General features: G+C 64.0%; 43 protein-coding genes and 2 pseudogenes (1 of these 45 running past the window's edge). 18 read left to right on the top strand and 27 right to left on the bottom strand.

Translation table 11 applies throughout. The features are described from left to right. Together ACZIRK_RS27955 and ACZIRK_RS27950 are read left to right on the top strand one after the other, a co-directional pair. Positions 1 to 598 carry the 3' portion of a phosphodiesterase gene (locus ACZIRK_RS27955; protein ID WP_474418565.1) on the top strand. Its footprint begins 227 nt before the window's first position, so 598 of the gene's 825 nt are visible here — the last part of the coding sequence; its start codon lies beyond the left edge, outside the window; it ends in the stop codon at positions 596 to 598. Further along, complete coding sequence (locus ACZIRK_RS27950) at positions 595 to 1,419, top strand: phosphodiesterase (RefSeq protein WP_130224326.1); 825 nt, start codon at positions 595 to 597, stop codon at positions 1,417 to 1,419. The genes ACZIRK_RS27955 and ACZIRK_RS27950 overlap by 4 nt, the downstream gene beginning before the upstream one ends. Before the next feature lie 142 nt (positions 1,420 to 1,561). On the opposite strand, the gene ACZIRK_RS27945 is transcribed toward ACZIRK_RS27950, so the two are convergent. The 4 genes from ACZIRK_RS27945 to ACZIRK_RS27930 all read right to left on the bottom strand — a co-directional run bounded on the left by ACZIRK_RS27945 (position 1,562) and on the right by ACZIRK_RS27930 (position 8,153). Beyond that, positions 1,562 to 3,949 (bottom strand): efflux RND transporter permease subunit, encoded by a 2,388-nt coding sequence (locus ACZIRK_RS27945; RefSeq protein ID WP_130224328.1) that lies wholly within the window; start codon positions 3,947 to 3,949, stop codon positions 1,562 to 1,564. Between the two features lie 316 nt (positions 3,950 to 4,265). After that, positions 4,266 to 5,036 carry an ethanolamine ammonia-lyase subunit EutC gene (gene eutC / locus ACZIRK_RS27940; RefSeq protein WP_130224330.1) on the bottom strand — a complete coding sequence of 257 codons (771 nt, stop codon included), beginning with the start codon at positions 5,034 to 5,036 and terminating at the stop codon, positions 4,266 to 4,268. A gap of 6 nt (positions 5,037 to 5,042) precedes the next feature. Then, entirely contained in the window at positions 5,043 to 6,629 is a 1,587-nt protein-coding gene (locus ACZIRK_RS27935) for a B12-binding domain-containing radical SAM protein (protein WP_474418564.1), read from the bottom strand. A 141-nt stretch (positions 6,630 to 6,770) separates the two neighbouring features. Beyond that, positions 6,771 to 8,153 carry an ethanolamine ammonia-lyase subunit EutB gene (locus ACZIRK_RS27930; protein WP_130224334.1) on the bottom strand — a complete coding sequence of 461 codons (1,383 nt, stop codon included), beginning with the start codon at positions 8,151 to 8,153 and terminating at the stop codon, positions 6,771 to 6,773. A gap of 208 nt (positions 8,154 to 8,361) precedes the next feature. Here ACZIRK_RS27930 and ACZIRK_RS27925 point away from each other — a divergent pair, with 208 nt between their 5' ends. Further along, the gene (locus tag ACZIRK_RS27925; RefSeq protein WP_245474577.1) at positions 8,362 to 10,110 is read left to right on the top strand and encodes a methyl-accepting chemotaxis protein; all 1,749 of its coding nucleotides are present in this window, start codon (positions 8,362 to 8,364) and stop codon (positions 10,108 to 10,110) included. Between the two features lie 12 nt (positions 10,111 to 10,122). Here ACZIRK_RS27925 and ACZIRK_RS27920 read toward each other — a convergent pair whose 3' ends face one another. Further along, the gene (locus ACZIRK_RS27920; RefSeq protein WP_245474578.1) at positions 10,123 to 11,379 is read right to left on the bottom strand and encodes a sensor histidine kinase; all 1,257 of its coding nucleotides are present in this window, start codon (positions 11,377 to 11,379) and stop codon (positions 10,123 to 10,125) included. 132 nt (positions 11,380 to 11,511) lie between these two features. Then, positions 11,512 to 12,504 carry a formylglycine-generating enzyme family protein gene (locus ACZIRK_RS27915; RefSeq protein WP_130224336.1) on the bottom strand — a complete coding sequence of 331 codons (993 nt, stop codon included), beginning with the start codon at positions 12,502 to 12,504 and terminating at the stop codon, positions 11,512 to 11,514. Positions 12,505 to 12,949: 445 nt separating this feature from the next. Between ACZIRK_RS27915 and ACZIRK_RS27910 the strand changes: the two genes are divergently transcribed. Beyond that, entirely contained in the window at positions 12,950 to 13,939 is a 990-nt protein-coding gene (locus tag ACZIRK_RS27910; protein WP_035691666.1) for a helix-turn-helix domain-containing protein, read from the top strand. Positions 13,940 to 14,072: 133 nt separating this feature from the next. Here ACZIRK_RS27910 and ACZIRK_RS27905 read toward each other — a convergent pair whose 3' ends face one another. From ACZIRK_RS27905 to hpaR, 11 genes are all read right to left on the bottom strand, one after another. Beyond that, entirely contained in the window at positions 14,073 to 14,951 is an 879-nt protein-coding gene (locus ACZIRK_RS27905; RefSeq protein ID WP_130224338.1) for a transglutaminase family protein, read from the bottom strand. Then, positions 14,948 to 17,470: a circularly permuted type 2 ATP-grasp protein gene (locus ACZIRK_RS27900; RefSeq protein ID WP_130224340.1), complete on the bottom strand. Its 2,523-nt coding sequence runs from the start codon at positions 17,468 to 17,470 to the stop codon at positions 14,948 to 14,950. The genes ACZIRK_RS27905 and ACZIRK_RS27900 overlap by 4 nt, the downstream gene beginning before the upstream one ends. Before the next feature lie 75 nt (positions 17,471 to 17,545). Beyond that, entirely contained in the window at positions 17,546 to 20,809 is a 3,264-nt protein-coding gene (locus tag ACZIRK_RS27895) for a transglutaminase family protein (RefSeq protein WP_474418563.1), read from the bottom strand. 234 nt (positions 20,810 to 21,043) lie between these two features. Next, positions 21,044 to 22,567 carry a UxaA family hydrolase gene (locus ACZIRK_RS27890; protein WP_130224344.1) on the bottom strand — a complete coding sequence of 508 codons (1,524 nt, stop codon included), beginning with the start codon at positions 22,565 to 22,567 and terminating at the stop codon, positions 21,044 to 21,046. Between the two features lie 182 nt (positions 22,568 to 22,749). Further along, complete coding sequence (locus tag ACZIRK_RS27885; protein ID WP_130224346.1) at positions 22,750 to 23,529, bottom strand: HpcH/HpaI aldolase family protein; 780 nt, start codon at positions 23,527 to 23,529, stop codon at positions 22,750 to 22,752. Positions 23,530 to 23,700: 171 nt separating this feature from the next. After that, positions 23,701 to 24,786, bottom strand: coding sequence for a malate/lactate/ureidoglycolate dehydrogenase (locus tag ACZIRK_RS27880; protein ID WP_130224348.1), 1,086 nt, complete (start codon positions 24,784 to 24,786; stop codon positions 23,701 to 23,703). Positions 24,787 to 24,856: 70 nt separating this feature from the next. Then, complete coding sequence (locus ACZIRK_RS27875; RefSeq protein ID WP_130224350.1) at positions 24,857 to 25,585, bottom strand: ABC transporter ATP-binding protein; 729 nt, start codon at positions 25,583 to 25,585, stop codon at positions 24,857 to 24,859. Continuing rightward, on the bottom strand, positions 25,585 to 27,363 hold the full coding sequence (locus ACZIRK_RS27870) for a branched-chain amino acid ABC transporter ATP-binding protein/permease (protein ID WP_130224352.1): 1,779 nt from the start codon (positions 27,361 to 27,363) through the stop codon (positions 25,585 to 25,587). The genes ACZIRK_RS27875 and ACZIRK_RS27870 overlap by 1 nt, the downstream gene beginning before the upstream one ends. Continuing rightward, complete coding sequence (locus ACZIRK_RS27865; protein WP_130224354.1) at positions 27,360 to 28,235, bottom strand: branched-chain amino acid ABC transporter permease; 876 nt, start codon at positions 28,233 to 28,235, stop codon at positions 27,360 to 27,362. The genes ACZIRK_RS27870 and ACZIRK_RS27865 overlap by 4 nt, the downstream gene beginning before the upstream one ends. 84 nt (positions 28,236 to 28,319) lie before the next feature. After that, positions 28,320 to 29,465 (bottom strand): ABC transporter substrate-binding protein, encoded by a 1,146-nt coding sequence (locus ACZIRK_RS27860; RefSeq protein ID WP_130224356.1) that lies wholly within the window; start codon positions 29,463 to 29,465, stop codon positions 28,320 to 28,322. Between the two features lie 297 nt (positions 29,466 to 29,762). Further along, complete coding sequence (hpaR, locus tag ACZIRK_RS27855) at positions 29,763 to 30,227, bottom strand: homoprotocatechuate degradation operon regulator HpaR (protein WP_130224407.1); 465 nt, start codon at positions 30,225 to 30,227, stop codon at positions 29,763 to 29,765. Positions 30,228 to 30,391: 164 nt separating this feature from the next. On the opposite strand from hpaR, the gene ACZIRK_RS27850 reads away from it, so the two are divergent. The 4 genes from ACZIRK_RS27850 to ACZIRK_RS27835 all read left to right on the top strand — a co-directional run bounded on the left by ACZIRK_RS27850 (position 30,392) and on the right by ACZIRK_RS27835 (position 35,202). Next, positions 30,392 to 30,790 (top strand): 5-carboxymethyl-2-hydroxymuconate Delta-isomerase, encoded by a 399-nt coding sequence (locus tag ACZIRK_RS27850; RefSeq protein WP_130224409.1) that lies wholly within the window; start codon positions 30,392 to 30,394, stop codon positions 30,788 to 30,790. Then, positions 30,783 to 32,324 carry a 5-carboxymethyl-2-hydroxymuconate semialdehyde dehydrogenase gene (gene hpaE / locus ACZIRK_RS27845; protein WP_130224358.1) on the top strand — a complete coding sequence of 514 codons (1,542 nt, stop codon included), beginning with the start codon at positions 30,783 to 30,785 and terminating at the stop codon, positions 32,322 to 32,324. Before ACZIRK_RS27850 ends, hpaE begins: the two co-directional genes overlap by 8 nt. A gap of 189 nt (positions 32,325 to 32,513) precedes the next feature. Beyond that, the gene (hpaD, locus tag ACZIRK_RS27840; RefSeq protein WP_474418562.1) at positions 32,514 to 33,497 is read left to right on the top strand and encodes a 3,4-dihydroxyphenylacetate 2,3-dioxygenase; all 984 of its coding nucleotides are present in this window, start codon (positions 32,514 to 32,516) and stop codon (positions 33,495 to 33,497) included. Between the two features lie 76 nt (positions 33,498 to 33,573). After that, positions 33,574 to 35,202, top strand: a complete 1,629-nt coding sequence (locus ACZIRK_RS27835; protein ID WP_474418561.1) for a thiamine pyrophosphate-dependent enzyme — start codon at positions 33,574 to 33,576, stop codon at positions 35,200 to 35,202. A 117-nt stretch (positions 35,203 to 35,319) separates the two neighbouring features. Here ACZIRK_RS27835 and alkB read toward each other — a convergent pair whose 3' ends face one another. The 3 genes from alkB to ACZIRK_RS27820 form a co-directional block, all read right to left on the bottom strand. Beyond that, positions 35,320 to 35,967 (bottom strand): DNA oxidative demethylase AlkB, encoded by a 648-nt coding sequence (gene alkB, locus ACZIRK_RS27830; protein ID WP_474418560.1) that lies wholly within the window; start codon positions 35,965 to 35,967, stop codon positions 35,320 to 35,322. A gap of 173 nt (positions 35,968 to 36,140) precedes the next feature. Next, a complete protein-coding gene (locus tag ACZIRK_RS27825) occupies positions 36,141 to 36,827 on the bottom strand; it encodes a DUF2848 domain-containing protein (RefSeq protein ID WP_474418559.1) in 687 nt (228 codons plus the stop codon). Beyond that, positions 36,820 to 38,169 carry an amidase gene (locus tag ACZIRK_RS27820; protein ID WP_474418558.1) on the bottom strand — a complete coding sequence of 450 codons (1,350 nt, stop codon included), beginning with the start codon at positions 38,167 to 38,169 and terminating at the stop codon, positions 36,820 to 36,822. Before ACZIRK_RS27820 ends, ACZIRK_RS27825 begins: the two co-directional genes overlap by 8 nt. A gap of 216 nt (positions 38,170 to 38,385) precedes the next feature. Between ACZIRK_RS27820 and ACZIRK_RS27815 the strand changes: the two genes are divergently transcribed. The 5 genes from ACZIRK_RS27815 (at position 38,386) to ACZIRK_RS27795 (ending at position 43,718) form a co-directional block, all read left to right on the top strand. Next, positions 38,386 to 38,799 carry a Zn-ribbon domain-containing OB-fold protein gene (locus ACZIRK_RS27815; protein ID WP_208819960.1) on the top strand — a complete coding sequence of 138 codons (414 nt, stop codon included), beginning with the start codon at positions 38,386 to 38,388 and terminating at the stop codon, positions 38,797 to 38,799. A gap of 4 nt (positions 38,800 to 38,803) precedes the next feature. Next, complete coding sequence (locus ACZIRK_RS27810; protein ID WP_474418557.1) at positions 38,804 to 39,943, top strand: thiolase C-terminal domain-containing protein; 1,140 nt, start codon at positions 38,804 to 38,806, stop codon at positions 39,941 to 39,943. Positions 39,944 to 40,072: 129 nt separating this feature from the next. After that, entirely contained in the window at positions 40,073 to 40,987 is a 915-nt protein-coding gene (locus ACZIRK_RS27805) for an SDR family oxidoreductase (RefSeq protein ID WP_456641019.1), read from the top strand. 268 nt (positions 40,988 to 41,255) lie between these two features. Further along, positions 41,256 to 42,368, top strand: a complete 1,113-nt coding sequence (locus ACZIRK_RS27800; protein ID WP_474418556.1) for an SMP-30/gluconolactonase/LRE family protein — start codon at positions 41,256 to 41,258, stop codon at positions 42,366 to 42,368. A 180-nt stretch (positions 42,369 to 42,548) separates the two neighbouring features. Then, positions 42,549 to 43,718: an SMP-30/gluconolactonase/LRE family protein gene (locus tag ACZIRK_RS27795; protein WP_474418555.1), complete on the top strand. Its 1,170-nt coding sequence runs from the start codon at positions 42,549 to 42,551 to the stop codon at positions 43,716 to 43,718. Positions 43,719 to 43,777: 59 nt separating this feature from the next. Here ACZIRK_RS27795 and ppc read toward each other — a convergent pair whose 3' ends face one another. The 3 genes and pseudogenes from ppc to ACZIRK_RS27780 all read right to left on the bottom strand — a co-directional run. Next, on the bottom strand, positions 43,778 to 46,567 hold the full coding sequence (gene ppc / locus ACZIRK_RS27790; RefSeq protein ID WP_474418554.1) for a phosphoenolpyruvate carboxylase: 2,790 nt from the start codon (positions 46,565 to 46,567) through the stop codon (positions 43,778 to 43,780). 252 nt (positions 46,568 to 46,819) lie between these two features. Beyond that, entirely contained in the window at positions 46,820 to 48,367 is a 1,548-nt protein-coding gene (locus ACZIRK_RS27785; RefSeq protein WP_474418553.1) for an acyl-CoA synthetase, read from the bottom strand. A gap of 155 nt (positions 48,368 to 48,522) precedes the next feature. Continuing rightward, positions 48,523 to 49,329: pseudogene (locus ACZIRK_RS27780) on the bottom strand (crotonase/enoyl-CoA hydratase family protein); the annotation flags it as partial. A gap of 100 nt (positions 49,330 to 49,429) precedes the next feature. On the opposite strand from ACZIRK_RS27780, the gene ACZIRK_RS27775 reads away from it, so the two are divergent. Next, positions 49,430 to 50,305, top strand: coding sequence for an SDR family oxidoreductase (locus ACZIRK_RS27775; protein WP_474418552.1), 876 nt, complete (start codon positions 49,430 to 49,432; stop codon positions 50,303 to 50,305). Between the two features lie 136 nt (positions 50,306 to 50,441). On the opposite strand, the gene ACZIRK_RS27770 is transcribed toward ACZIRK_RS27775, so the two are convergent. Next, positions 50,442 to 51,716 carry an acyl-CoA dehydrogenase family protein gene (locus ACZIRK_RS27770; protein ID WP_130224388.1) on the bottom strand — a complete coding sequence of 425 codons (1,275 nt, stop codon included), beginning with the start codon at positions 51,714 to 51,716 and terminating at the stop codon, positions 50,442 to 50,444. 220 nt (positions 51,717 to 51,936) lie between these two features. Between ACZIRK_RS27770 and ACZIRK_RS27765 the strand changes: the two genes are divergently transcribed. Beyond that, complete coding sequence (locus ACZIRK_RS27765) at positions 51,937 to 52,716, top strand: enoyl-CoA hydratase-related protein (protein WP_130224390.1); 780 nt, start codon at positions 51,937 to 51,939, stop codon at positions 52,714 to 52,716. Between the two features lie 112 nt (positions 52,717 to 52,828). Here ACZIRK_RS27765 and ACZIRK_RS27760 read toward each other — a convergent pair whose 3' ends face one another. From ACZIRK_RS27760 to ACZIRK_RS27750, 3 genes are read right to left on the bottom strand one after another with little or no spacing between them, the layout of a single operon-like run. Beyond that, entirely contained in the window at positions 52,829 to 53,212 is a 384-nt protein-coding gene (locus tag ACZIRK_RS27760) for a DUF6285 domain-containing protein (protein WP_474418551.1), read from the bottom strand. Position 53,213: 1 nt separating this feature from the next. Beyond that, positions 53,214 to 54,200, bottom strand: a complete 987-nt coding sequence (locus tag ACZIRK_RS27755) for a phosphotransferase family protein (RefSeq protein WP_464346327.1) — start codon at positions 54,198 to 54,200, stop codon at positions 53,214 to 53,216. Then, the gene (locus ACZIRK_RS27750) at positions 54,197 to 54,988 is read right to left on the bottom strand and encodes an enoyl-CoA hydratase/isomerase (protein ID WP_474418550.1); all 792 of its coding nucleotides are present in this window, start codon (positions 54,986 to 54,988) and stop codon (positions 54,197 to 54,199) included. Before ACZIRK_RS27750 ends, ACZIRK_RS27755 begins: the two co-directional genes overlap by 4 nt. Positions 54,989 to 55,171: 183 nt before the next feature. Between ACZIRK_RS27750 and ACZIRK_RS27745 the strand changes: the two genes are divergently transcribed. The 3 genes and pseudogenes from ACZIRK_RS27745 to ACZIRK_RS27735 all read left to right on the top strand — a co-directional run. Continuing rightward, positions 55,172 to 55,951, top strand: coding sequence for an SDR family NAD(P)-dependent oxidoreductase (locus tag ACZIRK_RS27745; protein WP_474418549.1), 780 nt, complete (start codon positions 55,172 to 55,174; stop codon positions 55,949 to 55,951). A 137-nt stretch (positions 55,952 to 56,088) separates the two neighbouring features. Next, a complete protein-coding gene (locus tag ACZIRK_RS27740; protein WP_474418548.1) occupies positions 56,089 to 57,363 on the top strand; it encodes an acyl-CoA dehydrogenase family protein in 1,275 nt (424 codons plus the stop codon). A gap of 186 nt (positions 57,364 to 57,549) precedes the next feature. Further along, a pseudogene (locus tag ACZIRK_RS27735) lies at positions 57,550 to 57,671 on the top strand (IS110 family transposase); the annotation flags it as partial.

Below are 57,671 nucleotides of genomic sequence, written 5' to 3'. Positions count from 1 at the left end.
CATCGGCAACCACGACAACCGCGCCAACTTCCTCGGCGTGTTTCCCGACCTCGCCGGAGAGGGCGGCTTCGTACAGGGCGTCCATGACCTGCCCGCCGCGCGCTGCCTGTTCCTCGACACCGCGCATCCCGGGACACACGCCGGCCGGTATTGCGACGAACGGCTCGGCTGGCTCGCGGCGCGGCTTGCTGAGCATGACGGACCGTTCCTGCTCTTCATGCATCACAACCCGATGCCGACGCATATTGCGCCGCTCGATCAGATCCGTCTGCTCGATGACGCCGCCTTCCGGCGATTGGTGGCGCGGCATCGCGAGCAAATCCGGCATATCTTCTTCGGCCATTGCCACCTGCCGCTCGCGGGATCGGTCGCCGGCATTCCCGTCTCCTCGCTGCGCGGCACCAACCATGCGAGCTATCCGCTGTTCGCCGAAACAGAGGTCCTGTGCGCGTCGGATCTGCCTGAAGCCTACGGCGTTGTGTTCTTGGGCGAGGATTACGTCACCGTACACATGGTGGAATTCGGCTACGATGGTCCGCTCCGCATCGAGGGTTCGCCCGACTATCAGACCTGGAACCGGGAGACCATGGTGCGATGAAGTTTGTCGTCCTGACCGATACCCATTTCGTCGCTAGCGGCCGCAGGATCTACGGTCTAGATCCGGCGGAGCGGCTCGCGGCCGCGATCACCTGCATCAACCGTGACCATCCCGACCTTGCCTTCGTCATCGTCACCGGCGACCTCGCCCATTGGGGCGAGGACGCGGCTTACGAGCATCTTGCCAACGTGCTGGCGCTTCTGAACGCGCCGACCATCCTGATGATGGGCAATCACGACCGCCGCGATACGTTCGGCCGCTATTTTCCTGGCGTTGTCAGAGACGGCGACGGCTTTGTGCAATCCATGCAGGTATTCGACGCCGCGACCATCGTCGCCCTCGACACGTTGAACGAGGCGGCTCCGAACCATGAGGGCCTGCTCTGCGAGCGCCGCCTCGCCTTCCTCGAGCATGCGCTGACCTCAGCGCCGAACGACCGTCCGCTGCTCTTATTCCAGCATCACCCGCCGTTCGACACCGGCCTGCGCTACATGGACACCATTCGCCTTGCGAATCCGGACGCCGAGTGGGAGGTGATCGCGCGCACGCGCCGGCCGGACTACCTGTTCATGGGCCATCTGCACCGGCCGATCGCAGGACTCTGGAACGGCATCCCCTTCCACATCCAGCGCGCGCTGGTGCACCAGGTCGCATTTGACCTCGATACCCAGGGCCACATTCCCGGCTCGCACGAGGCGCCGGACTATTCGCATGTCACGGTGAGCAGTGGACAGATCGTGATCCACCAATGCTCGTTCATGTATGTCGGGCCGAGGTTCTCGCTGCACGACAAGGCGGCGCTGAATGGGGCTCTGGGGTAGACGATTTGCTTTCCTTCACCTCCACGCTCGCGGGGTGCAGTTCGTAGCCCGGGTGAAGCGAACGCGTAACTCGGGACATCAGCATCAGCGTTCCGCGCGGCCCCGGGTACGTTGGCGCTCCACCCGGGCTACAGTTACTGCATCACTCCGCAGCCTTCGCCTGCGGCGGTGGCGTGGCGGTGCCGCGCAATTTCTCCGACAGGTTGATCAGGAACATTGCGGTCGGCCGGAGGATGAAGAGGTCGGCGACGAGGGCTGCGATCATCGAGAAGGCGGAGAGCCAGCCGAACAGGCGCAGCGACGGCAGGTCGGAGAACACGGTCACCACCAGGCCGCAGGCCAGCACCACCGTGGTCAGGATCAGCGCGGGTCCGACCAGCACGGTTGCGCGCTCGACGGCGACCGCTGCGGTGATGCCGGGCTTGTGCTCGAGCCTCAGGCGGTTGAGGAAGTGGATGGTTGCGGAGAGGCCGAGGCCGAACGATACCGTCAGCGCCACCACGCTCGCAAACTGCAGGCCTTCGCCGAGCAGCCACAACACCGTGCCCGACAGCACCACCGGGAAGATGCCCGGCAGGATGCAGGAGAACATCACGACGACGGAGCGGAAGGCGAGCCCGATGAAGATCGCGACCAGGGCGAACTCGATCGTCAGCCCGTGGTTGAGCTTCTCGATCATGCTGGCGCTGTTGCGCGCGGCGATCGCCGACAGCCCGGTGACGGCGATCTCGTAGCCGGGATGTTCGGCGCGCACCTTGTCGAGCGCGTGATCGAGCTTGTCGACCACCGGCAGGATCTCGCTTGAATCGAGATCGGGCACACGACCGGACACCACCACGGCATCCTGATTTGCGGAGATGAAGCGCCGCACCAGATGTTCGGGGATGACGCTGACATACTCCTTCAGCGTCGCGACATCGGTCGCGCCCGCCTTCTCGGCGAGCCAGCGGCGCAGCGTTTCCAGCGACCAGACATTGCCGACGCCGGCCGCACCTTCGACCGTGGAGTGAACCTCAGCGATCACCTTCAAGGTCTCGGGCGCGTAGAGCGAAGCGCCCTTCGGGAATTCGATCAGGACGTCGATCGGATTGGCGCCGGTCAGCTTGGCGTCAAGCCGATTGCTGGCCTCGACCGCCTGCTGCTTGTTCGGCACCTGGTCGGCCAGCCGATAGCGCGGCTCGAGATTGGCATAGATGATGCCGAGCCCGCCGACGAAGATCAGCGCGACCAGGCTGAACAGCCCGGGCCGGCTGACCATGCGGACCGCGATCCAGTAGCAGAAATTGCGCAGCGCCTGCACGCCGGCATCGGCGCTCTGGAACTTGACCGCGAAGATGCGCTCGTTGCGCACGAACAATACGCCGAATACCGGCACCAGCGACAACACCGCGAGCAGCGCGATGATGGTGGCGGCCAAGCCCGCCTCGCCGAATTTGCGGATCAGGTCGGAATCGGAGAACTGCAGCGCGATAAAGGAAATGCCGGCGGTCGCGTGCGTCAGCACGCAGGCCGGCCCCACCACCCGCACGGCATTGGTAAACGCGCTCAATTTGTCCTGCCCTGCGATCAGCCGGTCGCGCGCCGCGAAGGTGAGCTGCATCGAGTCGGAGAAGCTGATCACCATGATGAGCGGCGTCATCACGTTCAGGAACATGTTGAGATTGAAATTGGCCCAGCCGAGGGCGCCGAGCGCGAGCAGGATCGCGATCATCGGCGGGAATGCTGCCACCACCATGAAGGAGATCTTGCGGAAGAAGATGATCGCGATGATGCAGCCGGCAAGGATGCCGAGGACGTTGTAGGTCAATCCGTCGCGTTCGACCGCGTTGCGGATCTCAAGCTGCATCACCGGCACGCCGGAGAGCTGGGCATTGAGGCCGCTGCCGGAGAGATCGTCGGCCATCACCTTGCGGATCTCGCCGACTGCTGTGCTCAGCTTGTTGCTCGAGACCACTTCGGGATCGAGCGACAGCACGACCAGGGCCAGCGTACCGTCCTCCGACAACAGCTTGCCGCGAATGATCTCGTTGGATTTCACCGTCTCGACGAACTTGTCGTAGGCGGCGCCTTCGGGCAGTTCGTTGGGGAATAGCGCCGCCGGCAGTTTGCCGGGCTCCGGCGCCTGCCGCGCCGAGAACAGCGAGATCAGGCCGCGCACCCCGTCGACCAGTTGCAGGTCGGTGACCATGTCGCGCAATTTCTCGAGGTTGTCGCGCGCCAGCAGCGTCTTGCCCTCGACCACGACCAGCACGTCGAACTCGGTCGCCGGGAAGCGCTTCGTCACCTCCTCATATTGCTTGTAGTCCTTGGTGTTGGAACGGAACAGTTGCGACAGCGAATCGTCGATCTTGATTCGCTGGACGCCGAACACTGCCGCGATCATCAGCGCGACCAGGACGATCAGCGAGACGACCGGCGCCTTGACCGCGATCAGCCCGATGCGCTCCAGCCCGAAAGCGATACTGGCCCCCTGCGGCGGCTCCTCGACCTTTCCGACGTGGACCTGACTTTCGGAATTCTTTTCGAGCATGCCCTGTCCAGTTCTGAAATCGGCGCGAATTGTCTAGCTTGGGTTTTCCGGGCGTGCACAACGCTCTACAGTCACTTCCAATCGGGGCTAGCCCTTGAAAACACGGAAGTATTGACCGTCGCCGGTTTTACAGGCCCCTCCGGCGCCTCGCAAGCACAAGGGAGAGGTCAAATCAGCGTGTGCGGTACAAAAATCGCCATTAAGTATCTGATTTGTCACAGCGCACGAACGGATCGGACTGAAGCAGTCCCGCTCTCATCTCTTTGTTCGAACGTGATCTTTTCGGAAGGCCGGTCCCGCCTCCCCGATCGTCAGCTCAGGACGCGCCGAGCTGCGGCGGAATGCCTCCGCTCTCGTCCTTCAAGGCAACGCCGGTGACTTCGCGGCTCAGTCCCTCGCGGACCAGCCACGCGATTCGGTATGCCGCTTCCGCGTAGGTGAGGCCCGCGCGGTGGATGTTGGAGATGCAGTTGCGTTCCGCATCGGTGCGGCCGATCCGCGGCGCGAAGGTCAGGTAAGCGCCGAGGCTGTCGGGCGCGGACAGGCCGGGCCGCTCGCCAATCAGCACCAAGACCATGCGCGCGTTGAGAAGCGCGCCGATTTCGTCGCCCAGCGCAACCCGCGCGCCCGACGCGATCACGGTCCCGCCGATATCAATCCGGCCAGCCGCAAGCTTCGGCAATAGATGGCGTACCAGCTCGACCGCATGGACATTGACCGCGGTCGGCGACAGGCCATCGCCGATCACAAGAGCGAGTTGGCTGGACGTGCTGCCGTGGCTCTCCAAGGCGCGCCGCGATTCGGGATCGAGCATGCGTCCAAGATCGGGACGCCGGAGATAGTCGCGGCGATCGCGCGCCTGGCTCGACACCTGGAGCAGCTGCAGGCCGAGCTCGTTCAATCCCGCAATGAGGCCATTGAGATCGAAAGCCGCATGAACGGCATCGCGCGCACGGGCATGGTCGAGCGTAAAGCTCAGCAGCGCCTCGGTCGGCAGGCTGGAGCCGGAACGGCCGAGCCCGACGCGCGCCGGCGTCAATTCCCGCAGGCGCGTCAGCGAAAGGGGCGGCGGCGCCGGTGGCTTCATTTCGGGCTACTCGGCGGGCACGGAAGCTTCGCGCAGCCGGATCGAATAGTTCGACGCGTTCTGCTGGCCCCTCGAGGCCGCACGCGCGAACGTGATCAGGTGATGCGCGATCATCGAAGATGCGATCAACCCTTCGATGTCGCCGCGGCGAAGCCGCCCGAGCGCGAACTTCCAGAACGTCCGCCTGTAGTCGCCGAGCACGCCGACCTGCCAGAAGATGTTGCGCAGCATGATCAGCCCGCGCTTGATATTGGCCCAGCTCTTCCTTTCCGGGCTGATAGGCACCTTCACGCGGTGGGCGTAGGTGTAGTCGCATTGGTGCTCGTAGCGCGCGAACAGCTTTTCGGGCTCGTAGGCCACCTCCATGCACCGCTTCCAGGAGCTGATGACCTCATCATAGGGCAAAAGGAACTCGACGTTGGAGTCGCGGCTGTCGTCCTCGACCAGCCGTCCCTCGCGTTCGAGCCGATCCCAGAGCGGCGTCTTCGGCAGCGCCTGCAGCAGGTTGATCGTCAATAGCGGAATCCGGGATTCATCGACGAAAGCAAGCAGCGCGTCCGCGGTCTCGGCCTTGTCGGTGTCCAGGCCCATGATGATGCCGGAGACGACCTCCATGCCGTAGGAATTGATGGTCTGAACGCCTTCGAGGATCGGGACCATCATGTTGTGGTCCTTGTGCATCGCCTTCAGCGCGTCGGGATCGGGCGTCTCGATACCGCAGAAGATGGTGACGAAGTAGGCTTCGCGCATCTTCTCGAGGATCTCGGGGCGCTTGGCGATGTTCAGCGTCGCCTCGCAGGCGAGCCGCACGACATAACCGGTCTTCTTCTGCCACTCGATCAGATGCGGCAACAAGTCCAGTGTTGCCTTGCGGTTGCCGATAAAATTGTCATCGACGAAATAAACCGTGTCGGTCATGCCGCATTCGCGCAACCGCTCGAGCTCGGCGATGATCTGCTGCGGCGTCTTCAGGCGCGGGTTGCGGCCGTAGAGGCCGGGGATATCGCAGAACTCGCACTGATAGGGGCAGCCGCTGGAGAACTGGATGCTGCCGAGGAAATAGCGTCGTGTCTCCGCAAGCTCGTAGGCCGGGATCGGGAACTCCGTCATCGGCACACGGTCCATGGTCTTCAGAACCACCTGCTCAGGTGGGCGCGACGGATCGCGCGCCAGCCGCGCGATCAATTCATTGGTGGCGTCGCCGAGCTCGCCGACGTGGAGATAGTCGAACGACGGATAGTAGTCCGGGCAGGCGCTGACTGAGGGGCCGCCAAGGGCGACGGCAAGATTGAAGGCATGCGCCCGACGGCAGATGTCGTTCATGTGGTGGCGCTGGATGTGCATGCCGCTGACGAACACCGCCTCCGCCCACTCGAAATCTGCCTTGCTGGCGGGACGGATGTTCTCGTCGATGAAGCGGACCTGCCAGTTTTCCGGCAGATAGGCGGCGATCAGCAACAGCCCCTGCGGCGGCATGAAAGCCTTGACGCCGTCGGTCAAGGGATAGGCGTATTCGAACGTACCGAACGCCGATGTGTAGCGCGGGAAGACGCAGAGGATGCGTCGCGCCGTCTCGATGCCCTCAGCTCTCATCAAAACTTCCTTAAGACGAGCCTAAACCAAATGTAAGCACGGCATCGAACGCTGGGCCAGAAATTCTTCAAGATTGTGGCAGCGCACACGCGCAGGGAACGGTTCGTTGCCAAAGAGCACTGCGAGAGGGAACGCCGAGTTTCAGGCGATCAGGCGCGAGGCAAATTCGGGCAGCAGCCCTGCACGATCGGTAAGCTGGAAGTCGTTTCCCGCGAGCCCGGCGCGGAGCAGCCAGTCGTCGAATTCGGGCGCCCGCTTGAGACCGAAGACGTTCCGGACATAGAGCGCGTCGTGGAACGACGTCGACTGGTAGTTCAGCATAACATCGTCGGCGCCGGGCACCCCCATGATGAAAGTGACACCGGCCGCGGCCAGCAGCGTCAGGAGATTGTCCATGTCGTCCTGGTCGGCCTCGGCGTGGTTGGTGTAGCAGACGTCGACGCCGAGCGGCAGGCCGAGCAGCTTGCCGCAGAAATGATCCTCGAGGCCCGCGCGAATGATTTCCTTGCCGTCATAGAGATATTCCGGGCCGATAAAGCCGACCACGCTGTTCACGAGCAAAGGATCGAAAGCACGGGCGACCGCATAGGCTCTAGCCTCGCAGGTCTGCTGGTCGACGCCGTGATGGGCGCCCGCCGACAGCGCCGAGCCCTGCCCGGTCTCGAAATACATGACGTTGTCACCGACCGTGCCGCGGCGGAGCGACAGTCCCGCCTCGCGCGCTTCGCCGAGCAGCGCAAGATCGACGCCGAAGCTGCGGTTGGCGGCTTCCGTCCCGGCGATCGACTGGAACACCAGATCGACCGGCAGGCCCCGCCCGATCAGCCCGAGCGTCGTCGTCACATGGGTCAGCACGCAGCCCTGGGTCGGGACCGAAAGGCGCGTGATGATGTCGTCAAGCAGCCTGAGCAGGCCGCCGATGATATTGGGATCGTCGCTTGCCGGATTGATGCCGATGCAGGCGTCGCCTGATCCGAGCAGGAGCCCGTCGAGGATCGAGGCGGTGATGCCCTTGACGTCGTCAAAGGGATGGTTGGGCTGCAGCCGCGTGCTCATCTGGCCGCGCAACCCGATGGTGTTGCGGAAGCGGGTCGTCACCTCGCATTTCTTCGCAGCCAGGATCAGGTCCTGGTTGCGCATCAGTTTCGACACTGCGGCCGCCATTTCCGGCGTGATGCCGCGGGACAGCCTCTGCAGCGCATCGGTGCTCGCGGCATCCGACAACAGCCAGTCGCGAAAGCCGCCGACGGTCAGTGACGAGATGACGGCAAAGGCTGCGGCATCATGGGTGTCGAGGATCAGCCGGGTGACCTCGTCGTCCTCGTAGGGGATGACCGCCTCGTTCAGGAACTGCTTCAGCGGCACGTCGGCGAGCGCGACCCGCGCCGCGATCGTCTCCTGCGCACTTCCGGCCGCGATCCCGGCAAGGCGGTCGCCGGAGCGCGGCGGCGTGGCCTTGGCGAGCAGGTCGCGCAGATCGCCGAATACGTAAGAGGTGGCACCGATGACGTGGCGATAGACCATGAGGGATTCCCGCGCGCTGGCCGCGCTTCATTGGATCAACAGTCTATCACCATGCAAGAACCGGTGCCGACCGGCTATCCGGTCCCACCTGGGCTACCTCGCCACCGGTTGCAATGGGGGGAACTTCGCGCATTAAGAAATTGTCCACCAAAATTCTGGATGATTTTACCGGCCGTTGGTGCTCCCCGGCCCATCTGGAGTGCCCCGAATGGCTGAAATCACGACCTCCCCCCGCCCCATCCCTGTCCGCGCCATGGCGTCCCGGCTTTCCCTTGCTGCCAAGCTGTATGCGATCTTTGCACTGTTCGCGGTGCTGACCGCGGCCATCACCTTCCTGTCCGACCACAACAGCCGCCGGAACGCAGAGCTCACGGAGGCCGTGGAGACGGCAAGCCGCGCGGCGCTGAATGTCGAGCGGGTCAATTCGCTCGTCTATGCGGTGGTGATGGAATCCCGCGGCATCTACATGTCGACGGATCCGGCCGCGGTGAAGAAATACGGCGATGGGCTGCTCAAGTTCAACGAGCGCATCCTCGCCGTGGTCAAGAGCTGGGAGCAGATCGTCCAGGCCGACGATGCCGAGCAGTTCGCCAAATTCAAGAAGCGCATCGAGCAGTTCGTCGACTTCCGCAAGGAGCTCGTGCGCCGCGGCGTCGAGATCGGCGCCGCCGCGGGCCGCGAATGGGGCGACAACGACGCCAACCGCGACGTGCGTACGGCGCTGAACAAGGATCTGGAGGCGCTGTCGAAGGTCTATGCCGAGCGCAGCAGGAAGCTGGCGCAGGAGACCGACGCCAATCGCACCATGGCGCTCGTGCTGACCGGCCTCGGCGGCCTGGCGCTGGTCCTGGTGGTGTTCGGCGTGCTGATCATCGCGCGCTCGATCGCCCGCCCGCTGTCCGCGATCACCACGACGATCAGGCAGGTCGCGGCAGGCGAGGAGAACGTCGCCGTTCCCCACACAGGGCGTGGCGACGAGATCGGGGCGCTGGCGCGCGCGATCGAGATCTTCCGGGAGGCGATGCAGCGCAACCGCAACCTCAATTCGCAGGTGCTGCAGGAATCGAGGGCACGCGATGACCGCTCCAGGCACATCGAAGCCTCGGTGGACGCGTTCCGCGAGGCGATCGGCGCCGTGCTGCGTGCGGTCAACGACAATGCGGCCTCGATGCGCGATACCGCGCAGGCCATTGCCAGCGTCGCATCGGATGCCAGCGATCGCGCAGTGACAGCGGCCGGCGCCACCACGCGGGCCGCGGGCAATGTCTCCGCCGTCGCCAGCGCCGCCGAAGAACTCTCGGCCTCGGTGCAGGAGATCGGCCGCCAGGTCCGCCAGTCCGCCGGCGCGGTCGAAGAGGCCGGCCAGCGCACCGACAAGTCTGTCGCCGAGATCGAAGGACTTGCCGCCGCGACCCAGCGCATCGACGGCGTGCTCACGCTGATCCGGGCGATCGCCGAGCAGACCAACCTGCTCGCGCTCAACGCCACCATCGAGGCCGCCCGCGCCGGTGACGCCGGCCGCGGCTTTGCCGTCGTCGCCCATGAGGTCAAGGCGCTGGCGGAACAGACGGCGAAAGCCACCGTCGACATCGGCGAGAATATCGGCACGATCCAGGCCTCGACGCGCAATTCGGTCGAGGCGGTGCGCGAGATCGGCAATGCCGTCCGCGAGATCAACGCCGTGACATCGAATATCGCAAGCGCCGTCGGCGAGCAGGATGCCGCGACGCGCGAGATCTCGATCAATGCGCAGGCGGCCGCGCAAGGCAATGATACGCTGGTGGTCAATATCGGCTCGCTCAGCGAAGCGATGGGAAAGACATCCGTTGCGGCCGAATCCGTGCTTGCCGCCTCCGGTGATTTGACCGCGACGGCGGAGACGCTGTCGCGCGAGGTCGAGAAATTCTTCCGTAATTTGCGCGCCGATCCGGTCGAAGGTGTGCGGAAGAGCGCGTGATCCCTCCGCTCGCTAATGCGCGCTTTGCTCGCCCGCGATCCTCGGCAACAGCAGTTGAACGCGTGTGCCGCTGCCCACCTTGCTATCCAGCCTGATCCGTCCTCCCAGGCGCTCGGTCACGATGTTGTGGACGATGTGCAGGCCAAGGCCGGTCGCGCCTTCGTGGCGGCGGGTCGTGAAGAAGGGATCGAACGCGCGGCGCCTGGTCTCGGCGCTCATCCCTGAGCCGTTGTCGGCGAACACCACCTCGACGTGATCGGCCCCCGCGGCGCGCACGGTCAGATCGACAGCACCACGGCGGCCGTCCGGAAACGCGTGCGCGATGACATTGAACGCCAGATTCGTCAGGACCTGCCCGTAAGGACCGGGATAGCTGTTGATCCGAAGATTTGGCTCGCACCATGCATTCAATGTGATGCCGCGCTCCTGAAACTCGGGACGCAGGTTCGACAGGATCCGTCCTGTCAATTCACCAACATCGAACTCGCGTCGTTCGGATTGATCGTCGTCGGCTGCGACCTGCTTGAACGCGCTCACCAGTTCGGCCGCGCGATTGAGGTTCGTGACAAGCTGGTTCGATGCATCGTTGATCGCGTCGACGAACTCGGTCAACGTCGACCGGCGGAGCCCGCCGCACGCGGCTTCGGCCGCAAAGCGCTCGGTCCTGCGCTGAAGCGACGAAGCAACCGTCAGGCTGATGCCGACGGGATTGTTGACCTCATGGGCAACGCCCGCGACCATCCGGCCAAGCGCAGCAAGCTTCTCGGCTTCAACCAGCGAAGCCTGGGCCTCTCGCAGATCTTGCAGCGCGGCCTCGGCCGCGTCGCGGGCCTGCCGAAGCGCCTGTTCGCTGCGCTTGCGCTCGGTGATCTCCTCCGCCGCGACGTTGATGGCGACGATCTGGCCGCTCGGCGCACGCAACGGGTGCCAATACGTCACCCAGAAACGCTCATCGACCTGATCGGCCCGTTGACCGGCGACCTCGACGCCGATCACCGGTTCGCCGGTCTCCATGATCGACTGCACGATCTGCTCGACCGAGTCGGCCAGCGCAGGCACGCAATCCCTGACGGAGCGTCCGAGATGATATTCGACGGACAATCCGCATATCTCGGTAAGACGTTGATTGATCTGCAGATACCGGCAGTCTGGAGACAGGCATGCAAGCCCGATCGGCGCCGTGTCATAGACCAGTTGCAGCGCCGGCTGCGGGAACAACATGACGGCCGCTGGTTCGCCCCCCGGCCTCGCATTTGCAGTATTCGACACCACGCCTCCCCTGCTGCCAAGTGGCCAACTGCTGGAAGCACAGACTTGTTCCGATCAACGGAACCGATTCAACGACGCTTTCCTAGCTCGGTCGCGCGCTCAGCGGAGTGCAACCTACAGGATGACCGCGCATCACGAATGATGGCGAGACGGGGAAACGGGTGACCGCAACACACACCGGAAGCCGACATGGCTCGTGGAGGCATCAACCGCCTCCGCGTGCCGCGCAGCGGGACGATAGCGGCGGCTGTAATTCGGCGCGGAAAGATGCGAACCGCCCTTGAGCACCTTGCGTGGGATGCGGGCCCGCGCGCGCGCCGGATCGTAGCTGGCCTCCTTGCGGCCACCGACGGGATTATGCGGGACGCCGTGCTGCGCGTCGGCCTCATGGTGTGCCGACCACCAATCGGTTGTCCACTCCCAGACGTTGCCGATCATGTCGTGGACGCCATAGCCGTTCGGCGGGAACGCCGTCACCGGCGAAGTACGGTCATAGCCGTCCTCGCAGAGATTCTGCACCGGGAAATTGCCTTGCCAGGTATTGGCCATGTGGACGCCGCCGGGCATCAGGGCGTTGCCCCAGGCGTATTCCTCATCCTCGAGCCCGCCGCGCGCGGCAAATTCCCACTCCGCTTCCGTCGGCAATTCCTTTCCGACCCATTTCGCGTAAGCCAATGCGTCGGCGTAAGTGATGTGCACGACCGGATGACTGCCGAGCACGTAGATGTGGGTCTTGGGGCCGTATGGATGGCGCCAGTTAGCCCCGGGCATGAACGTCCACCACTGGCTGGTGTCGCGCAGATCGCGCACCCGCCGCGGCGCCGTGAAGACGAGCGAACCTGCCTGGCGCATGTCCGGCGGTGCATCAGGATCGTTGGCGGGACCGGGCGGAATCTCCGCCGCAGTGATGTAGCCGGTGGCGAGCACGAACTCGCGAAACTGCCAATTGGTGACGGGTGTCCGGTCGATCCAGAAACCGTCGACCGTCACGCGATGCGATGGCGCTTCCTCGGGGTAGTGATGGTCCGATCCCATCCGGAACGTGCCGCCGGGAATCCAGACCATGTCCTCGGTCCTGATATCATCCGGCTGATAGTTGCTGCACTCGATCTCTGCCCGAAACATGGCGCCAGCTTTGCGCGGTGTCGCGCCCCTTCCGGTTCAAGCGCCGCCAGCCCAGCGGCAACAACAGGTGAGCCCTCTTCTTGTCGTGTGCGAGGGCTGCCGTAAGCGCAGCCGCTCCCGTGGCCTGCGACGCGGTCCGACACGACCTCATCACGTGCCTCCTCTGGTTGTGGACCAAAGGATAGACCAACTCCGCAGGCCTGTGATGTGCAGACTGTGCCAATTTTCGGCAAGCTTGCTTACAGCCGCCCACGCGAACCCGGCCGATCTCCTGCGGTTGGTAAAACGCGTTCGCGAAAATCGAGAGAAAAATTACCGCCGCACAACCGCCATCGCGAAACCCGAATCGGCAGGACAATCGGTGTCCTGGTGTGGCAGGAACTTCACCGTCCTCCGGCTTGTTGCCGGGACCGGCACTGCCCCAGCGTGCGTGGGGGAAGCGAAGATGGCGCAACATCTTTCGGTGAACATCTCCAACCTCGATGGCTTCGAGGGCATGCATCAGGGCGTCAAGGGCAGCCATGTCGACGTCATGCAGATCGGACGTGGCAGGATGCGCGGGACCCTGTCTCATGTCGGCATCGGGGATTTCTCGCTGAGCATCGGCTCGTTCAATCTCGGCCTGCGCACGCAGCGCATCTCGACCGATGACCGGCTGATCGTTGGAATGCTGCTTGATGCCGAAGACCGTGTCACGCACTGGTCGTTCGACATGCGTCCGTCCGACGTCCTGGTGATCCCGCCGCTGGTCGAGCATGATGGGATCTTCCACGGCGCATCCACTTATGCAGCGGTCCGGCTCGATCTCGCTCATCTCGGCTCCGTGTTCGGCGGCGACGCGCGGCTCAGCGATCCCGCCCATTGGCTGGAAAAAAGCTACTATCGCACGAGCGATGCGATCGGCATGGTCGCGGCCCGCCGCCTGCCCCAGATCGTTTCAAGTCTCGCCCGGCACGAGGCGGTGCTTTCGGATGATGCGGCCGAATTCTGGAAGCGCGCCATCGTCGACTGCATGACGGGTACGATCGTCAATTCGCTGCCGCCTGATGACAGCGGCTATCTGCCGTCGGCGATGAATCTCGTTCGCCGCGTCGAGGACTATCTCGATAGAGTGGGCCCGAGGCCGGTGCATATCTCCGAGATCTGCGCCGAATTCAGGCTGTCGCGGCGCGGACTTCACCGTGCCTTTCACGACGTGTTCGGCATCGGCCCCGTGACATTCCTGCGCCACAAGCGCCTTTGCGCCATCCATTCCATGCTACGGGAAAGCGCGCCCGGAGAGGTCACCGTCGGCGAAGTCGCGATGCAGCAGGGCTTCATCGAGCTCGGACGGTTCGCCCAATATTACAGAAACCTGTTCGGCGAGTACCCGTCCGAGACACTTCGCGGCAAGCGCGCCGGCGCACTGCCGCCGTCCGCCGCCGCATTTCGTTGAGCCATCGGCTTTAATCCGTAGCCCGGATGGAGCGCAGCGCAAGCCGGGACAACTGTATCGACATCGAAGAAAGAACCCGGGTTACGCTGACGCTTCACCCGGGCTACGGCAGGATGCGATGCGCGTGACGGCGTCACTCCACCAGCAACACGTCGACGGAGACGTTCAGCTTCTGCTTGCGCGAGCCGACGATGATGCCGTCGACCGGCGAAACATCGGAGAAATCGCGGCCCACCGCGAGGATGATGTGATCGTTCTCGACCAGGAGATCGTTGGTCGGATCAAAGCCGATCCAGCCGAGCTCGGCGCCGCACCACACCGAGACCCAGGCATGGGTCGCGTCAGCCCCTTGCAAGCGCGGCTGTCCCGGCGGCGGGATGGTGCGCAAATAGCCGCTGACATAGGCCGCCGGCAGGCCGAGGCCGCGGAGCCCTGCGATCATCACATGGGCAAAGTCCTGGCAGACGCCGTGGCGTTTCTCGAACACTTCCGTCAGCGGCGTCGAGATCACGGTGGCCTTGGAATCATATCTGAAGTCGCTGCGGATGCGGCGCATCAGGTCGGCGGCACCCGCAACGATGCCGCCTCCGCTTGGAAAGCTTGCGGACGCGTAGGCCGTGAGCGGGGCGAGCACCGGCACCAGCGCGCTCGCAAAGACATAGCCGACCGGCGAGGATGGTCCGAGACTCGTCGCCTCGAACGCGATGTCGCGCACGCTCTCCCAGGACGGGCTCGGCGCGGTGCGGCCGGGCGCATGCCGCGAGACCGAGACGCGCGAGCGCGAGTCGATGCGCAGATTGCGATGCGCGGTCTCGATCAGGATGCTTTCGGTCAAGGTGCCGAAGAAGTCGCGCCGCGCCGTACGCTCCGCGGGCCGCGGCCTGATCTCGACGCTGTGGGAAATCAGTTGCTGCCCGCTGCCGCTTTGCGGCTCGAGCCGCAGCGAGCATCGCGCGACGCTCACCGGGCTTTCGTAGGAGTAGGTCGTGACGTGCCTGATATCGTAGATCACGCGAGGCCCGTCAGCTTCTCCGGCCGGCTCGCATTGGGCCCGTGCGGGAAATAATGCAGCCCGATGGCATCGGCGAGATTGAGCAGGTCCTGCTCCAGCGAGAACAGCGTCTTGACATCGAGTGTCTCTGCTTCCGCCGTCGCCAGCATCGCCTGCAGCGCGACCGCAAGCCGCTGCGGACGCTCGATCATGCCGTATTCCTTTAGGCTCGGCAGCGCCGCGATATGTTCGTTGAGGCTTTCGACCTGGAACGCGACCGAGCGCGGGTTATAGGGGTCGAGCACCGCGAGATCGCGCACCGGCGCGAGGAGCGGCGTCACCAAATAGCGCGAGCGATAGGTGATCTGACAATCGACGAGCGTCAGCAGGATGTCGAGGTCTTCGTCACCAGCCTCGTCATAGGCGAACTGCCGCGCGAAACGGGTGGTGTTGATGGCGCGCTCGGCACGGCGGCCCATGTCGAGGAAGCGCCAGCCGGCGGCGCGGTTCATGTTCTCCTGCGCAAGTCCCGCAAAGCTCGCCAGTTCCTGCAGCGTCAACTCGGCCGCGCTGATGACGCCATCGTCATCCTCGACCTCCTCGCCGAGCCGGTCCACCATCTCGGTGATGACCTGCCAGGCGTCCGGCGACAGACGCTCGCGCAGCGAGGTGGCGGTGCGCTGCGCCGAGCGGACCAGCGACAATGCCGAACCAAAGCGCTCCTCGCTCTGCAAGGCCTCGGAGGCGACCTTGGCCAAGTTCGCGCGCGCCGTCTGCGAGCTCGCGCCCCAGGCCACCAGCATGCGCTGGATGCGCTCGACCGAATGCAGGTTGGACGTGCTGCTCGGATTCGACCTCGCGGGATCGCGCATCGGCGAGCCGAGCGCGCGAATCAAGCGCAGCGTCGCTTCGGCGCGTTCGAGATAGCGGCCGAGCCAGAACAGATTGTCGGCGGCGCGGCTTGGCAACACGCCGGCGATGCGGCGGATGCGCACGGTATCGCTCGCGGGCAACAGGCTCGCGGTCGAAACCGCTTTTTCCGACACCACCCAGACATCCGCGGCGCGCGCGCCGTCGCCCATCGACACCGCGCGGGCGTCAGGCTGTTCGGCGATCCGGCAGAAGCCGCCGGGCAGGATCGTCCAGCCGTGCGGCGTGGCCGCAGCGAAGACGCGCAGCACAAAGGGGCGCGGCGTGAGCTGGCCGTTCTCCCACACCGGCGTGGTCGACAGCCGCACCAGTTCCTGGCCGACATAGTCGATGCCGCGTTCGACGATCGCATTCCGCAGCCGCTCGCGTTCGCTCGGCGACAGTTCGCCCGCGAGCACGGGGCCATGGCTGGCAAAACCCGGCACACCCCGGCCATAGGCGCTTTCGATCGCGAAATCATCGAGCCGCGACAGCACCTGTTCGCGCGCCGCCTTCTGGCCGCACCACCAGGTCGCGATATGCGGCATTTCCAGTTCTTCGCCGAGCAGGCGGCGGCAGAGGCTCGGCAGGAAACCGAGCAGCGCCCGTGCTTCAAGCACGCCCGAACCGGGCATGTTGGCGATGACCACGCCGCCTTTGCGCAGCACCTCGATCAGGCCGGGCACGCCGAGATGCGAGGAGGCGTTGAGCTCGAGCGGATCGAGCCAGTTGGAATCGACCCGCCGCAACAGCACGTCGAGCCGCTTCAGCCCCGCCACGGTGCGGATATGGACGCGGTCGCCGCTGACGGCGAGATCGTCGCCTTCGACCAGCAGGAAACCGAGATAGCGCGCCAGGGTCGCATGCTCGAAATAGGTCTCGTTGAACGAGCCCGGCGTCAACAGGCCGATGCGCGGCTCGTCGCGGTCGGCGCTGGCGCGCAGGCCATCGCGAAACGCTTCGAAGAACGGCGCGACGCGCTCGACATTCATCGACTTGTAAAGGCCGGAGAAAGCGCGGGAGAGCACCAGGCGGTTTTCCAGCGCGTAACCCGCGCCCGACGGCGCCTGCGTACGGTCGCCGAGCACCCACCAGCGGCCGTCAGGGCCGCGACCGACATCGGCGGCATAAAGATGGAGGTAGCGCCCGCCCGCCGGCTTGATGCCGCTGACGGCGCGCAGATATTCGCTGCTGCCCGCAATCGCGGCGGCGGGGATCGCGCCATCGGTGACAAGGCGACCATCGCCATAGATATCGCGCAGGATCATCTCGAGCAGTTGCGCGCGCTGCGTGATGCCGGAGACGAGCTGCTGCCAGTCGGCATCATCGATGATCAGCGGCAGGTGGCTGAGCGGCCACAGTCGGTCGGACGTTTCGCCGGGTGCGCGATAGGTGACGCCGGCGTCGCGCAAATGCCGGTCGGCGGCGGCGAAGCGGCGCTCGATCTCGGCCGGCGAAAGCGTGGCAAAAGCGTCGAAGAAACGGGTCCAAACCGGGCGCGGGGTGCCATCCGGGCCGATATATTCATCGGGGATGCCGGGCAGCCGCGCATAGTCGCGCGACCACTGCGCCATGCGGCGCTGGCCTGGTCGGACCTTGTTCTCCTGATTGTTGCCGACCGATCCGGTCATTCCCGACGCTCTGCGTTTGACGCGTTTTCTTCACGCGAACCGGTACCCACTTCGCTCGAAAACGCTATGGTGCAATCAATGCAGGAGCGGCGTCCGCAAGTCGAGGGTCAGCGGGAATTCAATTGTGCGTTCTTCCGGCGGCGGCTCGATCCTGCCGGGGGTGTGGCCGTGGTCCTGGAAGCGGGCCAGCCGCCGCGCCTCGGCCTCGTAGGAATTGACCGGCTTGGTCTCGTAATTGCGGCCGCCGGGATGGGCGACATGGTAGACGCAGCCGCCGAGCGAGCGGCCGTTCCAGGTGTCGATCAGGTCAAAGGTCAGCGGCGCATGCACCGGGACGGTCGGATGCAGGCCGGAGGCCGGCTGCCAGGCCTTGAAGCGGACGCCGGCGACCGCCTCGCCTGAACGTCCGGTCGCAGTCATCGGCATCCGCCTGCCGTTGCAGGTGACGACGTGACGGCCCTCGACAAAGCCTGATGCCTTCACCTGGAGCCGCGCGACCGAGGAATCGACATAGCGGACGGTGCCGCCTGCGGACCCCTCCTCGCCCAGCACATGCCAAGGCTCGAGCGCCTGCCGCAGTTCCAGCGCGACGCCGCCATGATGGACGCGGCCGAACGCGGGAAAGCGGAACTCAAGTTGCGCGGCGTACCATTCCGACGAGAACTCGTAGCCGGAGCGCCCGAGATCGGCGAGCACGTCCAAGAAATCTTCCCAGAGGAAATGCGGCAGCATGAAGCGGTCATGCAGCGTGGTGCCCCAGCGCACGAATTTGCCCTGCTGCGGCTCGCGCCAGAGTTTTGCGATCAGCGCGCGGACCAGGAGCTGCTGCGCCAGCGACATCCTGGGATCAGGCGGCATTTCGAGGGCGCGGAATTCGACCAGGCCGAGCCGGCCGGTCGGGCCATCGGGCGAATAGAGCTTGTCGATGCAGATCTCGGCGCGATGCGTGTTGCCGGTGATGTCGACCAGGATGTGCCGGAACAGCCGGTCCGCCAGCCACAGCGGCGCTTCCACGCCCGCCGGCGGCACATGGGCGAGCGCGATCTCGAGTTCATAGAGCCCGTCATGGCGCGCTTCATCGACGCGCGGCGCCTGGCTGGTCGGGCCGATGAACATGCCTGAGAACAGATAGGACAGCGACGGATGCCGCTGCCAATACAGCACGAGGCTCTTGAGCAGATCTGGCCGGCGCAGGAACGGCGAATCCTCCGGGTTGCTGCCACCGACCACAATGTGGTTGCCGCCACCGGTGCCGGTGTGGCGCCCATCGATCAGGAAACGGTTGGCACCGAGCCGCACTTTCGCGGCGTCCTCGTAGAGGCCGAAGGTGATATCGACCGCCTCGCGCCAGCTTTGTGCCGGCTGGATGTTGATCTCGATCACGCCGGGATCGGGCGTGACCTTGATGACCTCGATGCGGGGATCGAACGGCGGCGCGTAACCCTCGATATGCACGTGCATCTGCAATTCTTCGGCGGTCGCCTCGATCGCCGTCACCAGTTCGAGATAGTCCTCGACCTTCTCGACCGGCGGCATGAAGGCGCACAAAGTGCCGTCGCGGATTTCGATCGACATCGCGGTGCGCACAGGCGGCGGCTCCGGGAGGTCTTCGAGCAGGCGCTTCAATTCTTCGTCGAAATCCGGCAGGCCGCCACGCGGCGCCATCGGATCGATCTCGATGATGTACGGATAATCTTCCGGCGGGATGTATTCGAGCGAAGAGATCGGCAGCCGCAGGCCGAGCGGGGAGTCGCCGGGCGACAGAAACAGATGGCTGCGCTTGAGCTTCCAGTGCTCGCTGCGCCAGCGGGCGCGTACGCCGGCAAGCGGACTGAAGCACTGGATCGGGAGCACATATCCTTTTGGCGTCGTCAATCCCTGATCGAACACGCGCGCCAGACGCGCGCGCTCTTCCGGATCGGACAGTTTCGAGTTCGCAGGGCTGACATTGGCGGGAAGCGCGGCCTCGCGCTGAAGCCAAAAGGCGGGATCCTCGAAGGCCGGCATGACGTAGTGGGCCGCCAGCGCGAGCTTCTGCGCCATGGTCACGGCGAAGCGCTCGGCGTCTTTGATCTCGGCCTTGTACGGGTTTTCGATCTTCGCGATCAGATCGGCATTCTTCCAGATCGGCACGCCGTCCTTGCGCCAGTAGAGGCCGAAGGCCCAGCGCGGCAGGCTTTCGCCCGGATACCATTTGCCCTGGCCGTAGTGCAGTAAGCCGCCCGGCGCGAAACGATCACGCAGGCGGCGGATCAGATCATCGGCGAGTGCACGCTTGGTCGGACCGACCGCGGCGATGTTCCATTCCGGCGCTTCGAGATCATCGACGGAGACGAAGGTCGGCTCGCCGCCCATGGTGAGCCGCACGTCTTCCGTCCTCAAGTCGATATCGACCTGTTCGCCGAGCGTATCGAGCCGCGCCCAGGATTCATCCGAGAACGGACGTGTGATCCGTGGCGCTTCGCGGATGCGCTTGACGCTCATCTCGAATGCGAAATCGACATTGGCAAATCCGGCGGTGCCGGAGATCGGCGCCGCCGAGCGGTAGTGCGGCGTGGCCGCAACGGGAATGTGCCCCTCGCCCGTCAGCATGCCCGAGGTAACGTCGAAGCCGATCCACCCAGCGCCGGGCAGATAGACTTCGGCCCAGGCATGCAGATCGGTGAAGTCGTTCTCGACCTCGCGCGGTCCCTCGACCGGATCGATGTCGGGACGCAGCTGGATCAGATAGCCGGAGACGAAGCGCGCGGCGAAACCGAGATGGCGCAGAATCTGGATCAGCAGCCATGCCGAGTCACGGCAGGAGCCCGCGCCAGCGGCCAGTGTCTCCTCCGGCGTCTGCACGCCCGGCTCCATGCGGATGAGATAGCTGATTTTCTCTCGCAGCTTCGCGTTGAGGTCGACCAGGAAATTGACGGTGCTGTCGGCCTCGCGTGGAATCTCCTTCAGGTAAGCTGCGAGCAGCGGCCCGGGCTCGATCGTTGCAAGATAGGGCGCGAGCTCGTTCTTGAGATCATTGGTGTATTGGAACGGATAGGAGGTGGCGTAGGACTCGACGAAGAAGTCAAACGGATTGATCACGGTCATCTGCGCCGTGAAATCAACCTCGATCTTCAGCTCACTGGCCTTCTCCGGAAACACCAGCCGCGCGAGCCAATTGCCCTGCGGGTCCTGCTGCCAGTTCACGAAGTGATTGGCTGGCGTGACCTTGAGCGAATAGCTCAGGATCGGCGTGCGCGTATGCGGCGCCGGACGCAGGCGAATGGTCTGAGGCCCGAGGTCGATCGGTCGGTCGTACTTGTAATGCGTGACGTGATGCAGTGCGACGAAGATCGACACGGATGGCGGACTCCAGCAGCTTTTTTGAGCAGAACACTGGTTCCGGCCGACAGCAAGCACTAACAACGGGCACGGGTGCCTATCGTCTCGGCGCGCTCTAACCCCGAGTCGTCCCGGGCTTGACCCGGACCCATAACCACAGGGTTTAGTGATGCACGAAGCTGTAACCGCTTGCTCGCGCCACAACGGAGATCACGCGGTATGGGTCCCGGGTCAAGCCCGGGACGACGGAGACTACATCGTCGCGCCCAAGACCCACGGCGCGAATTCGGCGCCGCCAAAGTCAAAACTCTCGCTCTTGGTGGGCTGGCCGGATGCCGTCTTCAGCATGAGATCAAAAATGCGCTGGCCGCATTCCTGCACGCTCTCCTCGCCGTCGAGGATGGTGCCGCAATTGACGTCCATGTCGTCTTCCATGCGCTTGTACATGGGCGTGTTGGTCGCAAGCTTGATCGACGGCGCGGGCTTGCAGCCGAACACGCTGCCACGGCCGGTGGTGAAGCAGACGAGATTGGCGCCGCCCGCCACCTGCCCGGTCGCCGCGACCGGGTCGTAGCCGGGCGTGTCCATGAACACGAAACCGCGCTTGGTCACCGGCTCCGCGTAATGCAGCACGTCGACCAGATTGGTGCTGCCGGCCTTGGCCATCGCGCCGAGTGATTTCTCCAGGATCGTGGTGAGGCCGCCGGCCTTGTTGCCGGGGCTTGGATTGGCGTTCATCTCGGCGCCTTCGCGCTGCGTATATTCTTCCCACCAGCGCATCAGGCCGACCAGCTTCTCGCCGACCTCGCGGCTGACGGCGCGGCGCGTCAAAAGATGTTCGGCGCCATAGGTCTCCGGAGTCTCGGACAAGATCACGGTGCCGCCGTGCCGCACGAGGAGATCGCTGGCAGCGCCGAGTGCGGGATTGGCGGAGACGCCGGAATAGCCGTCGGAGCCGCCGCATTGCAGCGCCACCGTGAGCTCGCTCGCGGCGACCTTCTCGCGCTTCACCTTGTTGGCGTCGGCGAGCGCTTCGCGCACGAAGGCGACGCCGGCTTCCACGGTCTTGCGGGTGCCGCCGACTTCCTGGATATCCATCGCGCGCAGACGGCCGGCGAGCTTCTGCTCCTGCATCAGGCCGCCGATCTGGTTCACTTCGCAGCCGAGGCCGAGCACGATCACGGCGGAGAAATTCGCATGCCGCGCATAGCCGCCGAGCGTGCGGCGAAGCAGCGCAAGCGGCTCGTCCTGGGTCATGCCGCAGCCGGTCTTGTGAGTCAGCGCGACGACACCGTCGACATTCGGGAAATCGGCCAGCGGATTGTCGCCGGTGAACGGATTCTTCTTGAAGACGTCGGCGACGAGGCTAGCGACATGGGCGCTGCAATTCACCGAGGTGAGGATGCCGATATAGTTGCGCGTAGCCACGCGGCCATCTGGACGGCGGATGCCGTCGAAGGTCGCCGGCAGATCGAAATTGGGCACCGGCTTCACGTCGACGCCATAGGCATAGTCCTTGGCGAAATCGCCCATGCCGCAATTCTGGGTGTGCACATGCTGCCCCGGCGCGATCGGCACGGTGGCAAAGCCAATGATCTGGCCATAGCGCTTGATCGGCTCGCCCTCCACGATCGGCTTGATCGCGACCTTGTGGCCGGCCGGAATGCGGTCGGTGGTGATGACGCCGTTGGCGACCTCAAGCCCGGGCGGCAAGCTCGCGCGCGCGATCAGCACGCTGTCATCGGGATGCAGGCGGATCACGGGTGCCGGGGCCATGGGATTCTCCTTGTTTCGTATTCACCTCTCCCCGTTCTTACGCGGAGAGGTCGGATCGCATCGCAGATGCGATCCGGGTGAGGGGCAAGCCACGCGCTCAACTGCTAGTTCAGTGCTCGCGGATAGAGCCCCTCACCCTCCCTCTCCCCGCGAAGAGCGGGGAGAGGGAGATAGAGAGACCGTTACGCTTTACCGCCAGATTCCTTGCGGGTCTGGTTCACCTGCATCTTGGCGTAGGTCATCATCAATCCGCTCTCGTTCGAGAGCGTGACGAGCTTGAAGCCCATGTTGATCGCACGCACCGCGCCTTCGGCGCCGCTGCAGTGGATCCCGGGGTTGAGGCCGCGCTTTCCGCACTCCTTGATGATCTTCTCGTAGATTTTGAGGATCTCCGGCTCGTCGCGGTCGAGCTTCGGCACCAAGCCATAGGAGAAGCCGAGATCGGAGGGACCGATATAGACGCCGTCGATGCCCTCGACGTCGAGGATCGCTTCCATGTTCTCGACCGCGGTCCTGGTTTCCATCATCGGCAGCAGCACGATCTCATCGTTCGCAGTCTGCTGATAGGTGCCGGCCGAGCCGTACATGCCGGAGCGGATCGGGCCGTTCGAGCGCGTGCCCTTCGGCGGATATTTCGCATAGGAGACGAGGTTCCTGGCTTCCTCGGGCGTGTTGACCATCGGGCAGATCACGCCATACGCGCCGCCGTCGAGCACCTTGCCGATGATGCCGGGCTCGTTCCAGGGCACGCGCACCATCGGCGTCACCGGATGGCCGTTCATGGCCTGGAAGCATTGCACCATCGACAGATAATCCTGCACACCGTGCTGCATGTCGACGGTGACGCTGTCGAAACCGCACTGCGCGATCACTTCGGCCGAAAAGCCCGACGGGATCGCCAGCCATGCGTTGACAACCGCTTTGCCCGACGCCCAGATTTGCTTGACCTTGTTATTCGCCACTTTGCCTTCCTTCCTTTTTTGTCGGACCTTCCGTCATTGCGAGCCACGCGGTCGGCGCGAAGCGCCGCCGGATGACAGGCTCCGCGAAGCAATCCATCTCACCGCAAGCTGAAACATGGATTGCTTCGTCGCTATCGCTCCTCGCAATGACGGCAATTTGTAATGACGAAGTTAACCTGTTGCCCGCTGGATGCTGACTTCGCTGACGCCGACTTCGCGCGCGGTGTTCACTATCGCCGCCCAGGTGTCGTCAGGCAAGGGGATGCCGTTCCTGGTGCGCTCGGCGCGGGTCTTTCTTTCGGGGTCGCCGGGGATCAGCACCTTGTCGGTGCCGGCGATCGGCTTGGTCTCGCGAATGAAGTCGACATAGCGCGAGATTTCGCCATCGAAGAAATTGGCGGGATCGACCACCTTGGGATCGACGTAGAATGCCAGCATGCCATTGGCAAAACGCCGGTTCGGCGCGGTCGCGCCCGTTCCGGTCAGTGCGCCGCCGAGCAGTTCGCAGATGAACGCCAGACCAGAGCCCTTGTGCTCGCCGAAGGCACGGATCGCGCCCGTGCCCTTGGTGTGATCGCGCGGCCCGTCCGGGGTGTACGGCCCGTACAACACATGCGGATCCTCGCTCAAGGTTCCGTCGGAATCGACCAGCGCGCCAACAGGCAGTTTCTTGCCGCCGCGGCTCGCGACAAGGACCTTGCCCTCGGCGACAACAGAGGTGGCGAAATCGAGCACGATCGGATCGTGGCCTTCGCGCGGAATACCGACGCAATAGGGCGCAGTCGACAGCCGCTTCTCGACGCCGCCGAACGGCGCGACCAGCAGCGAGCCCGCGGCATTGACGAAATGCACCGACACCAGCCCTTCGGCGGCGGCCATCTCGGCCCAATCGCCGACGCGGCCGATATGGCCGGCATTGCGCAGCGCAACTGCAGCGAGCCCCGCCTTCTTGCACTTTTCGATGCCGATCTTGACGGCGACCGGCGTAACGGTCTGCCCGTAACCGAACTTGCCGTCGACGACGGCCAGCGAAGGCGTATCGACCACGACCTCGGCGGTTTGGTTCGGAACCACCGAGCCCATTTTCTTCCAGCGGATGTAGACGGGCACGCGGATCACGCCGTGGCTGTCGTGCCCGGTGAGATTGGCGGTGGTCAGATATGTTGCAATGCGACGGGCTTCTTCGGGCGAGGATTCGGCGTGGGAAAAGACTTCAGCAACGAAATTGATGAGATTATCGACCTTGATCGTCACCATGGATATGTCACTCGCTCCTTGGTTTGGAGCATGATCCTTCCGGCACACCGGCTCCTCCGGATCATGCTTCTTATGCGCTGGCCTTGGCGTGACCGCCGAGATAGGCCGCGGCGATGGCCTCGTTGCCCCACAATTCGTCGGGCTTGCCGCCAAGCACAATCCGCCCCGTTTCCAGGACGAAGCCGTGATCGGCGACCGAAAGTCCCATGCGCGCATTTTGCTCGACAAGCAAGACCGTGGTGTCTTTCCTGATCTGCGAAATGATGCGGAACACCGCCTGCACGATGACGGGCGCAAGTCCCAGCGATGGCTCGTCCAGCAACAGCAGCCGCGGCTTCGCCATCAAGCCGCGGGCGACGGCAACCATCTGCAATTGACCGCCGGACAGCGTCCAGCCCAGCGCGTCGGCGAAGGCGCGGATATCCGGGAACAGGTCAAACATCGCATCCGCCTCGCGCGAGATCTGCGCCGAAGAAGCCTTCCGGTTCGACGCGCCGAGCATGATGTTTTCCTTGACCGTGAGGCCCGGAAACACGCGCCTCCCCTCCGGCACATGCGAGATGCCGAGCCGGACGATCGCCTCCGGCCCACGGCCGGCGATCGATTGTCCATCGAACAGGATTTCGCCGGACGTGGGCTTGGCGAGCCCCGAGATCGCGCGGAGCGTGGTGGATTTGCCGGCGCCATTTGCGCCGAGCAAGGTCACCACCTGCCCCGCCTCGACGGCGATGGTGACGCCGCGCAGCGCTTCGATTTCGCCGTAGCGGACCACGAGATTGCGGATTTCGAGCAGCGGCATCATTCGCTCCCGAGATAGGCGGAGACGACATCGGGATGGCGCAGCACCGCCATGGATTCGCCGTCCGCGATGCGGCGACCGAAATTGAGCACGGTGATGTGCTGGGCGGCTTCGGAGACGAGCGTCATATCGTGATCGATGATCAGGACGGTCAGGCCTTGCGCTGCGATGCGCTTGAGCAGTTCATGCAATTCGAGCTTCTCGGTCGAGTTCAGCCCTGCGGCCGGCTCGTCCAGCAAGAGGAGCGTCGGATTGGCGGCGAGCGCACGCGCAATCTCGATCAGGCGCTGGTGGCCGTAGGAGAAGCTCGAGATCAGCTCGTTGGCGCGGTTACCGAGGCCGACGAAATTCAGTGCCTCCATCGCGCGTTCGGTCAGCGCGTCCTCGCCCTTCCCGATCATGGTGTTGCCGGGCCGCTCGGCGCCGATCTCGACATTCTCGAGCGCCGTCATCGAACGGAACAGGCGGATGTTCTGGAACGTGCGCCCGAGGCCCGCAGCCGTGCGCTGGTGCGGCGGCATGTGGGTGATGTCGGTGCCGTCGAGCACGATCTTGCCCGAGGTCGCCTCGTAGAGGCCGGATAGCACGTTGAGCGTCGTGGTCTTGCCGGAACCGTTCGGCCCGATCAACGCGTGGACCCCGCCGCGCCTCACCGCGATGTCGACGCCATCGACCGCTTTCAGGCCGCCGAAATGTTTCGACAGTCCGGTGACCTCCAGCACGTAGTCGCCGCCGACGGTCGCGGGCTTCAACTGCAGCGCGGCCGCTACAGGCGGCGCCTTGGTGTGCGCGCGCCAGCGGTTGAAGGCATCGGCGACGAAGCCCCAGATGCCGTCAGGCATGAAGCGGATGATCAGGATCACGAACAGGCCGTAGATGGCTAGGTAAAGGCCGGGCACGCTCTTGAGGAAGCGCAGCCATTCCGGGATCAGGATCAGGAGCCCCGTGCCGATCGCCGAGCCGATCGGCGAAGCGACGCCGCCGAGCAGCGACATCGTCAGGAACACGATCGATTCCGCAAAGGAGAATTGATCGGGGCTGACATAGGCGAAGCCACCGGCAAACAGGCCGCCCGCCAGGCCGCCGAGCAGCGCACAAAGCGCGAAGGCATAGATCTTGGTGCGGAACACGTCGATGCCGTTGACGCCGGCCGCGAGTTCGTTGTCGCGCACCGCCCGCATCGCGCGGCCGAGCTTGGTATCGGAGAGATGCCAGACCAGATAGCCGACGATCGCGAGCATGGCGACGCAGAAAGCGAGATAGCTCTGCGACGTCTGGAACAGCTCGGGACGACGGATATTGGGGACGCCGTCAGGCCCGCGCGTCAGCCAGATCGCGTTGATCATCACAAGCGTGACGATCTGCTGGAACGAGATCGTCACCATCGCGAGGTAATGCCCGCCGAGCCGCAAGGTCGACATGCCCAGGAACGCGCCGGCAAGCAGCGCGATCACGCAGCCGCCAACAAGGCAGAGCCAGAAGCTGAGATGCAGGTCAGTCGTTCCGATGCCGACCGCGTAGGCGCCGAGCCCGAAGAACGCCGCCTGCGCCAGATTGATCTGGCCGCACAGCCCGAGCACGACCGACAGGCCGAACACCGCGATTGAGAACGTCGTCGCCTGCAGCAGGATGTTGAGGATGTAGCCGTCGAACCGCAAGCCTGCGGCAAGCGCCACCAGGATCGCCGCACCGATGAAATACGGCAAATGGCGGATCACAAGCGGTTTCGAGCGGACGGCGGGTGCCGGGATCGGCACGTTGTCGCTGGGGGCGCTCATGCTTTCTCCGCCACGCGTTCGCCGAAGATGCCCTGCGGCCGGAAGATCAGGAAGGCGACCAGGACCAGGAAGGCAAAACCATCCTTGTAGGGAACCGAGATGTACGCCGCGCCAAAGGTCTCGATGACGCCGAGCGCGAGCCCGCCGATAATGGCGCCGGCGACATCGCCGAAGCCGCCAATAATCGTGGCAGCGAATGCCTTCAGCGCGATCGTCGAGCCCATCTGGATCGAGACGAACAGCACCGGCGCAACGAGAATGCCGGCCAGACCGCCGAGCACGGCGGAATAGATGAAGGTGATCATGATCATGGTGGAGACGGAAATGCCGAGCAGCGAGGCCATTTCCTTGTCCTGCGAGGTCGCCTGCAGCTTCTTGCCGAGCAGCGTCTTCTCGAAGAACCAGTAATTGAAGAACACGAGCGCGATCGTCACCGCGATGATCAACAGATACTGGCTATCGAGATAGACAGGGCCGAGCTGGATGCCGGGCGTATCGAACCATCCCTGCAGCACCTGCGGCTGCGGGCCGTAGATCGCCAGCACCGAATTCGACAGCAGGATCGAGGCGCCGATGGTGGCGATGATGACGGGCAGGAAGGTGCGGTGGCGCAGCGGGTAATAGACGCCGAGATTGAAGATCACGCCAAGCAGCGCCATGCCGCCAAGCGCGATCAGGAAGGACAGCCAGTAGGGCCAGCCGAGATCGACGGAGAACACCACCATCAGATAGGCCGCGACCATGGAGAATTCGCCTTGCGCGAAATTCACCACATTGGTGGCGCGGAAGATCAGCACGAAACCGAGCGCGACCAGCGCGTAGACGGCGCCGATGCCGATGCCGGTAAACAGCAGTTGAAGGACGAGATCCATGACAAGCTCGGTTAGGAGGAACCCAGAGAATTCGCCGAAAGGTTTTCGGCCCCTCCGTGGAGAACGAAGAGGCCGAAAACGTGGTCAATCGTTGAATTCAATGTGCTTGTCGAAAACGATTTTGCCCTTGTCGTTTTTCACGATGTTGTAGCCGTGCAAACCGTCGCCGTTCTGGTCGAAATTATACTCGCCTTCGGCGCCGGGGAATTTCTTGATCGACAGGATCGCCTCGCGGATTTTTGCAGGCTCCGTCGAGCCGGCCTTGTTGATCGCCGCCGCCAGCACGGTGACCGCGTCATAGGGCCAGGAGCTCTGGTTATCCGGTGCGACCTTGACCGCATCACGATAGAGCTTGCCGAACGCCTTGGAAGCTTCGCTGGAATCTTCCGCGTAGTCCGCGACACCATAGGTGTTGTACAGCGCAGGCCCGGCGAGTTTCAGCGCGGTGATATTGACGATCGAGGGCGAGCCAACCCAGGGAATGTTGACGCCGAGCTGGCGCAACTGCCGCGCAAAGATGCCGAGGTCGTTTTCGAAGGTGAAGTAGGATCCGAGGATATCGGCGCCGGACTGCTTGATCGCGAGCACGACCGGAGTGAAGTCCTGGCTCTGGTTGGCATAGCCCTGGTCGAGCACGGGCGGGGCTCCGAGCTTTTCCAACGCAGCGGTCAGAGCTTTGCCACCTGCAGTGCCAAAAGCGTCGGTGGAATGCAGCACGGCCCATTTCTTCTTGCCGAGCGTGTTGACGCCATACTCGGCGATGACGCGCCCGGAATAGCTGTCATTCGGACGGAAACGGAACAGCCACTGATTGCCCATGTGAGTGAGGTTCGGATCGGTCCCCCCGATCATCACGGGCTTGCCAAGCTTGAGCACGTCGGGCGCCATGGCGTGCACCTGGGTCGACCGGATCGAGCCGAGGAAGCCGACAATGTCGGATTGTGCGGCGAGCTTGGAGAACGCCAGCACGATGCCGGGATTGGTGGTCTGATCGTCCTCGATGATTAGCTCGGCCTGCTTGCCCAGGATGCCGCCGGCCTTGTTGACCGCCTCGAGTGCGAGCTTCGCGCCCTGGATGGCGTAGCGGCCGGATTCGGCGGCGGGACCGGTCACGGGCGCGCACATGCCGATCTTGATCGTGGCGCCCTGCGCTCTCGCGCTCGTGATGATGTGGGGGGCGGCAAGGCCGGCGACGACACCAGCCGCGAAATCGCGTCTCGTCAGTTTCATTGGTTTCTCCCTGAGGCCGGGCTTCTTCGTCGGCCCTTCTTGCTGTTGGCGATCCCGGGCGGGGCGCGAACCGCATGCGTACTTACGGACTCTCCGTCTCGGAGTAAATTGATATTGCGGTGTTTTCGACTAACGATGGAGGTGCAGCGTTATCCGCGCGCACAGGAAAGATGAATGCCGACGAGATCATGACTATTCCGGCAGATTCCGCGCGCCTCCCAATTCCTTTGTGCTCAAACGATGTGCAGGAAAGGCGAGCTATGCGTCCGAGCACACACCATCATGCAAATTTTGCATTTATTCGTCCGCCTCGCCTCTGCCCTCTTCCGCGCCTGACAAGCTCGCAAGACTTTCCTCGAGCGCGCCCAGCATGGCCTGCAGTTCAGCAAGCTTGCGCGCGCCGTAACGTTTTGTAATGGCGGCGTAGATCGCTTCCGATGTCGGCGCGACCGCTTCGATCAGCTTCAATCCCCTCGGCGAGATCGACACCACGGCGCGACGCAGGTCCGCCTCCGCCGAACGGCGCTCGATCAGGCCGCGCGCTTCGAGATCGCGCAGGATGCGCGACAGGCTCGGCCCCAGCAGGAAAGCGAGCCGCGCGAGGTCGGTGACCTCGATCGACTCCACCGATGTGAGCGCGCGCAGGATGCGCCATTGCTGCTCGGTCAGCGCATGATGACGCAGAGAGGGACGGAACTGCCGCATCACGGCCTCGCGCGCGCGCAAGAGCGACATCGGCAGCGAGCGCGAGAAGTCGCGCATCGGCCCCTGCCGCTTTGTCTCCGGCGTCGCGCGCGGCCGCGAACCGTTCAAGGATGATTTCTTACCTGGCATCGTCAATCTTTTGCGGCGCAACAAAGCGCAAATCAATTTACGCCGATACATTTAACATGTTAATCATTCCAGCGCATCAGGAGCGATCCACCTTGCCGCATTTCACCATCGAATATTCGGCCAACCTGGATTCCCGTCTCGAGATGGGCGAAGTGGTCGAACTCGTGCGCAAGGCGGCGATCGAGACCGGCATCTTCCCGCTCGGCGGCATCCGTGTTCGCGCCGTCAGATGCGAGCACTACGCGATCGCCGACGGCCGAAACGACTACGGCTTCCTCGACATGGTGCTGCGGCTCGGAGAGGGCCGCGATCTCGCAACCCGCAAGAAGGCGGGAGACCATATCTTCAGGACGCTGTCGACCTATCTCGACCCGGTATTCGCTAGCAGCAAATTCGCGTTGTCGTTCGACATGCAGATCAACGACAAGGAGACGAGCTGGAAGCGCAACAGCATCCACGATGCGCTCAAGGTGGAGACTGTCCGTGGATAAAGCGAAGCCGAAATCGGCCGAACTATTCCAGGCCAACCGCGACCGCGCTGCGCCATTGCTGGCAAAGCTGAAGGCGGAGGGAATTGGCCACATGATCGACGGCAAGGTCGTGCCATCGACCTCCGGGCAGACATTTGAGACGAAGTCGCCGATCGACGGCGCCATGCTGGCAAGTGTCGCGCGCGGCAATAATGAGGACATCGATCGCGCTGCGACCGCGGCCGCCTTTGCCTTCAAATCCTGGCGCGACATGTCGGCCTCGATGCGGCGCAAACTGCTCAATCGCGTGGCCGACGCGATCGAGGATCGTGCCGACGATATCGCGGTGCTGGAATGCATCGACACCGGCCAGGCGCATCGCTTCATGGCGAAAGCCGCAATCCGCGCGGCCGAAAATTTCCGTTTCTTCGCCGACAAATGCGCCGAGGCGCGCGACGGCCTCAACATGCCGAGCGAAGAGCACTGGAACATCTCTACGCGCGTGCCGATCGGACCGGTCGGCGTGATCACGCCGTGGAACACGCCGTTCATGCTCTCGACCTGGAAGATCGCGCCCGCGCTCGCCGCCGGCTGCACGGTGGTGCACAAGCCCGCCGAATGGTCGCCTGTGACGGCTGATCTATTGGCAAAGCTGGTGAAGGAAGCAGGCGTGCCCGACGGCGTGCTCAACACCGTGCATGGCTTCGGCGAGGAGGCTGGTAAAGCGCTGACCGAACATCCCGCAATCAAGGCGATCGGCTTCGTCGGCGAGAGCGCGACCGGGTCCGCAATCATGGCGCAGGGCGCGCCGACGCTGAAGCGTGTGCATTTCGAACTCGGCGGCAAGAACCCCGTGATCGTGTTCGAGGATGCCGATCTCGAGCGCGCGCTCGATGCCGTCGTGTTCATGATCTACTCGCTGAACGGCGAGCGCTGCACCTCCTCGAGCCGGCTCCTGGTGCAAGAGAGCATTGCGGAACGGTTCGTCGAAAAGCTCACGGCGCGGGTGAAGGCGCTGAAGGTTGGCCACCCCCTCGACCCCGCAACCGAGATCGGGCCGCTGATCCATGAGCGGCACCTGGCAAAGGTCTGCTCCTACTTCGACGTGGCACGACAGGAAGGCGCGACGATCGCAGTCGGCGGCAAGCCGCATGACGGTCCGGGCGGCGGACATTATGTGCAGCCGACGCTCGTCACGGCCGCGCATTCCAAGATGCGGGTGGCGCAGGAAGAGGTGTTCGGACCGTTCCTCACCGTCATCCCGTTCCGCGATGAGCTTGATGCGGTCGAGATCGCCAACGGCGTGCAATATGGCCTCACCGGCTATGTCTGGACCGGCGACATGGGCCGCGCGCTGCGCGTGGCTGATACGCTCGAAGCGGGCATGATCTGGCTCAACTCGGAAAACGTCCGCCACCTGCCGACGCCGTTCGGCGGCATGAAATCGTCAGGCATCGGCCGCGACGGCGGCGATTATTCGTTCGACTTCTACATGGAAACCAAGCACGTCTCGCTGGCACGCGGGACGCATAAGATACAGAGACTGGGAGTGTGATGGGCGCCACTGCATCGACAAAGACGGTGCCCCACCTCTCCCATAGGGAGAGGTCGAATTGCGCAGCAATTCGGGTGAGGGGTTGCGCTCTGTCGAGGGACCTGAGCCCCTCACCCGCGCCTACGGCGCGACCTCTCCCTATGGGAGAGGTGAAGACGAGACTGCCTTGAGTCTAGGAGCAAAACATCGATGCCCGTTCCGCAGCACGTCTTCGATCCGCCGTTCAACATCATCCGCTGCAGCCACGTCGTGCTCGACGTGACCGACCTCGCCGCCAGCCGCGCATTCTATGAGACCACGGTCGGGCTGCATGTCGAGGACGCGGACGACAAGGCAGTGTATCTGCGCGGCTCCGAGGAGCACCAGCATCACTCGCTGGTGCTGCGCAAGGCGCAAGTCGCAGCCTGCAGCCGGCTCGGCTTCAAGGTCGGCAACGATGGCGACCTCGACAAGGCGGCGGCGTTCTTCTCCGAGCACGGCATCGACTATCGTTTCGTCGATCAGCCGTTCCAAGGCCGCACCTTGCAGTTCTCCGATCCCTTCGGCTTCCAGCTCGAGCTCTACGCGACGATGGAGAAGCGCCCGCATTTGTTGCGCCGCTACGACCTCTATAAGGGCTGCCATCCGCAGCGACTGGATCATTTCAACGTCTTCGCCGCCGAACTGCAGGACACCATCGATTTCTACGCGCGGCTCGGCTTTCGTCTCACCGAATATGGCGAAGAAGATGCCCCGAACGGACGGATCGCCGCGGCATGGATGCATCGCAAGGGCAATGTGCATGACCTCGCCTTCACCAACGGCAAGGGCCCTCGCCTGCACCATTTCGCCTATTGGGTTCCGACGGCAATGAACGTGCTGCATCTCTGCGACGTGATGGCGTCAAGCGGCTTCCTGAAGAACATGGAGCGCGGCCCCGGCCGCCACGGCATCTCCAACGCGTTCTTCCTCTATGTCAGGGATCCTGACGGCCACCGGCTCGAGCTCTACACCAGCGACTATTTCACTGGAGATCACGACCATGAGCCGCTGCGCTGGTCGCTGAAGGACCCGCGGCGCCAGACCTTGTGGGGCGCGCCCGCGCCGCGCTCCTGGTTCGAGCAGGGCTCGCCATTCACCGGACAAGCGGTGCGGGAGCCGCTGTTCGTTGCCGACGTCACGATTGCGGATTGAGCGATCGGGGCCGAAGGCGTCGGTGTGTTGCGCAACGGCGTGGTCGACGAAGTCTGAGAAGCGGATGGATAACAAGATGAGCTCAACCAGCGGCGGCGAAGCGATCGTGGGCGGCCTCGTCGCCCACGGCGTCGACACGGTGTTCGGCCTGCCCGGCGCGCAAATCTATGGCCTGTTCGACGCCTTCCATCAGGCGCAGCTCAAGGTGGTCGGCGCGCGGCACGAGCAGGCCTGCGGCTATATGGCGTTCGGCTATGCGCGTTCGAGCGGCCGCCCCGGTGTGTTCAGCGTGGTGCCCGGCCCAGGCGTGCTCAACGCCAGCGCAGCGCTGCTCACCGCTTTCGGCTGCAACGAACCGGTGCTCTGCCTCACCGGGCAGGTGCCGACTGCATTCCTCGGCAGAGGCCGCGGCCATCTGCATGAGATGCCGGATCAACTCGCGACGCTGCGCACTTTCGTGAAATGGGCTGACCGCATCGAATATCCTGATGCGGCGCCGGCGGTGGTCTCGCGCGCATTCCAGGAGATGCTATCAGGCCGGCGCGGACCGACATCGCTCGAGATGCCCTGGGACATCTTCACCCAGCGTGCGGCGGTCGCGCCATCAAAGCCGTTCGAGCCATTTCCGGCGCCACTGCCCGACCCTGACAGGATCAAGGCGGCGGCCACGCTGATCGCGGCGAGCAAGACGCCGATGATCTTTGTCGGCAGTGGCGCGATCGATGCCGACGAAGAAATTCTTGAGCTTGCCGAAATGATCGACGCGCCCGTCGTCGCCTTCCGCAGCGGCCGCGGCATCGTCTCCAATGCGCACGAGCTCGGGCTGACCATGGCGGCCGCTTACAAATTGTGGCCGACGACCGACCTGATGATCGGGATCGGCACCCGCATGGAATTGCCGGCCTCGGGTTTCCGCTGGCCGTACCAACCCGGCGGCATCAAATCGATCCGCATCGACATCGATCCGGTCGAGATGCGCCGGCTGACGCCTGATGCTGCCATCGTGAGCGATGCCAAAGCCGGCACCGCCGAGCTGCTCGCGGCCGTGCGCAAGACTGGTCTTGGCAAGAGCGGCGGCCGGCGTGCGGCGATCCGCGAAGCGACCGCGACGGCAGCGCGCGAAATCCAGCGCATCCAGCCGCAGATGGCTTACCTGAAGATTCTCCGCGAGGTGCTGCCTTCGAATGCCATCGTCACCGATGAGCTCTCGCAGGTCGGTTTCGCCTCCTGGTACGGCTTTCCGGTGTACGAGCCGCGCACCTTCATCACCTCGGGCTATCAGGGCACGCTCGGCTCCGGCTTTCCGACCGCGCTTGGCGCCAAGGTCGCCCATCCCGACAAGCCGGTGGTGGCGATCACGGGCGACGGTGGCTTCATGTTCGGCGTGCAGGAGCTTTCCACCGCCGTGCAACATCGCATCGGCGTGGTGACGCTGGTGTTCAACAACAACTCTTACGGCAATGTGCGGCGAGACCAGCGCGAACGCTTCGATGGCCGCGTCGTGGCGTCGGACCTCGTCAATCCGGATTTCGTCAAGCTCGCGGAATCCTTCGGCGCCGGTGCCGCGCGCGTCACCTCGCCGGATCATTTCCGTCCTGCGCTGGAAAAGGCGCTAGCCGATGGCGGGCCATACGTGATCGCGATCGAGGTGCCGACAGATTCAGAAGTGAGTCCGTGGGCGTTCATTCATCCGCCGAAACCTTGAGGCCGTCATTCCGGGATGCGCCGAAGGCGCAGGCCCGGAATCCATGGCGCCGCCGGGTCACGGGGTGAAATGGATTCCGCGTTCGCGCTGCGCGCGCCCCGGAATGACGGAGGAGAGCTACCGGGTCTTTCTAAAGGTCAGATTGATCCGCTGCCGGCCGAGCACCGCATGCTCGCCGTCGGCGAGCGGCGCGACGCCATGGAAAAACAATCGCGACGGCCCGCCCCACACCACGACATCGCCATGCGTCAGCCGGTACCGAGCTGTCTTGTCGCTGCGCTTTGGCCCACCAAACAGGAAGATCGCGGGCAGGCCGAGCGACACCGAGACAATCGGCGCGGCAAAATCCGTCTCGTCCTTGTCCTGGTGCAGCGACAACCTTGCACCCGGCTCGTAACGATTGACCAGGTAGGCATCCGGCGCAAAATCGTCAAAGCCGCCCTCGGCCGCTGCCTCGCGCGCCAGGCGCACGAGCACCGGCGGCATTGCTGGCCATCGCTTTCCGAATTCGGGATCGACGCCGTCATAGCGATACCCGCTGCGATCGGTGACCCAGCCGACGCTGCCGCAATTCGTCATTGCCACCGACATCTGATAACCGCCGGGCGTGAACATACGGCGAAACGGCGCCTGCGTGACGATCTCGCGCGCCGGGATCAGTTCGGCCTCAACCGCAAGCGCAAATCCGCGCAGGATCACCGCGCCTTCCGCGATCACCTCCCGCGCCGGACGCTCGGCAACGCTGTCGAATAAGTCAGCCGTCAAAGCGCAATGCTCACTTCAGATCCTACAATAACGAGGGGGTGGCAAATCCGCGAGCCGTCCACCACCCGGTTTCCGATACTCAGGCGTCATTGCGAGCGCAGCGAAGCAATCCATGCCGCCGCGCGCGGACAGATGGATTGCTTCGCTGCGCTCGCAATGACGGCGGCGTTAGATCATCCCCGCACCGGTAGCGTCACCACATCATACGCATGGCGGATCGTTCGCTTCAGCACCGGGTCCTCCAGCTCGAACTCGAACCGGCTTGCCGGGCGGATGCCGCCCTTGGCGGCGAAGGTGCCGCCGAACATGGCGCAGCCGTCGGGCAGGCCCTTGCCGTCGAAGCCGCGCGCGATCAGGTCCTTCACCGGCAGCATGCCGTCGAGCGTGCCTTCCTGGTACAGCACGCGGTTGCCATCGATCCAGGCGTGGGAGCGCAGGATCATCTGGTCCCAGTGGTCGATGACGTCTTCGAGCTCCCATAATTCGGAAGCGATCGGCTTGTCGCACATCTGCTTTGAAACCGTGACGCTGTAGCTCTCGACCTTGCGGTCGGTGTGATCGGAGCCGCAGCCGACGAAGATGCGGCCCTGCCAGCCGATCAATACGAACTCGACCTCACCGCTGGACTCCTCGCCGCAGACTTCGATTGTGTCCTCGGTGGTCAGCCGCCGCGCCGAGCAGCGATAGTAGATCGGCGTCGTTGCCGGCCTCGCAATGCCGAGCGCCTCGAGCTCGGCGATATGCTTGTCGCGCGCGACCGGATCGCGGCCGGTCCAGCCGGCGATCACCGCCTGGTCGATCGCGAGCGTCAGCGGCGTCGCCACGCCCTTGTCGTCGATGGTGAAAGTGAGGTCATACACGGATGATGGTCTCCATTGCGGCCGCGATCTCGAAGATGCGGCGATCCGATCCGCCTGCCGCCGCGACCATCAGACCGACCGGCACATCATCTTCACGATGGGCCGGCAGCGAGATGGCGCAGCCGTCGAGCACGTTGATCAGCGTGCAGTTGCGCAGCGCGCGCAGATTTTCCGCGGTGAACGCCTTGTCGTCTTCAAGATCGGCGATCTTCGGCGGCGTGTTGGCCGTGGTCGGCAGCAGCAGCGCGTCATAGGGCGCGATGCGCTTCTCGGTGCGCGCGATGAAGGACTTTCGGGCATTGAGGAGATCGATGTAGTCGGCGGCCAGATATCCCTCGCCGCGCGCGATGCGCGTGGCGACGCGGGGATCGTAGATGTCGCCCTTGCTGGCAAGCAGATAGCGGTGCCAGGCGTAGCTCTCGGACGCCGCAAAGCCGCCCTTCGCGTTCATGATGCCGACATCGAGGAACTCCGGCACCTCGATCTTCTCGATCAGCGCACCAGCCTTCGACAGCGCCGCGAGCGCACGCTCGAAAGTTTTGGCCACGGCATCATCGAGGTCATCGAGCGCAACCGTGGTCGGCACCGCGAAGCGCAGGCCTTTCACCGGCCGCGGCTGCAGCGACGTCACCGGCTCGCCCGCGAGCACGGCATCGAGCGTCGCGCAGCAGGCGGCCGAATTGGCGAGCGGCCCGTAGCTGTCGAGCGAGAACGACAGCGGCACACCGCCATCGAGCGGAATGCGCCGCTGCGTCGGCTTGTAGCCAACGATGCCGTTGAAGGCCGCAGGAATCCGGCAGGAGCCGCCAGTATCGGTGCCGAGCGCGCCAAAAGCCATGCCGTCGGCGATCGATACTGCCGCGCCCGACGACGAGCCGCCGGGCACATGGCCGACGCTGCGGTTATAGGCGCTCTTCGGCGTGCCGTAATGCGGATTGATGCCGATGCCGGAATAGGCGAACTCGGTCATGTTGCTGCGGCCGATCACGACAAAGCCGGCCGCGCGCAGCCGTGCCACCACGGGCGCATCGGCTTCCGCCGGCGCCGAATCCTCCAGCGCGCGGGAGCCGGCGCGGGTCACCTGCCCCTTGATGTCGAAGAGGTCCTTGATCGAAACGGGAATGCCGGCAAAGGGTGACGGCGCCGCATGCGCCTTGCGCAGGCGGTCCATCGCATCGGCGGCATCGAGCGCAGCGTCCTTGTCGACGTGAATGAACACGCGTTGCCCCTCGCCTGCGGGATCGGCGATCTTGGCGAGGCACTGCTCGACCAGTTGGCGGGCACTGGTGCGGCCGCTGTCGAGGTCTGCGGCGAGTGAGGCAAGGGTCGGATTGTCAGGCATGGCTTTCGATTTCAGGTCTCTTCAGGCGCGTTGTTTGAGCGCGGCGGATTTGCCGCGTGGCGGACTATTGCCCGAGACAGGCTGGCATACAAGCGCGCTGTCGTCTTCGGAATACCGCCATGCGATTGGAAACGCTGGACCGTTGACGACGGATAGTCAATTGTCGCATCACGTTTTTGAATGAGGCCTGACGGCCTGATCCAGGGAGGATGCCGAATGGCCGAAGCTGCGCGCGCAAAACCGAAACCGACGCCGGAAACCCAGCATTTCTGGGATGGCACGCAGGTCGGGGAATTGCGCCTGCAGCGCTGCGACGCCTGCTCGCATGTCTACTTCCCGCCGCGCCCGTTCTGCCCGTCCTGCGCCTCGCGCAAGGTCAGCGTGTTCAAGGCGAGCGGCAAGGGCACACTCTACAGCTACGTCATCAATCACCGTCCCGCTGCGCCCGGCTTCACGCCGCCTTACGCCATTGCGGTGGTCGAACTCGACGAGGGCCCGCGCATGATGAGCAACATCATCGACTGCCCGCAGACGCCGGAAGCGCTCGAGCTCGACATGAAGTTGGAAGTCGCATTCGAGAAGCTCGACGACAAGATCACGCTTCCTTTGTTCCGTCCGGCGAAGGGTTAAAGAGATGCGCAGGAACCAGGTAGCCGTCGTCGGCGCGGCCGAGACCACCGAGCTTGGCGTCATCCCCAACATGTCGCAGCTCCAGCTCCATGCGGATGCTGCACTCAATGCCATCGCCGATGCGGGGCTGAAGCTCTCCGACATCGACGGCTTCGCCACCGCGGTCGAGACGCCGCAGCAGGTCTGTCACTATCTCGGCATCAAGCCGACCTGGGTCGACGGCACGTCCGTCGGCGGCTGCTCGTTCATGCTGCATGTCCGTCACGCCGCGGCGGCGATCGAGGCCGGCCTCTGCAAGACCGTGCTGATCACGCATGCCGAAAGCGGCAAGTCGATGATCGGCAAGCAGCCGCGCTTCACGCCGCCGGACAGCCTCAACGGCCAGTTCGAGGCGCCATTCGGCGTGTACGGGCCGCCGAGCATGTTCCCGATCCCGGTCCTGCGCTTCATGAAGACCTACGGCATCACACACGAGCAGATCGCGATGGTGCCCGTCGTGCAGCGCGAATGGGCGGCGAAGAATCCGCGGGCGACGATGAAGGACCCGATCACGGTCGCCGACGTCCTGAACTCGCGGATGATCGCCTATCCCTTCCGCCTGCTGCAGTGCTGCCTCGTCACCGATGGCGGCGGCGCGCTGATCCTGACCTCGGCCGATCGCGCCAAGGATTTTCCGCAGAAGCCGGTCTACATCCTCGGCACCGGCGAGAGCGTGGAAACGCCGATGGTCAGCCAGATGGAGACCTTCAACTCCTCGCGTGCCTTCAAGACCGCAGGCCCGCTGGCGTTCAAGGAGGCCGGCATTGCGCACAAGGACGTCGATCACCTCATGATCTACGACGCCTTTGCGCACCTGCCGCTGTTCGGCCTCGGCGATCTCGGCTTCATGCCGCATGAAGAGACCGGCAAGTTCATCGCCGATGGCAATACGCGCCCCGGCGGCAAGCTGCCGCTCAACACCAATGGCGGCGGCCTGTCCTACATGCATTCGGGCATGTATGGCATGTACGCGCTGCAGGAGAGCGTGCGCCAGATGCGCGGCATCGCGCCGGCGCAGGTGCCCGGCGCGAAGATCTCGGTGTGCCATGGCGTCGGCGGCATGTTCGCGGCGTCGGGCACGATCATCTTCACGAACGAGAAGTAACAGCCCGTCATTCCGGGATGCGCCGACAGGCGCAGGCCCGGAATCCATCGCGCGGCAAAATGGATTCCGGGTTCGCGCTTCGCGCCCCGGAATGACGGCTTGAAGCGAAACAGATAGCGGAGAACCCACATGACAAAATCACTGCAGGACAAGGTCATTATCGTCACCGGCGCAGGCCGCGGCATCGGGCGCGAGATCGCGCTGCTCTGCGCCGCCGAAGGCGCCAAGGTTGTGGTCAACGATCCCGGCGGCACGGCTGACGGCGCGGGATCGAGCGCCGCCCCAGCCGAGGAAGTGGTCGAAGAAATCAAGAAGCGCGGTGGCACCGCGGTCGCCAATTTCGAGTCGGTTGCGGAAGCGATCCCAGCCAGCAAGATCGTGAAGACCGCGACCGATCATTTCGGCCGGCTCGACGGCGTCGTCAACAATGCCGGCATCCTGCGCGACGCGATCTTCCACCGCATGAGCGTGGAGGCGTTCGAGGCCGTCATCAAGGTGCACCTGATGGGCTCCTTCTACGTCAGCCACGCCGCAGCGCGGCTGTTCCGCGAGCAGGAGAGCGGCTCCTTCGTGCACTTCACCTCGACCTCGGGCCTGATCGGCAATTTTGGCCAGGCCAACTACGCCGCCGCCAAGCTCGGCATCGTGGGCCTGTCGAAGTCGATCGCGCTCGACATGAGCCGCTTCAACGTGCGCTCCAACTGCGTCTCCCCGTTCGCCTGGACCCGCATGATCGGCACCATTCCAACCGAGACCGACGCCGAAAAGGCGCGCGTGGAGAGGATGAAGCAGATGGGGCCGGAGAAGGTCGCGCCGGTCTGCGCCTATTTGCTCAGCGACGCCGCCAAGGAGGTCACCGGGCAGATCTTTGCGGTCCGCATGAACGAGATCTTCCTGATGGGCCAGTCGCGGCCGCTGCGCTCGGTGCACCGCGGCGAAGGCTGGACGCCACAGACCATCGCCGAACACGGCATGCCGGCGCTCAAGGGCTCGTTCTACAATCTCGACCGCTCTGCCGACGTCTTCGGTTGGGACCCGATCTGACCGTCGATCCCTCATGGTGAGGAGGCGCGCAGCGCCGTCTCGAACCATGAGGCCCCAATCTCCCCCCGTGGCCCATCCCTCGAGACGCCGCTTGCGTGGCTCCACGGGATGAGGTCCGAGTGATGGTCTGACAACTTCATGACAGCGTCGCCCCCGCTGGCTCCCGGGACGACGCTATCTCCGGTTGTTTCGCTACGGCTGCCCGTTTTATGCCGGAATGCGGGCGCATGAGTTCCTTCCCAACAACAAAAAAGCCTGGGAGGAAGTCATGAACAATCCGAACAATTCACCCAACCAGCAGGACGGCGGCGCGATCGGGCTCGATCGCCGGACGCTATTGCGCAGTGCAACCGCGATTGCTGCAACTGCGGCGGTCGCGCCGGAAGCCTTTGCCCGCGACTTCGGTCGCAATGCGGAGCCGCAGCGCTATCCCGACCCCGATATCGTCGTGATCGATCCGAAGCGCTTCAAGGCCAAGGTCGGCAACACCGCGATCAAGCGTCTCTACACGGGCTGCCTGTGGGCCGAGGGGCCGGCCTGGAACGCACAGGGGCAATATCTGGTCTGGAGCGACATCCCCGCCAACCGGCAGCTTCGCTATCTCGACGATGACGGCCATATCTCGGAGCAGTTCCACAAGCCGTCGAACGAGGCCAACGGCAACTCCTTCGATTTCGAGGGACGGCAGATCTCAGCCGAGCGCACCAGGCTGGTGCGTTTCGAGCATAACGGCACAGTGACCACGCTGGCCCAGGAAGCCAACGGCAAGCCGCTGAACGGGCCGAACGACATGGTCGTCCACCCCAACGACAAGTCGATCTGGTTCACCGATCCCGGCTATGGCGCGATCTCGATCTATGAGGGACAACTGGCCAACACCGGCTCGGTGCAGCCCTACCAGAAGGAAGCGGTGTACCGGGTCGACGGACAGTCCGGCCAGATCACCAAGGTTGCAGACGAGCCCTTCAAGCCGAACGGCATCGCCTTCAGCCACGACTACAAGAAGCTGTATGTCTGCGACACCGGCATCACGCACTATCCGAACGCCAACAACGTGGTCTGGAGCTACGACATCAACGGCGACAAGCTGTCCAACCCGAAGCAATTGATCGACATGAAGCTCGACGGCAAGTCAGGCTTCCCCGACGGACTGCGCGTCGACACCGAGGGCAACATCTGGGTGGGCGCCGGCTGGGTCGGCCCGGGCTATGACGGCGTGCAGGTGTTCGCCCCCGACGGCACGCGGATCGGCCAGATCCTGCTGCCTGAGACCTGCGCCAATGTCTGCTTCGGCGGCAAGAAGCGCAATCGCCTGTTCATGACCGCGAGCCAATCGCTCTATGCGGTCTATGTGGAGACGCAGGGCGCGCATAACTGCTGACGCAGTCGGCTAATAGGGAGTGGCGAATGGCGGATAGAACGCCGCATTCGCTATTCACCTTCCCCACCCGCTATTCCTCAATCCCGCGGATATCCCGTTGATCGTGAGCTGGGAAGGATCGCCCGGTTTACGCCCGAATGCGGGCGGATGGTTTTCTCCCAACAAAAAAGGGAGGCAACTATGACAAAATCACTGACCATTTCCGCCGAGATCAATCAGCCCGGCCTCGGCCGCCGCACCGTTCTGAAGGGCGCGGCTGCGGCGCTTGCGGCGACCAGCTTCGGGGTACAAGGCGCCTCGGCAGCGACCGTCGCGCCACTCGGCCAAACGGGCACGCCAACGCGATCGACCGCGCCGCTGCCCTTGGGACCGCTGCCCGGCAGCCGGTATCCGGACTCCCACCTGGAATCTGCCAGGAAGGGAGGACCGCCAACGTTCGGGCCTCCCGGTTTCCCAGCCTTCGCGGGCACCATGGCAGTTGAGCGCGTCGCAACCGGCATGCGGTGGGCTGAGGGTCCGGTCTACTTCCCGGCCGGGCGCTACGTGCTGTTCAGTGACATTCCCAACAACCGTATCATGCGCTTCTCCGAGGATGACGGTCACCTGAGCGTATACCGGCAGCCATCGATGAACTCGAACGGCAACACCATCGATCGCGAAGGACGCCTGATCACTTGCGAACATTCCGGCCGACGCGTCACCCGTACCGAGCTCGACGGCTCGATCACCATCATCGCCGACAAATATAATGGCAAGAAACTGAATTCGCCGAATGATGCGGTTGTCACCTCCGATGGCGCGATCTGGTTCACCGATCCGGTCTACGGCATCGGCGGTTATTATGAGGGCATCAAGGCCGATCCTGAGCAGGAAAAGCACAACGTCTACCGGGTGGATCCGAAATCCGGGGACATCAAGGTTGTTGTCGACGATTTCGTTGAGCCCAACGGCATTGCGCTTTCGCCTGACGAGAAGAAGCTCTACGTCATCGACACCGGCTTTACAGACGGGCCGGAGAACCCGTCGCATATCCGAGTGTTCGACCTCGATGTTGCGGGCGGAAAGGTATCGAACGGCAAGGTCTTCGCGGAAATGCCCAAACCCAGCATTACCGACGGAGTGCGAACTGACACCGCCGGGCGTGTTTGGTGCTCCGTGGGTTGGGGCGATCCGAATGAAGATGGCGTGCGTTGCTACAGTCCGGACGGTAATCTGCTCGGCAGGATTCACATTCCGGAAACCGTCGCCAACCTCTGCTTCGGCGGTCAGCAGCGAAATCGACTGTACATCTGCGGCTCGACATCGCTCTATGCCGTCTACACGAGTGCACAGGGCTCGATGAAGCCATAAGAAAAGTAAATGGCGAGTAGGGAGTAGCGTCTCTACTCGCCATTCGCTGTTCGCCTTCCCTACCCGCTATTCCTCAACCCTGCGGAGATCCCGTTGATCGTGAGCTGGATGCCGCGCAGCACCTGCTCGTCAGGGTTCTGCGCGCGGTGCTCTTTCAACAGTTCCACCTGCACGTGGTTCAGCGGATCGAGATAAGGGAAGCGGTTGCGGATCGAGCGTTCGAGCAGCGGGTTGCCCTGCAACAACCGCTCATGGCCCATGATGTCCAGCAGCGTCTCGATCGACAGGTGCCATTCGCGGCGGATGCGGCCGAAAATCTTCTCGCGCAACTCCGCATCCGGCACCAGCTCGGCATAGCGCGAGGCGATCGCGATCGAACTCTTTGCCAGCACCATGTCCATGTTGGAGAGCAGCGTGCGGAAGAACGGCCATTCCTTATAGAGCTCCTGCAGGAACGGCATGCCCTGCTCCGGATGCTCCGCGATCCAGGCCTCGACCGCGCTGCCGAAGCCGTACCAGCCCGGCAGCATCAACCGGCACTGCGCCCAGGAGAACACCCAGGGAATGGCGCGAAGGTCCTCGATCTCGCGGGTCTTCTTGCGCGACGCCGGTCGGCTGCCGATGTTGAGCGTCGCGATTTCGTTGACGACGGTCGAGCCCCAGAAATAATCAGCAAAGCCGTCGGTCTCGTAGACCAGACCGCGATAGGCCTTGAAGGCGAGCGCCGAAAGCTGCTCCATCGCCATCAGATATTCGGCGCGCGGCGCGCTTTGCCTGGGCTGCAAGAGGCTGGTCTCGAGCGTCGCGGCGGCAAGGATCTCCAGGTTGTTGCGGCCGACTTCGGCGTTGGAATACTTGCTCGAGATGATCTCGCCCTGCTCGGTGATCCGGATCTGGCCGTTCACGGCACCGCCGGGCTGGGCGATGATGGCGTCATAGCTCGGGCCGCCGCCGCGGCCGACCGAGCCGCCGCGGCCATGGAACAGACGCAGGCGCACGTGATGGCGCTCGAACACCTCGACGAGGCCGATCTCCGCCTTGTAGAGCTCCCAGCCTGATGTGACGAACCCGCCGTCCTTGTTGCTGTCGGAATAGCCGAGCATCACCTCCTGCACGCCGCCGCGACTGTCCACCAATCGGCGATAATCGTGCAGCGCCAGCATGCGGTCCATGATGCCGCTGGAGGCCTGAAGATCCTCGATGGTCTCGAACAGCGGCACGATGTTGATGGCGCTGCGGCCGGAGGGATTGATGAGCCCGACCTCCTTCAAGAGCACAGCGACCTCGAGCATGTCGGACATGCCCTTGCACATCGAGATGATGCATTGGGAAATCGCCTCCGCGCCGAAGGTCGCATGCGCTTCGGCGGCTGCCCGGAACACGGCGAGTTCGCCTTGCGTCTCCTCGCTGTATTTCACGAAGGGCGAGGACAACGGACGCGCGCTGCGAAGTTCGCCGAGCAACAGGTTGATGCGGGCATCCTCGCTGAGCGCCATGTAGGACATGCCGGGGATCGCAGTATCAAGCAGTTCGGCGACGGTGCGCTCATGCACCGCGGAGTTTTGCCTGATGTCGAGGCGGGCGAGATGGAAGCCGAAGCAATCCACCGCGCGCCGCAGCAGCCGCAAGCGTCCACGCGCGATGACGGCGGAATTGTTGGCAATCAGCGAGCGGTCGAGCACATCGAGGTCGGCCTTCAGCTCATTCACATTGGTATACGGCTCGGCCTTGCCGACCGGCCGCCGCGTGATCTCGACCTGCAGCTTCTCGGCGGTCGCGGTGAGCCGGGCATAGATGCCGGACACCGCCAAACGATAGGGCTCGCCGCTCCGGTGCGGCGAAGGATCGGGCGAGCGCTCGGCGAGCACACGCAGCTCGTCAGAAACATCGGCAAGGTTCTTGGCTAGCGACAATTCGGCGCCGAGTAAGTGCAGCTCTTCCAGATAGAAGCTCAAGATCCGGCTCGACTGCAGCCGCAGCGTGCCGCGCATGACGTCGGCGGTGACGAACGGGTTGCCGTCGCGGTCGCCGCCGATCCAGCTTCCCATCTTCAGGAAGGATGCGAGTTCGCCGGGCTCGCCGCCTTCCTTGTTGAGCCGGTCTTCCAGCGCACAATGCAGCCGCGGCACCTCGTGGAGGAACGTGTAGTCGTAGAACGACAATCCGTTGGTGACCTCGTCCAGCACCGTAAGCTTGGTCCGGCGCAACAGATTGGTCTGCCATAGCGTCACCACGGCGCGGCGAAGCTGCTCGTCGCTGGCCTCGCTCTCTTCGGGCGTCATCTGCAACCGCTCGCGCCGGTCGAGCAGACGTGCGACCTCCATCTCGCGGTCCATGGTGCTCTTGCGCCGGACCTCGGTCGGATGCGCCGTCAGGACCGGGCTGACCAGGGCACCCTTGAAGAAGCGGCGCAGATCGTCAGGGCTGAATCCAGCCTGCTGCGCATGGCTCACCGCCTGCGTCAGCAGGCTCGGACGCGGCGCACCGGCTCCCCGCCCCCGCATCTGGCGGATGTTGTTCTGGTCCTCGGCGATGTTGGCGAGGTGGGAGAAATAGCTGAAGGCGCGGACGATCCGCACCGTCTCCGAGATCGACATGCTGTCGAGGATGGTTTCCAGTTCCCGCCGCGCCAGCCGGTCTTCATCCCGATGGAACCGGATCGAGGTCTGGCGGATGCGTTCGACCAGGTCGAAGACGTCGGCGCCCTCCTGGTCGCGCACGGTGTCGCCAAGGACGCGCCCGAGCAGGCGGATGTCAGTGCGCAGCCGCGTGTCTTCCTCAAGCGCCTGGCTGTCCTCAGCGCGGTTGGCGCGGACATCGGTTTCGGAAGACGTGGTCTGGGGAGACATTGGCTGATCGCTCCAGCAACTGCCCGGCAGGCGCGGAGTGTGCAACTTTTTTGCCGCAGCGCAAGATGAAGTTGGAGGCGGCGCACACAGGATGTTGCGCCGCCGACCTCGGCTTCCAACCTCATCCTGAGGGGCCGCGCCAGCGGCGTCTCGAAGGATGGGCCGCGGGCGCTGTCGGGGCCTCATGTTCGAGACGGCGCTACGCGCCTCCTCACCATGAGGGTCTGTCATCAAGCCCGGGACGACCGGAGGCTAAATCCTCCTTCCCGCCTGCTCCCAATAGGGGTCGCGGAGGCGGCGCTTGAAGATTTTGCCGGAATCCTCGCGCGGCAGGTTGGTTGCGATTTCGATGTGCTTGGGCACCTTGTAGTCGGCGAGCGAGTTCTTGAGCTGGGCGCGGACCGAGGCGACGTCCAGCTTGGCCCCTGCTTGCGGCTCGACCACCGCCATCAGCGCCTCGCCGAATTCGGCATCCGGGATGCCGAACACCGCACAATCATGCACGCCGGGAACGGCATGCAGCACCGCCTCGATCTCGGCCGGATAGATGTTGACCCCGCCCGAGATCACCATGTCGCGCTTGCGATCGCAGATGAAGACGTAACCGTCCTGGTCGATATAGCCGACATCCCCTGACGTGATGAATCCGTCGCGGTCGATCTCGGCGCGCTTTTCGGGCTTGTTGTGGTAGGTGAAATCCGGATTGCCTGATATCCGCGAATAGATTTCGCCGATCTCGCCTGATCGCAGCACTTTGCCGTCCTCGCCGATGAAGCGCAGCTCGGCGCCGGGCGAAATCTTGCCGACAGTGCCGGGCTTCTTCAGCGCATCCTCGGAATTCGCGAACGTTACCGCCCCAGACTCGGTCGAGCCGTAGAACTCATAGATCACCGGCCCCCACCACTCGATCATCGCGCGCTTGATATCGGCCGGACAGGGCGCGGCAGCGTGGATGACATGGCGCAGCGAGGACACGTCATATTTCCTGCGCACCTTCTCCGGCAGCTTCATCAGGCGGATGAACATGGTCGGCACCATGAAGACGGTGTCGACCCGCTGCTCCTCGACTAAGCTGAGGAAATCTTCCGCATCGAAGCGCGGCATCATCAGCAGCGCGCCGCCGAGCCGGCCGGAGCGGAGGCCGAAGGAATTCGGCGCGGAATGATAGAGCGGGCCCGGAAGCAGCGCGCGGACGCCGGGCCTGAGACCATAGATCATGGCGCGCATCGCTTCCGCATTGGCCGCCTGCTCCGGCGTCGGGGCAAAGCGGCGGACGCCCTTGGGATGGCCTGTTGTGCCCGAGGTGTAGATCATGTTCTGCGGCTGCGGCACTACCGGGCCGTCATAACGTGGGTGTTTCGCGAGCCACGGCTCGAAATCAACAGCGAAATCCGGCACGCCGAGATGATCGGGATTGATCTTGTAGTTGGCGAGGATCTCCGGCGGCGTCGGCACGCTCAGCACGGTGATGCCGGCAGGGATCGCATCCCGCAGCGGATGCAGCATGTCGGCATGCGCGATCAGGACCCTCGTGCCGGAATCCGTCAGCACGTAGTTGATCTCTTCCGGCTTGAAATGCCAGTTGATCGGCACGCCGTAGGCCCCGAGCCGCATCGCGGCATAGGCGGCCTCGATGAAGGCGATGTCGTTGCGCATCAGCATGCACACGCTGTCGCCCTCGCGGACGCCAAGCTTCCGCAGGCCGCTGGCGATGCGCTCAGTGCGCTGGGCGACTTCCTCATGCGTGCGACGGCGATCGCCGCTGATGATGCCGAGGAAGAGTTGGGAGGTTTCGCTCATTTGCTTGTTGTTCTTGTCCGTTGTTGGCCCGGCATTCGCTGTTTTCGTCGTCACCGGGCTTGTCCCGGTGATCCACGTTCTTGCTTCGTCGCCGAGAGACCAAAACGTGGATGGCCGGGACAAGCCCGGCCATGACGGCGTGAGAGGCTCTGCACGTCCACAAAGCGCGGCGGGCGCTTGTCGATGTTGGCGCGCACGGCCTCCGTCTGGTTCGGGCTGCCCAACAGCTTCTGCTGCTCGACGGACTCGGCGAGCAGCGCCGGGCCGGGATCGACCGACAGCTTGTTCAACAGGCGCTTGGCGGCACGGACCGCATCCGGACTCTTGCCGGCAATCTCGCGCGCGACCTCGAAGGCCGCGGCGAGCGGATCGTCGCACACGCGGGTGGCGAGGCCATAGCCCAGGGCCTCCTGGGCCGAAAAGATGCGCCCCGTATAGGTGAGCTCGCGCAGGATATCGTCACGCACCAGCGTGGCGAGGATCGGCGTGCCCGCCATGTCGGGGACGAGGCCCCATTTGATCTCCATGATCGACATCCGCGCGTCAGCGCTGAGGAAGCGCATGTCGGCGCCAAGCGCGAGCTGGAAGCCGCCGCCGAACGCGACGCCATGGACCGCGGCGATGACCGGCACCGGGAGCTGCCGCCAGCCCCAGACTGCCTGTTGCGGGAAATTGGCCTGCCCGTGGGTGCGGATGGTGAGGTCCCGCTTCTCGCCGCCGGCAATCCCGTTGCCGCCCTTCTCCTTCATCGCGGCGAAACGCCCCATGTCGAGGCCGGCGCAGAACGCCCGCCCCTCCCCGGACAATACTACCACCCGGACGCCTTTTTCGGTCGAAAGTCGCTCAGTCGCGGCCACCAGCGCCTCGAACATCGGGGCATCCAGCGCATTCATCTTGTCCGCGCGCACCAGCCGGACATCGGCGATCCCATCGGAAACCGAGATCGTGACGCGTTGCTCCATGGAATTGTCCTCCGCTGATCTTGTTGCCGCTTTACAGAAGGGCCGTTGCCGGTTTTAGTCAATCGACCAATTAACTGACAATCCCCTTTGGGTGGAAACCATGTTCACAGATCAGCTTCTCGCCGGACGGCGTATCCTCGTGACCGGGGGCGGTACCGGCCTGGGCAAGTCCATGGCCGCGAAGTTCCTGCAGTTGGGGGCCGAAGTGCATATCTGCGGCCGCCGCAAGATCGTCTGCGACGAGACTGCAACCGAGCTGATGGACCAGTCTGGCGGGCGCGTGGTCAGCCACGGCGTCGATATCCGCAGCGCGCAGGCGGTCGACGAGATGATCGAGGCGATCTGGACGAGCAGCGGCCCCCTCACCGACCTCATCAACAATGCCGCCGGCAATTTCATCTCGCGTTCCGAAGAGCTCTCGCCGCGCGGGTTCGATGCGGTGGCCAATATCGTCATGCACGGCACGTTCTACGTCACCCATGCGGTCGGGCGGCGCTGGATCGCCGGCAAGCAGCGCGGCAATGTGGTGTCGATCACCGTCACCTGGGTGCGCAACGGCTCGCCCTATGTGGTGCCGTCGGCGATGAGCAAGTCCGCGATCCACGCCATGACCATGTCGCTCGCGATCGAATGGGGCAAATACGGCATCCGCCTCAACACCATCGCGCCCGGCGAGATTCCGACCGAAGGCATGAGCAAGCGCATCAAGCCTGGCGACGAAGCCGGCGCGCGGACCAAGGCGATGAACCCGATGGGCCGCGTCGGCACCATGGAGGAATTGCAGAACCTCGCCGTGTTCCTGATCTCCGGCGGCTGCGATTGGATCAACGGCGAGACCATCGCAATGGACGGCGCCCAGGCGCTCGCGATGGGCGGCAATTTCTATCAGCTCCGCGAATGGAGCGACGACGACTGGACCAACGCGCGCGACTCGATCAAGGCGCAGAATGAGAAGGATCGCGCAGCGCGGGGTTGACGTCGCCAAGGACGGCGTCATTGCAAGCCGCCACTCTCGCTCCCGTCATTGCGAGCGGAGCGAAGCAATCCATCGCGCCACTTGCGGAGACATGGATTGCTTCGTCGCTCGCGCTCCTCGCAATGACGGCAAAAACTCAATGCTTCCCCGCCCCCATATAGCCGAACAGGAATCCCGCCACTTTGCGCTTCTGGATTTCCTCGCTGCCTTCCGTGATGCGGTAGCGGCGGTGGTGGCGGTAGATGTGCTCGAACGGTTTGTGGCGTGAATAGCCCATGCCGCCGTGGACCTGCATGGCGCGGTCGGCGGCCTCGCAACAGAGGCGGTTTGCCCAGTAGTTGCACATCGAGACCTTGTCGGAGAGCGTGTGCTCGACCTGCGCCTGGGTGAGCTGGTCCATCTCCCAGGCGGTCTTGCGGATCAAGAGACGCAGCATCTCGGCTTGGGTCGCAAGCTCCACCAGTGGCCACTGGATCGCCTGGTTCTCGGCCAGCGCCTTGCCGAACGGTTTTCGTTCGCGCGCATAGGTGACGCTTTCATTGATGCAGTAGACGGCCGCGCCGAGCGAGCTCGCAGCCTGGCGGATGCGGTTCTCGTGCACGAAGCATTGCGCCAGCGACAGCCCGCGGCCGACCTCGCCGAACAGCGCATCCTCAGGCACGAATACATCCGTGAAGCTGACGCGGGGATGATCGGTCGGCATGTTGAAGGTCCACATATATTCCTCGACCTTCACGCCTTCCGATTTCGCCGGCACGAGGAAGCAGGTGATGCCGCGCGCATCGCCGTCATTGCCCGACGTGCGCGCGAACAGCGCGCAATGGGTTGCGACATGCATGCCGGTGGTCCACATCTTCTCGCCGCTGATGACCCAGCCCTTGACGTTGTCGCGGGTCGCAGGCTCCGCCCTGGTCTCCATATGGGTCGCATCGGAGCCGTGGTCGGGCTCGGTGAGGCCGAAGGTGATGCGGTATTTTCCTGTGATCGAACCGTCGATCATCGCCTTCTGTGCGTCGCTGCCGTAGCGGTCGAGCATGGTGACGACAGGAAAATTGCCGACGATCGAATGCTCGTTCTGCAGGTCGTTGTGCAGGCCTAGCCCCTTGGAGGCGAAATGCTCGCGGATCACCGCCATCCAGAGATTGGAGCCGTCCTTGCCGCCATAGCGTTTCGGGATCGCAAAGCGCAGATGACCCGCGGCATCGGCGCGGTCCTTGGCTTTGCGCAGCAGCGCTTCCCATTCGTGCCGCGGCAGGCCCCCGTTCTCGAAATCGGTGCGCGCCCATTCGCGGCGGTGGTCGAAGAAGCGGATGTTATCGTCGGCCTCCTCCAGCGGCTTGATCTCGCGCGCGATGAAGGTATCGAGTTCGGCGAGATAGGCGACGAGGTCCGCCGGCAGGTTGAAATCCAAGGTAGTCTCTCCCGCAAGATGTCGTTGCTTATCGTTTTGCGTTTAGGCGCTGCACGCCTCTGCTCAGCTCGATTAAGGTGAGAAGACGGCACTCAAGTCAAGCAATCACGTCGCGCTCGGCATGCGCAGACGCCTTGCGTAATTGGCTGGCATCGAGCGCCTGAGCCGCGCTACTATTGAGATCAATATTCTTCGCCACAGAAAATCAGCGGGAGCGAACATGGATCTGAAATTCTCGAAGGTGGAACGCAAGGGACCGATCACCATCGTGACGCTGTCGCGCCCTGAGGTGTACAACGCGCTGCATATCGATGCGCATTTCGAGCTCAACAAGGTGTTCGATGATTTCTCCGCCGATCCCGAGCAGTGGGTCGCGATCGTTACCGGTGCCGGCGACAAGGCGTTCTGCGCCGGCAACGATTTGAAATGGCAGGCGGCTGGCGGCAAGCGCGGCTGGGACAAGGGCGGCTTCGGCGGGCTGACCTCGCGCTTCGACTGCGACAAGCCGATCATCGCCGCGGTCAATGGCGTCGCGATGGGTGGAGGATTCGAGATCGCGCTCGCCTGCGACCTGATCATCGCCGCTGAGAATGCGACCTTCGCGCTGCCGGAACCGCGCGTTGGCCTCGCCGCGCTCGCCGGTGGCCTGCACCGATTGCCGCGGCAGATCGGGCTGAAGCGCGCGATGGGCATGATCCTCACCGCCCGTCACGTCAGCGCCAAGGAAGGCCTTGAGCTCGGCTTCGTCAACGAGGTCGTGCCGCAGGGCGAAGCGCTCGCTGCAGCCGTGCGCTGGGCCGAGACCATCTGCAAGAATTCGCCGATGTCGATCCGCGCCTCCAAGCAGACCATCGAACGCGGCCTGGCCGTGTCGCTTGAGCAGGCCATCAACGAGCAGCGCGAGTACCCCGCCGTGAAGGCGATGGCGGCCTCGCAGGATTACATCGAGGGCCCGAAGGCGTTTGCCGAGAAGCGCCCGCCGAAGTGGGTGGGGAAGTAGGCGGCCTTCGCTCTCCGTCATGGCCGGGCTTGTCCCGGCCATCCACGATCTTTGGCACCTCGATGAAGGACGCACGTGGATGCCCGGGACAAGCCCGGGCATGACGACACAACTACGATCTCGTTGTGTCGCTCATCTCCCGTTTATACGCCGCATAGTTCGGCTGATCGACGGCGAGCTTGTCCATCGTGGTCTGCCAGAGGTGATCGGCCAGTCCCGGCGTCTGCAAATCAACCACGCCGCTCGCGATCTTCTCCGAGAGCACGCGGTTAAGCTCGAACAGCGAGCCGTCGGTGCCGAGCAATTGCTTGAGCCGCGCCGCCTCCGCGGCATCGGCCACTTGCGCCAACGCAAGCTGGCGCGTGACCAGATCGAGTGCGTTGATGCCGACGCGGAGCTTGAATGCGTTGTGGCCCTTGATCGCGGGCGCGATCTCGTTGCGTAGGAAGTCTGCGACGGCCTTGATCAGTTCTGTTGGTGTCGGTTCGTCCTGCATCTCAACGCCCTCGCGGTGCCAATAGCCTGAGCAAATCGATCTCGGTCTCAGACGCACGACGGCCGATCATCGCGCGCTCCATCGAATGGTCGGGGCCAATGCGGAAGCGCTGCATCATGCCGCAGCACATCACGCCCCAGCGCAGCGTGCCCATGACTTCCCAGAACATCACCCTGACAGGATCGACCTTGCGGCCAGTCTCCTCGTAGCCTGCGAACAATTCCTCGCGCGAGCCAAAGCCACCGACCGGCTTGTCGATCTCGCCGAAGCGCCAGGAGTTGACGCAGATCCAGCCTAAGTCCTCCATGGGATCGCCGAAATGCGCGAGCTCCCAATCCAGCACCGCGCGCACGCCGTCTGGACCGATGATGAGGTTGCCATGGCGGAAGTCGCCATGCACCAGCGTCACCTCGTCCGATGGACCGGGATCGTGGTCGCGCAGCCAGCGCAGCGCCAGTTCGAACACCGGGCGCGGCCAGTCGAAGCCGCGATATTCCCGCTCGAGATCGCCGATCTCCTTGGTCGCCGTCATCTGCCTCAGCTTCGGCAGTTTCGTCGCCGGCAATCCATGGATGCCGGCTGCGACCTTGCCGAGCTGGCGCGCCAATAGGGGCCGCGCCTTGGCGAACTGCTCGTCGCGCAGGATCTTGCGCGCGATGGTCTCGCCCTCAACGCGGGCCATGATGAAGCCGGTACCAAGCCCCTCCTCCGGCCTCAGCACATGCAGCACGCGCGGCGACGGTAGGCCGGCATCATGCGCAAGCTGCATCAAGCTCGCCTCCGCATCGAGCCCGGCCGCGCGCGAGGGTGCCGCACCAAAGCCCGGCGGCGCGCGGCGCAGGATCGCGCCGATAGTGCCGTCCGGATGCACGATGTCGAAGGTCCAGGTCTCCTGGCTGGCGCCGCCGGAAAGCTTTGCGGCGCCAGTGACGCCGGTCGCGCCCGGATGGAAGGACGCGACGCAGCGCGCGAGTTCGGCCTCGATCATTTGCCCTTGAACTTCGCGGGACGCTTCTCGAGAAACGCGGTGACGCCTTCCTTGAAATCCTCGGTGGTGCCCGCTTGTCGCTGGCACTGGAATTCAAGGTTGAGCTGATCCTCGAACGAATTCTCCGGGCTGTCCCAATAGAGCTTGCGGATCAGCGACAGCGCGACCGTCGGGCCGTTGGCAAGCTCATGCGCGAGCTTCATCGCTTCATCCATCAGCGCGCCGTCGTCATGGAGGCGGTTGATGAGGCCCCATTCCAGCGCCTTCTCGGCCGGCAGCCGCTCTCCCATCAGCGACAATTCAATCGCACGCGCCTTGCCGACCAGCCGCGGCAACAGCCAGGTCGAGCCGCAATCCGGCACCAGGCCGATGCGGCGGAAGGCCTGCAGGAAATACGCCGAACGCGCGCACAGGATCATGTCGCCCATCAACGCGAAGCTCATGCCGGCGCCCGCCGCCGGTCCATTGACCGCGGTGACGATCGGGCAATGCAGATTGCGCAGCCGCCGCAGGAACGGATGGAATGCGGTCTCCAGAGCTGCACCAGCGTTGCGCTTGCCCGACGTCTGGTTGTTGCGTCCCTGCAGATTGGCGCCGGTGCAGAAAGCGCGGCCGGCACCGGTGATCACAACGCAGCGCACCTCGTCCCGCTTGTCCTCGATCGCATCGAGCGCTTCGGCCAGGCCGCCGAGCATGTCGATCGACACCGCGTTCATGACCTCCTGATGGTCGAGCTTGAGGACCGCGACCGGTCCATCGAAATCGAGCGTGACGTGCTTGAATTGCATTGTTTCCTCGCGAGTTGCGCCCGCGCCATGAGTAACGCGGTGGCCAAATCCCTAGGCCCATATTTGATTTTTGAGGCGGGCTTGTCCATGGTGGAGCAAGAACGTCTCGCTTTCGGATGCACGATTAACGTGCGTCAGGGCAAATGGAAACACCCCAGGGAAATACGCCAAGGAAAAAATACCATGAGCATCTTCGACCTCTCAGGCCGCGTCGCGGTCATCACCGGTGGCAATGGCGGGATCGGGCTTGGCATCGCGCAGGCGCTGAATGCCGCGGGCTGCCATGTCTCGATCTGGGGCCGCAACGCCGAGAAGAACAAGGCCGCCGCGGCAACGATGGCGGCGGGTCCCGGCAAGGTCGACACCCGCATCTGTGACGTCAGCAATGCCGCCTCGGTGCAGGACGCGATGAAGGCGACGCTCGACACCTTCGGCCGCGTCGATGGCTGCTTTGCCAATGCCGGGATCGGCGGCGGCGGACGGCGCGCCTTCATCGACCGCACCGAGGAGGAATGGCGAACCATGTTCGCAACCAATCTCGACGGCGTGTTCCATGTATTCCAGGCCGCCGCCCGCCACATGACCGAGCGCGCCGAAGCTGGCGATGCCTTCGGCCGCCTCGTCGCCACCTCGAGCCTGGCATCGCTGTTCGGCACCGCGCGCAACGAGCACTACGCCGGCACCAAGGCCGCGATCAATGCTCTCGTCCGCGCGCTCGGCGTCGAGCTGGCCCGCCATGGCGTCACCGCGAATGCAATCCTGCCCGGCTGGATCAAGAGCGACATGACGGCCGGCATCATGGCGAATGACAAATTCGTCGCCAATGTGATGCCGCGCATCCCGGTGCGCCGCTTCGGCGAACCCTCCGACTTCGGCGGCATCGCGGTCTATCTGATGAGCAAGGCGTCGTCGTACCACACGACGGATTGTTTCGTGATCGACGGCGGCTACACAGCGTTTTAAACGCTGTTCGAATTCCGTCATGCGGCAAAGGCGTCCTGCGCTGCGTCAGCGCAGGCACCCATGAAAAATGTGCGCTCGCGCTTTGAGACCGCCGCGTCTATGTTGGCCGCAACGATTTCGGCGATGGGAGGAAGAAAATGAAACACGCCTACATACCCCGGACCACCAACTACACGCTCAATCCGGGCGACGAGCTCAACGACCTCCGCATGTCGGATCAGGTCCGCCCGCTCTATGAGCATGTGAAGAAGTTCATCCGGGAAACCGTCGAGCCGATGTCGGTCGAATTCTATCGCCACGGTGAGAACAAGAAGGACCGCTGGAGCTTCACCGACGGCCAGCTCGAAGTGCTCGATAAGGCCAAGAAGAAGGCCAAAGAGGAAGGCCTCTGGAATTTCTTCCTGCCCGACGCCGAGACTGGCGAAGGCCTGAACAATCTCGACTACGCCTATATTGCAGCCGAGCTCGGCAAGAGCCCGCTGGCCTCCGAGACCATGAACTGCTCGGCGCCCGACACCGGCAACATGGAAGTGCTGGAGCGTGTCGGTACCAAGGCGCAGAAGGAGAAGTGGCTGAAGCCGCTCCTGAACGGCGAGATCCGTTCGGCCTACGCCATGACCGAGCCCAACGTCGCGTCGTCGGACGCCAAGAACATCTCCACCACCGCAAAGCTCGTCGGCGACGAGTGGGTGATCAACGGCGAGAAATATTACATCTCCGGCCTCGGCGATCCCCGCTGCAGGATCATGATCGTGATGGTGAAGACCAATCCGGATGCGCCGCCGAGCAAGCAGCAGTCGCAGATCCTGGTGCCAAAGGACACGCCTGGCGTCGAGATCCTCGGTCCCATGCATGTGTTCGGACAGGATCATGCCCCGCGCGGCCACATGCATCTGCGCTTCAACAACGTCCGGGTGCCGAAGGACAACATCCTGCTGGGCGAGGGCCGCGGCTTCGAAATCTCCCAGGTTCGGTTGGGACCGGGACGCATCCACCATTGCATGCGCACGATCGGCAAGGCGGAGAAGGCGCTCGACATGATGGTGCAGCGCGGCCTCACCCGTGAGGCCTTTGGCAAGAAGATCGCCCATCTCGGCGGCAATCTGCAGATCATCGCGCAGGCGCGCTGCGAGATCGAGGCGATGCGGCTGATGGTGCTGAAGGCGGCGAAGGCGATGGACGTGCTCGGCAACAAGGAGGCGCGCGTCTGGGTCTCCATGGTCAAGGCCATGATCCCCGAGCGCGCCTGCAAGATCATCGACCAGGCGATCCAGATGCACGGCGCCACCGGCATCTCGCAATGGACGCCGCTTGCCGAAATGTACCAGGACGTCCGCCATCTCCGCTTCGCCGACGGTCCGGACGAAGTGCACTGGATGGTGGTCGGCCGGCACGAACTCAGCATGCCGTAGCGGACGCGGCGATCCGTAGATGGGGTAACGGGCCGCGGTCTGCCCTCCAAGCAAGCCGCGCTTGCTACGGCGCTATGGGTGGCGCGCTGCGCGCGGCTTGCTTGGAGGGCGGGCGGTCGTCCCTCACATTGATGGTGTGACGGAGTCGAGGATGGACCTCGCTCCAAGCATCGAGGAGAGTCGACCATGGAGCACTATGCCGGAATCGACGTGTCATTGGAATGCTCGAGCGTGTGTGTGGTTGACGCCAACGGCAAGATCGTGCGGGAAGCCAAGGTGGCGAGCGAGCCGGAGGCGCTGATCGCCTG

This window comes from Bradyrhizobium sp. Leo114, assembly GCF_055229415.2.
The sequence above is the reverse complement of the archived record's forward strand: the minus strand, read 5'-3'. Positions and strand labels throughout refer to the sequence as shown.

Excerpts from the sequence above, each read along its gene's own strand:
- ACZIRK_RS27755 (WP_464346327.1), bottom strand. The coding sequence starts at position 54,200 with ATGATCGAGGCCGAACTCGCGCGCTGCGTCGCGTCCTTCCATCCGGGC.
- ppc (WP_474418554.1), bottom strand. The coding sequence starts at position 46,567 with ATGTCTCCCCAGACCACGTCTTCCGAAACCGATGTCCGCGCCAACCGC.
- ACZIRK_RS27950 (WP_130224326.1), top strand. The coding sequence starts at position 595 with ATGAAGTTTGTCGTCCTGACCGATACCCATTTCGTCGCTAGCGGCCGC.
- ACZIRK_RS27880 (WP_130224348.1), bottom strand. The coding sequence starts at position 24,786 with ATGGTGACGATCAAGGTCGATAATCTCATCAATTTCGTTGCTGAAGTC.
- ACZIRK_RS27745 (WP_474418549.1), top strand. The coding sequence starts at position 55,172 with ATGAGCATCTTCGACCTCTCAGGCCGCGTCGCGGTCATCACCGGTGGC.
- ACZIRK_RS27890 (WP_130224344.1), bottom strand. The coding sequence starts at position 22,567 with ATGGCCCCGGCACCCGTGATCCGCCTGCATCCCGATGACAGCGTGCTG.
- ACZIRK_RS27775 (WP_474418552.1), top strand. The coding sequence starts at position 49,430 with ATGTTCACAGATCAGCTTCTCGCCGGACGGCGTATCCTCGTGACCGGG.
- ACZIRK_RS27900 (WP_130224340.1), bottom strand. The coding sequence starts at position 17,470 with ATGACCGGATCGGTCGGCAACAATCAGGAGAACAAGGTCCGACCAGGC.
- ACZIRK_RS27765 (WP_130224390.1), top strand. The coding sequence starts at position 51,937 with ATGGATCTGAAATTCTCGAAGGTGGAACGCAAGGGACCGATCACCATC.
- ACZIRK_RS27945 (WP_130224328.1), bottom strand. The coding sequence starts at position 3,949 with ATGCTCGAAAAGAATTCCGAAAGTCAGGTCCACGTCGGAAAGGTCGAG.
- ACZIRK_RS27820 (WP_474418558.1), bottom strand. The coding sequence starts at position 38,169 with ATGCCTGACAATCCGACCCTTGCCTCACTCGCCGCAGACCTCGACAGC.
- ACZIRK_RS27810 (WP_474418557.1), top strand. The coding sequence starts at position 38,804 with ATGCGCAGGAACCAGGTAGCCGTCGTCGGCGCGGCCGAGACCACCGAG.
- ACZIRK_RS27875 (WP_130224350.1), bottom strand. The coding sequence starts at position 25,585 with ATGCCGCTGCTCGAAATCCGCAATCTCGTGGTCCGCTACGGCGAAATC.
- ACZIRK_RS27865 (WP_130224354.1), bottom strand. The coding sequence starts at position 28,235 with ATGGATCTCGTCCTTCAACTGCTGTTTACCGGCATCGGCATCGGCGCC.
- hpaD (WP_474418562.1), top strand. The coding sequence starts at position 32,514 with ATGCCCGTTCCGCAGCACGTCTTCGATCCGCCGTTCAACATCATCCGC.
- eutC (WP_130224330.1), bottom strand. The coding sequence starts at position 5,036 with ATGAAGCCACCGGCGCCGCCGCCCCTTTCGCTGACGCGCCTGCGGGAA.
- ACZIRK_RS27805 (WP_456641019.1), top strand. The coding sequence starts at position 40,073 with ATGACAAAATCACTGCAGGACAAGGTCATTATCGTCACCGGCGCAGGC.
- ACZIRK_RS27800 (WP_474418556.1), top strand. The coding sequence starts at position 41,256 with ATGAACAATCCGAACAATTCACCCAACCAGCAGGACGGCGGCGCGATC.
- ACZIRK_RS27760 (WP_474418551.1), bottom strand. The coding sequence starts at position 53,212 with ATGCAGGACGAACCGACACCAACAGAACTGATCAAGGCCGTCGCAGAC.
- ACZIRK_RS27910 (WP_035691666.1), top strand. The coding sequence starts at position 12,950 with ATGGCGCAACATCTTTCGGTGAACATCTCCAACCTCGATGGCTTCGAG.
- ACZIRK_RS27870 (WP_130224352.1), bottom strand. The coding sequence starts at position 27,363 with ATGAGCGCCCCCAGCGACAACGTGCCGATCCCGGCACCCGCCGTCCGC.
- ACZIRK_RS27740 (WP_474418548.1), top strand. The coding sequence starts at position 56,089 with ATGAAACACGCCTACATACCCCGGACCACCAACTACACGCTCAATCCG.
- ACZIRK_RS27795 (WP_474418555.1), top strand. The coding sequence starts at position 42,549 with ATGACAAAATCACTGACCATTTCCGCCGAGATCAATCAGCCCGGCCTC.
- hpaR (WP_130224407.1), bottom strand. The coding sequence starts at position 30,227 with ATGCGCGACTTCTCGCGCTCGCTGCCGATGTCGCTCTTGCGCGCGCGC.
- ACZIRK_RS27925 (WP_245474577.1), top strand. The coding sequence starts at position 8,362 with ATGGCTGAAATCACGACCTCCCCCCGCCCCATCCCTGTCCGCGCCATG.
- ACZIRK_RS27935 (WP_474418564.1), bottom strand. The coding sequence starts at position 6,629 with ATGAGAGCTGAGGGCATCGAGACGGCGCGACGCATCCTCTGCGTCTTC.
- ACZIRK_RS27860 (WP_130224356.1), bottom strand. The coding sequence starts at position 29,465 with ATGAAACTGACGAGACGCGATTTCGCGGCTGGTGTCGTCGCCGGCCTT.
- ACZIRK_RS27785 (WP_474418553.1), bottom strand. The coding sequence starts at position 48,367 with ATGAGCGAAACCTCCCAACTCTTCCTCGGCATCATCAGCGGCGATCGC.
- ACZIRK_RS27815 (WP_208819960.1), top strand. The coding sequence starts at position 38,386 with ATGGCCGAAGCTGCGCGCGCAAAACCGAAACCGACGCCGGAAACCCAG.
- ACZIRK_RS27750 (WP_474418550.1), bottom strand. The coding sequence starts at position 54,988 with ATGCAATTCAAGCACGTCACGCTCGATTTCGATGGACCGGTCGCGGTC.
- ACZIRK_RS27915 (WP_130224336.1), bottom strand. The coding sequence starts at position 12,504 with ATGTTTCGGGCAGAGATCGAGTGCAGCAACTATCAGCCGGATGATATC.
- ACZIRK_RS27930 (WP_130224334.1), bottom strand. The coding sequence starts at position 8,153 with ATGGTCTATCGCCACGTCATCGGTGCCACCTCTTACGTATTCGGCGAT.
- ACZIRK_RS27835 (WP_474418561.1), top strand. The coding sequence starts at position 33,574 with ATGAGCTCAACCAGCGGCGGCGAAGCGATCGTGGGCGGCCTCGTCGCC.